General features: G+C 61.7%; 56 protein-coding genes (1 of these 56 only partly in view). 31 read left to right on the plus strand and 25 right to left on the minus strand.

Annotation, left to right across the window (positions count from 1 at the left end):
- Together G8O24_RS44100 and G8O24_RS27080 are read left to right on the plus strand one after the other, a co-directional pair.
- The coding region (locus tag G8O24_RS44100) for a hypothetical protein (RefSeq protein ID WP_210324911.1) at window positions 1-196 on the plus strand (196 nt) is incomplete at its 5' end.
- A 292-nt stretch (window positions 197-488) separates the two neighbouring features.
- Window positions 489-2,186 (plus strand): UvrD-helicase domain-containing protein, encoded by a 1,698-nt coding sequence (locus tag G8O24_RS27080; protein WP_188104687.1) that lies wholly within the window; start codon window positions 489-491, stop codon window positions 2,184-2,186.
- A gap of 25 nt (window positions 2,187-2,211) precedes the next feature.
- On the opposite strand, the gene G8O24_RS27085 is transcribed toward G8O24_RS27080, so the two are convergent.
- From G8O24_RS27085 to G8O24_RS27095, 3 genes are all read right to left on the minus strand, one after another.
- Window positions 2,212-5,142, minus strand: a complete 2,931-nt coding sequence (locus tag G8O24_RS27085) for a DEAD/DEAH box helicase (protein ID WP_188104689.1) — start codon at window positions 5,140-5,142, stop codon at window positions 2,212-2,214.
- Between the two features lie 378 nt (window positions 5,143-5,520).
- Window positions 5,521-6,465, minus strand: a complete 945-nt coding sequence (locus G8O24_RS27090; protein ID WP_188104691.1) for an ImmA/IrrE family metallo-endopeptidase — start codon at window positions 6,463-6,465, stop codon at window positions 5,521-5,523.
- Entirely contained in the window at window positions 6,462-6,818 is a 357-nt protein-coding gene (locus tag G8O24_RS27095) for a helix-turn-helix domain-containing protein (RefSeq protein WP_038975218.1), read from the minus strand. The genes G8O24_RS27090 and G8O24_RS27095 overlap by 4 nt, the downstream gene beginning before the upstream one ends.
- Window positions 6,819-6,963: 145 nt before the next feature.
- On the opposite strand from G8O24_RS27095, the gene G8O24_RS27100 reads away from it, so the two are divergent.
- From G8O24_RS27100 to G8O24_RS27120, 5 genes are all read left to right on the plus strand, one after another.
- A complete protein-coding gene (locus G8O24_RS27100) occupies window positions 6,964-7,365 on the plus strand; it encodes a hypothetical protein (RefSeq protein ID WP_188104693.1) in 402 nt (133 codons plus the stop codon).
- Entirely contained in the window at window positions 7,349-7,855 is a 507-nt protein-coding gene (locus tag G8O24_RS27105) for a hypothetical protein (RefSeq protein ID WP_038975216.1), read from the plus strand. Before G8O24_RS27100 ends, G8O24_RS27105 begins: the two co-directional genes overlap by 17 nt.
- Window positions 7,852-8,382 carry a Mov34/MPN/PAD-1 family protein gene (locus G8O24_RS27110; RefSeq protein WP_188104695.1) on the plus strand — a complete coding sequence of 177 codons (531 nt, stop codon included), beginning with the start codon at window positions 7,852-7,854 and terminating at the stop codon, window positions 8,380-8,382. The genes G8O24_RS27105 and G8O24_RS27110 overlap by 4 nt, the downstream gene beginning before the upstream one ends.
- On the plus strand, window positions 8,382-9,938 hold the full coding sequence (locus G8O24_RS27115) for a ThiF family adenylyltransferase (RefSeq protein WP_188104697.1): 1,557 nt from the start codon (window positions 8,382-8,384) through the stop codon (window positions 9,936-9,938). Before G8O24_RS27110 ends, G8O24_RS27115 begins: the two co-directional genes overlap by 1 nt.
- 320 nt (window positions 9,939-10,258) lie before the next feature.
- Window positions 10,259-10,582 (plus strand): hypothetical protein, encoded by a 324-nt coding sequence (locus G8O24_RS27120; RefSeq protein ID WP_188104699.1) that lies wholly within the window; start codon window positions 10,259-10,261, stop codon window positions 10,580-10,582.
- A 29-nt stretch (window positions 10,583-10,611) separates the two neighbouring features.
- On the opposite strand, the gene G8O24_RS27125 is transcribed toward G8O24_RS27120, so the two are convergent.
- A complete protein-coding gene (locus G8O24_RS27125) occupies window positions 10,612-12,153 on the minus strand; it encodes a flavin monoamine oxidase family protein (RefSeq protein ID WP_188104701.1) in 1,542 nt (513 codons plus the stop codon).
- Window positions 12,154-12,544: 391 nt separating this feature from the next.
- Here G8O24_RS27125 and G8O24_RS27130 point away from each other — a divergent pair, with 391 nt between their 5' ends.
- From G8O24_RS27130 to G8O24_RS27150, 5 genes are all read left to right on the plus strand, one after another.
- Window positions 12,545-13,915 (plus strand): DUF8225 domain-containing protein, encoded by a 1,371-nt coding sequence (locus G8O24_RS27130; protein WP_188104703.1) that lies wholly within the window; start codon window positions 12,545-12,547, stop codon window positions 13,913-13,915.
- On the plus strand, window positions 13,915-14,262 hold the full coding sequence (locus tag G8O24_RS27135; RefSeq protein WP_188104705.1) for a hypothetical protein: 348 nt from the start codon (window positions 13,915-13,917) through the stop codon (window positions 14,260-14,262). The genes G8O24_RS27130 and G8O24_RS27135 overlap by 1 nt, the downstream gene beginning before the upstream one ends.
- A 323-nt stretch (window positions 14,263-14,585) precedes the next feature.
- Window positions 14,586-15,995 (plus strand): DUF2130 domain-containing protein, encoded by a 1,410-nt coding sequence (locus G8O24_RS27140; protein WP_188104796.1) that lies wholly within the window; start codon window positions 14,586-14,588, stop codon window positions 15,993-15,995.
- A gap of 571 nt (window positions 15,996-16,566) precedes the next feature.
- Entirely contained in the window at window positions 16,567-17,124 is a 558-nt protein-coding gene (locus G8O24_RS27145; RefSeq protein ID WP_188104707.1) for a sigma-70 family RNA polymerase sigma factor, read from the plus strand.
- Window positions 17,121-17,756, plus strand: coding sequence for an NrsF family protein (locus G8O24_RS27150; RefSeq protein WP_188104709.1), 636 nt, complete (start codon window positions 17,121-17,123; stop codon window positions 17,754-17,756). Before G8O24_RS27145 ends, G8O24_RS27150 begins: the two co-directional genes overlap by 4 nt.
- 69 nt (window positions 17,757-17,825) lie before the next feature.
- Here the strand turns inward: G8O24_RS27150 and G8O24_RS27155 are convergent, their stop codons facing one another.
- Both G8O24_RS27155 and G8O24_RS27160 read right to left on the minus strand, forming a co-directional pair.
- Window positions 17,826-19,160 carry an NAD(P)/FAD-dependent oxidoreductase gene (locus G8O24_RS27155; protein WP_311972331.1) on the minus strand — a complete coding sequence of 445 codons (1,335 nt, stop codon included), beginning with the start codon at window positions 19,158-19,160 and terminating at the stop codon, window positions 17,826-17,828.
- 208 nt (window positions 19,161-19,368) lie between these two features.
- Window positions 19,369-19,944: a TetR/AcrR family transcriptional regulator gene (locus G8O24_RS27160; RefSeq protein WP_311972330.1), complete on the minus strand. Its 576-nt coding sequence runs from the start codon at window positions 19,942-19,944 to the stop codon at window positions 19,369-19,371.
- Window positions 19,945-20,109: 165 nt separating this feature from the next.
- Between G8O24_RS27160 and G8O24_RS27165 the strand changes: the two genes are divergently transcribed.
- The 5 genes from G8O24_RS27165 to G8O24_RS27185 are packed head-to-tail and all read left to right on the plus strand — an operon-like array spanning window position 20,110 to window position 24,155.
- On the plus strand, window positions 20,110-20,763 hold the full coding sequence (locus G8O24_RS27165; protein ID WP_188104713.1) for a peroxiredoxin-like family protein: 654 nt from the start codon (window positions 20,110-20,112) through the stop codon (window positions 20,761-20,763).
- 3 nt (window positions 20,764-20,766) lie between these two features.
- Window positions 20,767-21,729, plus strand: a complete 963-nt coding sequence (locus G8O24_RS27170; protein ID WP_188104715.1) for a DMT family transporter — start codon at window positions 20,767-20,769, stop codon at window positions 21,727-21,729.
- A gap of 11 nt (window positions 21,730-21,740) precedes the next feature.
- Window positions 21,741-22,445, plus strand: a complete 705-nt coding sequence (locus G8O24_RS27175; protein ID WP_188104717.1) for a glutathione S-transferase family protein — start codon at window positions 21,741-21,743, stop codon at window positions 22,443-22,445.
- A 28-nt stretch (window positions 22,446-22,473) separates the two neighbouring features.
- Complete coding sequence (gene yghU / locus G8O24_RS27180) at window positions 22,474-23,352, plus strand: glutathione-dependent disulfide-bond oxidoreductase (protein ID WP_188104719.1); 879 nt, start codon at window positions 22,474-22,476, stop codon at window positions 23,350-23,352.
- Window positions 23,349-24,155, plus strand: a complete 807-nt coding sequence (locus G8O24_RS27185) for an SDR family NAD(P)-dependent oxidoreductase (RefSeq protein ID WP_188104720.1) — start codon at window positions 23,349-23,351, stop codon at window positions 24,153-24,155. The genes yghU and G8O24_RS27185 overlap by 4 nt, the downstream gene beginning before the upstream one ends.
- Before the next feature lie 25 nt (window positions 24,156-24,180).
- Here G8O24_RS27185 and G8O24_RS27190 read toward each other — a convergent pair whose 3' ends face one another.
- From G8O24_RS27190 to G8O24_RS27245, 12 genes are all read right to left on the minus strand, one after another.
- Window positions 24,181-26,361 (minus strand): type IV secretory system conjugative DNA transfer family protein, encoded by a 2,181-nt coding sequence (locus G8O24_RS27190; RefSeq protein WP_188104722.1) that lies wholly within the window; start codon window positions 26,359-26,361, stop codon window positions 24,181-24,183.
- Entirely contained in the window at window positions 26,339-27,394 is a 1,056-nt protein-coding gene (virB11, locus tag G8O24_RS27195; protein ID WP_188104724.1) for a P-type DNA transfer ATPase VirB11, read from the minus strand. The genes G8O24_RS27190 and virB11 overlap by 23 nt, the downstream gene beginning before the upstream one ends.
- Entirely contained in the window at window positions 27,357-28,706 is a 1,350-nt protein-coding gene (virB10, locus tag G8O24_RS27200; RefSeq protein WP_188104726.1) for a type IV secretion system protein VirB10, read from the minus strand. Before virB10 ends, virB11 begins: the two co-directional genes overlap by 38 nt.
- A gap of 6 nt (window positions 28,707-28,712) precedes the next feature.
- On the minus strand, window positions 28,713-29,516 hold the full coding sequence (virB9, locus tag G8O24_RS27205; protein WP_188104728.1) for a P-type conjugative transfer protein VirB9: 804 nt from the start codon (window positions 29,514-29,516) through the stop codon (window positions 28,713-28,715).
- Entirely contained in the window at window positions 29,513-30,229 is a 717-nt protein-coding gene (locus G8O24_RS27210) for a VirB8 family type IV secretion system protein (RefSeq protein ID WP_061979855.1), read from the minus strand. Before G8O24_RS27210 ends, virB9 begins: the two co-directional genes overlap by 4 nt.
- On the minus strand, window positions 30,226-31,356 hold the full coding sequence (locus G8O24_RS27215; RefSeq protein ID WP_188104730.1) for a TrbL/VirB6 family protein: 1,131 nt from the start codon (window positions 31,354-31,356) through the stop codon (window positions 30,226-30,228). Before G8O24_RS27215 ends, G8O24_RS27210 begins: the two co-directional genes overlap by 4 nt.
- Before the next feature lie 404 nt (window positions 31,357-31,760).
- On the minus strand, window positions 31,761-32,471 hold the full coding sequence (locus tag G8O24_RS27220) for a type IV secretion system protein (protein ID WP_188104731.1): 711 nt from the start codon (window positions 32,469-32,471) through the stop codon (window positions 31,761-31,763).
- Between the two features lie 10 nt (window positions 32,472-32,481).
- A complete protein-coding gene (locus tag G8O24_RS27225; protein ID WP_188104733.1) occupies window positions 32,482-33,318 on the minus strand; it encodes a hypothetical protein in 837 nt (278 codons plus the stop codon).
- A complete protein-coding gene (locus tag G8O24_RS27230) occupies window positions 33,315-35,726 on the minus strand; it encodes a VirB4 family type IV secretion/conjugal transfer ATPase (RefSeq protein WP_188104735.1) in 2,412 nt (803 codons plus the stop codon). Before G8O24_RS27230 ends, G8O24_RS27225 begins: the two co-directional genes overlap by 4 nt.
- A gap of 9 nt (window positions 35,727-35,735) precedes the next feature.
- Complete coding sequence (locus G8O24_RS27235) at window positions 35,736-36,032, minus strand: VirB3 family type IV secretion system protein (RefSeq protein WP_061979390.1); 297 nt, start codon at window positions 36,030-36,032, stop codon at window positions 35,736-35,738.
- Window positions 36,029-36,334: a TrbC/VirB2 family type IV secretion system protein gene (locus tag G8O24_RS27240; RefSeq protein ID WP_061979389.1), complete on the minus strand. Its 306-nt coding sequence runs from the start codon at window positions 36,332-36,334 to the stop codon at window positions 36,029-36,031. Before G8O24_RS27240 ends, G8O24_RS27235 begins: the two co-directional genes overlap by 4 nt.
- 12 nt (window positions 36,335-36,346) lie before the next feature.
- Window positions 36,347-37,051, minus strand: a complete 705-nt coding sequence (locus tag G8O24_RS27245) for a lytic transglycosylase domain-containing protein (RefSeq protein ID WP_188104737.1) — start codon at window positions 37,049-37,051, stop codon at window positions 36,347-36,349.
- Between the two features lie 139 nt (window positions 37,052-37,190).
- Between G8O24_RS27245 and G8O24_RS27250 the strand changes: the two genes are divergently transcribed.
- From G8O24_RS27250 to G8O24_RS27285, 8 genes are all read left to right on the plus strand, one after another.
- On the plus strand, window positions 37,191-37,691 hold the full coding sequence (locus G8O24_RS27250) for a hypothetical protein (protein ID WP_188104739.1): 501 nt from the start codon (window positions 37,191-37,193) through the stop codon (window positions 37,689-37,691).
- Between the two features lies 1 nt (window position 37,692).
- A complete protein-coding gene (locus G8O24_RS27255; protein WP_188104741.1) occupies window positions 37,693-38,283 on the plus strand; it encodes a thermonuclease family protein in 591 nt (196 codons plus the stop codon).
- Window positions 38,284-38,316: 33 nt separating this feature from the next.
- Entirely contained in the window at window positions 38,317-38,658 is a 342-nt protein-coding gene (locus G8O24_RS27260) for a single-stranded DNA-binding protein (protein ID WP_061979385.1), read from the plus strand.
- Complete coding sequence (locus G8O24_RS27265) at window positions 38,645-39,235, plus strand: thermonuclease family protein (protein WP_188104743.1); 591 nt, start codon at window positions 38,645-38,647, stop codon at window positions 39,233-39,235. The genes G8O24_RS27260 and G8O24_RS27265 overlap by 14 nt, the downstream gene beginning before the upstream one ends.
- Entirely contained in the window at window positions 39,232-39,771 is a 540-nt protein-coding gene (locus G8O24_RS27270) for a hypothetical protein (protein ID WP_188104745.1), read from the plus strand. Before G8O24_RS27265 ends, G8O24_RS27270 begins: the two co-directional genes overlap by 4 nt.
- A 12-nt stretch (window positions 39,772-39,783) precedes the next feature.
- On the plus strand, window positions 39,784-40,404 hold the full coding sequence (locus tag G8O24_RS27275) for a hypothetical protein (protein ID WP_244646006.1): 621 nt from the start codon (window positions 39,784-39,786) through the stop codon (window positions 40,402-40,404).
- Between the two features lie 70 nt (window positions 40,405-40,474).
- Window positions 40,475-40,954 carry a hypothetical protein gene (locus G8O24_RS27280; protein ID WP_188104747.1) on the plus strand — a complete coding sequence of 160 codons (480 nt, stop codon included), beginning with the start codon at window positions 40,475-40,477 and terminating at the stop codon, window positions 40,952-40,954.
- Window positions 40,951-41,643 carry a hypothetical protein gene (locus G8O24_RS27285; protein ID WP_061979381.1) on the plus strand — a complete coding sequence of 231 codons (693 nt, stop codon included), beginning with the start codon at window positions 40,951-40,953 and terminating at the stop codon, window positions 41,641-41,643. The genes G8O24_RS27280 and G8O24_RS27285 overlap by 4 nt, the downstream gene beginning before the upstream one ends.
- Window positions 41,644-41,652: 9 nt before the next feature.
- Here the strand turns inward: G8O24_RS27285 and G8O24_RS27290 are convergent, their stop codons facing one another.
- From G8O24_RS27290 to G8O24_RS27305, 4 genes are all read right to left on the minus strand, one after another.
- On the minus strand, window positions 41,653-41,946 hold the full coding sequence (locus G8O24_RS27290) for a hypothetical protein (RefSeq protein ID WP_244646007.1): 294 nt from the start codon (window positions 41,944-41,946) through the stop codon (window positions 41,653-41,655).
- Window positions 41,928-42,551 carry an acyl-homoserine-lactone synthase gene (locus tag G8O24_RS27295; protein WP_188104749.1) on the minus strand — a complete coding sequence of 208 codons (624 nt, stop codon included), beginning with the start codon at window positions 42,549-42,551 and terminating at the stop codon, window positions 41,928-41,930. Before G8O24_RS27295 ends, G8O24_RS27290 begins: the two co-directional genes overlap by 19 nt.
- A 149-nt stretch (window positions 42,552-42,700) precedes the next feature.
- Window positions 42,701-44,581 carry a sensor domain-containing phosphodiesterase gene (locus G8O24_RS27300; RefSeq protein WP_188104751.1) on the minus strand — a complete coding sequence of 627 codons (1,881 nt, stop codon included), beginning with the start codon at window positions 44,579-44,581 and terminating at the stop codon, window positions 42,701-42,703.
- 181 nt (window positions 44,582-44,762) lie between these two features.
- Window positions 44,763-45,071: a transcriptional repressor TraM gene (locus tag G8O24_RS27305; RefSeq protein WP_188104753.1), complete on the minus strand. Its 309-nt coding sequence runs from the start codon at window positions 45,069-45,071 to the stop codon at window positions 44,763-44,765.
- Window positions 45,072-45,724: 653 nt separating this feature from the next.
- Between G8O24_RS27305 and G8O24_RS27310 the strand changes: the two genes are divergently transcribed.
- On the plus strand, window positions 45,725-46,654 hold the full coding sequence (locus G8O24_RS27310) for a DUF3991 and toprim domain-containing protein (protein ID WP_188104755.1): 930 nt from the start codon (window positions 45,725-45,727) through the stop codon (window positions 46,652-46,654).
- A gap of 28 nt (window positions 46,655-46,682) precedes the next feature.
- On the opposite strand, the gene G8O24_RS27315 is transcribed toward G8O24_RS27310, so the two are convergent.
- From G8O24_RS27315 to G8O24_RS27325, 3 genes are read right to left on the minus strand one after another with little or no spacing between them, the layout of a single operon-like run.
- Window positions 46,683-47,588, minus strand: coding sequence for an NmrA family NAD(P)-binding protein (locus G8O24_RS27315; RefSeq protein ID WP_188104756.1), 906 nt, complete (start codon window positions 47,586-47,588; stop codon window positions 46,683-46,685).
- A gap of 3 nt (window positions 47,589-47,591) precedes the next feature.
- Entirely contained in the window at window positions 47,592-48,458 is an 867-nt protein-coding gene (locus G8O24_RS27320; RefSeq protein WP_188104758.1) for an enoyl-CoA hydratase-related protein, read from the minus strand.
- Between the two features lie 15 nt (window positions 48,459-48,473).
- A complete protein-coding gene (locus G8O24_RS27325; protein WP_306666323.1) occupies window positions 48,474-49,004 on the minus strand; it encodes a winged helix-turn-helix transcriptional regulator in 531 nt (176 codons plus the stop codon).
- Window positions 49,005-49,249: 245 nt separating this feature from the next.
- On the opposite strand from G8O24_RS27325, the gene G8O24_RS27330 reads away from it, so the two are divergent.
- The 5 genes from G8O24_RS27330 to G8O24_RS27350 form a co-directional block, all read left to right on the plus strand.
- Window positions 49,250-49,927: a hypothetical protein gene (locus G8O24_RS27330; protein WP_188104762.1), complete on the plus strand. Its 678-nt coding sequence runs from the start codon at window positions 49,250-49,252 to the stop codon at window positions 49,925-49,927.
- A gap of 169 nt (window positions 49,928-50,096) precedes the next feature.
- A complete protein-coding gene (locus G8O24_RS27335) occupies window positions 50,097-50,699 on the plus strand; it encodes a DUF1419 domain-containing protein (RefSeq protein ID WP_188104763.1) in 603 nt (200 codons plus the stop codon).
- Between the two features lie 8 nt (window positions 50,700-50,707).
- Window positions 50,708-51,106 (plus strand): DUF3085 domain-containing protein, encoded by a 399-nt coding sequence (locus tag G8O24_RS27340; protein ID WP_188104765.1) that lies wholly within the window; start codon window positions 50,708-50,710, stop codon window positions 51,104-51,106.
- 106 nt (window positions 51,107-51,212) lie between these two features.
- Window positions 51,213-56,309: a helicase-like domain-containing protein gene (locus G8O24_RS27345; protein ID WP_188104767.1), complete on the plus strand. Its 5,097-nt coding sequence runs from the start codon at window positions 51,213-51,215 to the stop codon at window positions 56,307-56,309.
- A gap of 259 nt (window positions 56,310-56,568) precedes the next feature.
- Window positions 56,569-56,958: the 5' end (the start) of a ParB N-terminal domain-containing protein gene (locus G8O24_RS27350; RefSeq protein ID WP_188104770.1), read on the plus strand. The gene runs 1,287 nt beyond the window's last position; only the first 390 of its 1,677 coding nucleotides appear in the window; the start codon lies at window positions 56,569-56,571; the stop codon falls past the right edge of the window.

The raw sequence follows: 56,958 nt of genomic DNA on the forward strand, positions 1-56,958 counted from the left end.
TACCGGCCTGCTCGGCTCGACGTTCGGTCTGATGATCAGCGCCTTCATGCTCTTTTCGTTGCCGCTAAACGTCATCGCATTAATGCATCTACAGGGATGGTCCTGGTTTGGTGCCCTTGTCGGGGCAGGTGGAGAGATAGGGCGCAAGGGCGTTGGCTGCGGCTCGGGAGCTGGGTCCTGCGGGACCTTAGGATAGAGTGGCTTGAATGGTTCCGCCGGGGGAGGTGCGGGCGTCGGTGTCCGGGGCTTTGTGGGAGGTGCGACCTTCGGCGGGGGCGGCTCGTCGCAGACATGCTGTTGATCACCCTCAAAGGGCACCCATTGGCCGTGCGGCATCTGCCGCAGGTTTATCCTGCGCCCGCAAAACTTGCATGGTCTGCTGTAGCTGGACATCGCCCCCCTTGCTCAACCGGAAGTACCACCGATGGTAGCAACGCTTCAAGCTGTTGTGATAATGTGCGGTCCTGGCTGCAGGGAGGCATTTTTAGGTGTCGCGCCAATATGCGAGTTGGTCGATCGCACAACTCGAAGAAGAATTTGAACGCGCCCAGGACGGCGGCGATCGAGCGGCGGTTGAGAAGGTCGTTAGCGAACTCCGTTTCCGCACCACCTCCAAGGCCCGTTCGCTGCTTCAGGCGGCGGAAAGAGTCCTGGGCGTTGCCCAAAAGCCGCGCAGTGAGCCGCGAGGCGCGGCGAAACCACCGCCGAACGGGAAGACAGGCCCAGCGCCAAAGCCGTCTCCCGCAGCGAAGGGCCAGCCGTCGCGTAAACCGACAGCGGAGCAGCAGCAGGCGATTGATCAGTTTCAGCGCGGCGGCTCTGTGAAGATCAATGCTTATGCCGGCACCGGCAAGACCTCGACGCTAGAATTCCTGGCGCACAGCACATCCAAGCGCGGTCAATACATTGCGTTTAACCGCGACATTGTCCGCGATGCCAAAGAGAAGTTTCCTAATACCGTGAACTGCTCGACCAGCCACGGTCTCGCCTTCAGGGCAGCGCCGTCGGCCTATCGAAACAACTCCGATAAGATGACGGGGAAGGTCAACGCCAATCAGCTTGCGGAGATGCTGAACCTAAAACGGTGGAGCGTCGACGGCAGGCACGTCCTGCAACCGCGGTCGCAGGGATATCTCATCCTTGATACATTGCGCCGCTATATGCAGAGCGCCGATGCCGAACTGGCGGCGCATCACGTTCCCCGACACGGTTCACTGCTTGCCGCCCCCGAGGCCACTATGCGAGCGGTGACGGAGTTCGCGCTCCACGGCGCAAAGCACGTGTGGGGCCGGATGAGGGGCGAGACCGATCCTATGCCGCTCGGTCATGACGGCTACCTAAAACTGTGGGCTCTCAGCAATCCTGCGATTGCTGCCGACTTTATTCTTCTCGATGAGGCGCAGGATACGAATCCGGTTGTGCTGGACGTGCTGCGGAAGCAGCCGGCTCAGATGATCTATGTGGGCGACAAGTACCAGCAAATCTACGAATGGCGCGGCGCGGTGAACGCGATGGAAAAAATCGAGACCCAGGAGGAGACCTACCTCACCACCTCGTTCCGCTTTGGCCCTGCCATCGCGGAATGGGCCTCGAAGCTCTTGCTCCTTCTCGGCGAAAAGCGGCCGCTCAAAGGCAATATAACGGTCAAGAGCCGGGTGGGAAGCGTTGAGCCACGGACCATCCTGGCGCGCACCAACGCGACCACCATTGCGGCAATCATCGAGTGCCTGGATGAAGGCAAGAAGCCTCATCTTGTCGGTGGCACAGATGAATTGATTGACATGCTGCGCGGCGTGCAGGACCTGAAGGAAGGCAAACAGAGCACGGTTCCGGACTTCTTCGGCTTCGACAAATGGGAGCAGGTTGTTGAATTCGCCAAGAGCGGCGAGGGCGATCACCTGATGTCGTTCGTGAACCTGGTCGAGACGCGCGGCGAGCGTCAGTTGATGTGGGCGCTCAACCGCACTGTCGACGAAGAGCGAAGCGACCTGACCATCTCGACCGCCCACAAAGCGAAGGGCCGCGAGTGGAGCACAGTCCGCCTCATGGATGATTTCCTGCGCGGCCAGCCGGGAAAGCCCACTGATGGCCCTGATCCCGCCGAGGTACGTCTCTTCTACGTGGCGCTGACCCGCGCAAAAGAAGCCGTCGAGGTCCCGCCGGCGGTTCTGTCGCTAATCCGATAAGTGCACCCATGAAGGCCATTTCTGCTCACGCGCTTGCCCAGACTTCAAGTTGTTGGTGTCCGCCCCGTACGAGATAATAGCTCGATGCGGCTAACACCTCTGCAAGTCGCGGCTCCAAATTGCCTCTGCTGATGCCTGGCTGGACCACCACCATCCCAAATTTGACGGGCCGCCGCGTTGCAAGCTCAAGCATCCGCGCTTCATCACCGCGCACAAGTCTGCCGACACCTTTCCCTCGGCGCATGCGGTCCAGAGATCGGTCGACCAGGCGAGGGAGATCGCACCAGATCATGGACTTAACTGCCTGTGCGCAGACTTCATAGACATCATCAACACGGTTGCCGGGTTGGGCGCCGCCCGCACCCTTGCAATGATACAGTGTAACATCGACACCATCGTCAGCGGCAGGGCGCAGCACTATGAAATCTGCAGCTTCGCCGCTACCGTGGTCCCAGTAGACGACGGCGTTCTCAACGAGATCTAGTTGCCGTGCGAGAAACAGCTGGATGGAGTTGTTGAGAACGCGTCCTCGGTTATCGGCGTACTCTACCCTGATGTCTACGCCACCGCCTTGCCAATCGATCGCCCTGATCTGTTGAACGTCAAACGGGTTGTAAGGCTCGGCGGGAGCAGGAAAGTGTTCGTCGCCGCACACCCTGGACCAATCGTCCAGCATCAGGTTCAGGGGGTTGTCGTTGAGGTAATCGACGATGTCCTCCGCGCGACGACCGAAAGCGAGCTCCACTTTGACTTGGTCCTCCGACAGATATGAGAATTGCGGGCTCTCGGCGATCTTGAATTGAATTCGTGTCTCCAGCCCTAGACCTTCCAGCAGGAGCCGAGCGCCTCTGGCATCCGACTGTTCAACTTCGAGGCTGAATTGCGTGAGGGAGTCTTCCGCCGGCCGCCCATCGATCTCGAACTTGGCGATGGGGGGATCGATGTAGATGTCTTTGTCCCATTCGGCCCACAAGACATGGGCAGGTATGGCACCGATAATCTCGCCCATCTGAAGCAAATCAAGATTGCTGCCGGTTACCGCAGCCCTCTCGTCCAGTATTTTTCGGGCCAGATTTTTGCACCAGCCCAGCAGCTCTGGCAGACTAAAGGACGTGTTGCTCCAGATTTTGGACGCGCTGCTCAGACCAATCGTTACCTCATTCCCGTTCTCAATGGCGCTTCCGAAACAATGTCCTCGGTGAAAAAGGCGCGCGTCTTCCGCTCTGATGGCCTCGTCCACATGGGACCCGGTCAACATGCGGTAGGACTCAGTCAGGCTCGACTGCTGACGATTTCGCATGCCGACATTGTAAAACCGTGCCTGCTCCAACTCTTTGAGCGCACGGTTGAGCTCGGACAAGCCGAGTATCTTGGGATCATATCCAACGAGGTCGCGCACAACCCGACGATAAAGGCCGTCGCCGCGGGAAGAAGCGCAGATGAAAAGAAGCGATGAGGCCGGGTCGAAGTAAAAAATGAAAAGGTCGTATTCCACATCAATGAGCGCATCGTCCGTCGACCATGGTACAGGCGAGCGCATCCTTGTGAGATAAACGCCTGAATTTGTATCCTCGCTCACGCGCCCGAAAATTTGTTCCCGATCGATACCGAAATCCGGCACGGCGTTGATGTCGAACGCTTCGCGCAGCCTATAAATTTTCACGTGCGCATAGGGCGAAAGCGAATACAGCGACATATCGGAAAGGTCGGGTATCGTGCCGACGTCGTGTCCGAAGGTCTCGATAAACTCCCGTGCCTCGACTTCGCGCTGTACCCGCGCGGCGCTGAGGTTTGGGATGATGTCGGACCAGACCGCGCCAGCCGAGTACAGCTTCTCCGCTTCGACCTTTACGCCTGAAGCTGTTGCCAGAAATGTAGCGTCGCCCAGCCGCTCGCCGGCTGTTCTCGCGAAGCGTCCAATAAATTGAAGAGTAACCGCCAGAGATCGATGTGGCGAGTGCACAGCCGCGATCTTTAGGCGTGGCATGTCAAAGCCTTCGCCAAGCATGTTGACGCAGATGATGCCGTCCAATTCGTTGGCAGCAAGGCTTGCAAGGACCCGCTTGACGTAGCCGAGCGAGTGAGTGCCCTGGATTAGCTTGAGCCGCAGCCCCGTATGCGTTTCGTAGAGTTGGACCAGCTCGGTTGCTCGTTTCTTACTATCTGTTCGGACCATCAGCAGGTGATCAAGGCTTGCGGCGCGATCGGCCGCCAATTTTCGCTCTGCCGCTTGGGCAACAGCGATGTCCTCCATCTGCTGGCGGTTCTCACCCGGAGGGATTTGATCGACGAGTTGAAACTGGATGTGGCCAAACACGCCATCCTGGTAGGCGCGCTTAAGATCGTAAGTGTAAGCGAAGCGGCCCAGAATCTCGCGGTCGTCACGGCGGAACGGGGTGGCCGTAAAGAGCACCCGTCGGGCGTCCTTGAACATGTCGAGTGTAGCAGTCCACGAGGCTGCCGGACTGTGATGGGCCTCATCAACCAGGATCAGGTTGAACAGATCAGCGGGCGGGACGGGGATCTGTTCCAATTGCGGACTCACGCTTGGCACGGTGGCGACGACGACATCAAAATCCCGAAGACCTTCCCATTGCAGGGGATCGGTGATTCTGCCGCTCGTCGCCATGACGTTTGGGTCTGGCAGATCGGCGGGAAGCGCGCCGAGGCGCTTCAAAACGCCGAGTTTCTTGAAGTCATCGGCGATCTGCTCACGCACGAGCCGACTTGGCGTCAAGACCAAGACACGGTTGGCTTGCAGCAGAAACGCGCTTGCCTGGAGGACCGCCGTTTTGCCGGTCCCGGTCGGCATCGTAATAATCGCTGCGTCGTTACGCCCGCTGAAATGGGAGCCGACGGCGAATAATGCGCCGCGCTGGGCTTCCCGAAAACCGGGCGTTTCAGCGTCTGCAAGCGGAAAAGTAAGCTTCAAATAATGGTCTGAAAAGTAAGACAAGCGCGAATCTCCTTGCCAAGGGATTCTGCGGTATGCCTAGTCTTTACTCAACCATTAGATGTTAACTAATAGGGGACTCAACGGCGAGTCCATCCGACCCGGTGGTCAAACGGAAAGCCGTAACCTGCCAGGCAACGGCTTTACGGCGATTCCTAAGCCACCCTCAAATGTCGTCGGCTTCCAGGTCATCCATTCGATACTCCCCGGCTTCAACTCTCTTGTCGCGCGCATCTCGGGTTTTGATCCCATCGTTCAGGATGTGCAGAAACTCAAGGGCGCCGTTTAAACTTACCGGGCGATCGTACGCCGTTTCGGATTCGAAATAGTGAGCGTCCAATGAGTGCTTACTGAGCCGCGTCGTAACTTTTTTTGCGATAGTTACGGACGGCGAATTCCGACCAAACTGGGCACAGCAATTTGGGGAGCAATCGGGCGTTCATCCCGAACGAGAATGAAAGTCTGGTGAGGTGTTTTAAAAGCTTGGCCGACGCACTCTCGCCGATCCCCGTTGCGATCGACTAAAGTAACAGTGCTAGGAGGAACCATGCGTTGCTTCGCCCCACGGGGGACGAGACGTCCCAAGGCGTGGCCGGAAAAGATGGTATTACCAAATGCTTCACCGTCATACATTCGGTGAAACGTCGTAGACACAACGATGCGTCGAATCTCAACCCGAAAGCTGTTGACCGGATCAGGAAATATCCCGGGCTCGAGAACAACAAGGCAGCAGGCACTAGGGTTCGTTTTGATATATCGTCGGAATGTAGCGTAGTTCGAGCCGCCGAATTGCTTCGCCAGCGCCATTGCTGCCTTGAAGCCGAACTCGCTATCATGCGCGTGCTGCGCGAATACGTCGCCCTGAAAAAGGGCCTCTGATGCGAATACGTTGGCTTCTCGCTCAAAAAGATCATGAATATCGGGGTCGAGAGTCTTTTCGCAGTCGTGGATGAGCGAATAGACCTTGCTCTGATGGGGCATGGTCCCGTGCCCCGCCTCGTGCAGCTTCACAAACGGAATGCGGGGTAGAGGGATGTCTTTGTCGATCACGACCAAGCGGTCGTTCGCCTCGAACAGCCCCAGCACCTTGCTCAGCGCCGACTTGATTGTAGCGACGCTTGCTTTGGCGGACACGATAAACCGCTTCAGAAAGGACTCGTTGAGAATTTGATCGTCCACCACGGTGAGCTTGGCGGCTTCCATGATGGTCTTTACCGGGGTCGGAAAGATGCCGTAGGCGCCGGCATCTCGAAGCAGCCGATCGGCATGCCGCTGAACGTCGGCGAGCTGTTGTGGCGTGAGGAGCGAGTCGTCGGGACGGGTCACGCGCGCGTTTGTTTCCGAATGAAGGCCAGATACTCCATCAGCGCTTTTTCTTCATCCGGCGTTAGATCGCCGACGGCAAACGTGGCCGCCTTTCGCGCATTCTCCGCCGAAAGATAACCGGCTCGATCCATGAGGTCCTCATAGGAGGTCTTGTAGAGACCGGCCAAGACGTGAAGCACGTTCGGCGAGGGTTTCGCAATTTTATCATTCTCAAGTTGACTAAGATACGCGTTCGAGACGTCTTTGCCAGTGGCTTCTTCGACCTGGCGCAAGGTCAGACCGGCGATGTCCCGTAGTCGCGCCAAATGTTTTCCAAAAGTCAGCTTCGGCGGCTGCTCTTTCTTGTCGCTCATGACGTTTCCGTATGTGGCTGATTCAATAAAAGAATTACGCCATTTTGCTTGCTATGTCAAGCGTTGCCAACCGTTTGCTTGACAAATTTAGCAGCTCTGCATATATTTAGCTTATCGCCGTAAGGTTCACCCTTTGGAGGACTTAATGCATAGCAATGGAGAAAATCCCGATCTGGAAAAGGCTGAGGTCGATCTCGATAAGGCCTTGAAGGATCTCGAAAAGGCCGAACACGAGATCGAGGACGCCAAGCACGAAATCGAGGAGGCCAAGAAGGAGCCCTTGGTCGAGTTCGAGGACGTCAACTCGTTAGAGACCGTGACGTTTCACACGTCCTGGGAGACGACTTTGGCGGCCGCTTGGGACAAGGCGGCGCACAAGCTGAAGGAGCCGCGCAAGCCCGACGACCGTCTGCAGAGTGCTTCTGGTCATGATCTGATGCCTTATCTCTCGCTCACCTTGCGTGAGCTGATCGACAAGAAGATCGTCAAGGCTCTCAGCTTCCAGATCGTCGGCCCGACGGGCGGTGCTTATGACCATTTTTGGTAAGCCGCCGGTTCAGGATATCGCGACCGGCCGGCAGGTCTTTGCCGAGCACCTCCAGCGCGCGCTCAAGGGGCGTTCGCTGGAGGAGGTCGGTTGGGCTCAGCCCGACGACCTTACGCTGTTGGTGCCGATGTTCGCCACGACGGCCGACCATCGCGTTGATGCCTATCTCCTGCGGCTCTCCTTCGATCATTACCCGACGTGGCCGCCGGGGACGCAGTTCGTGAATCCCCTCACGCTTCAATACAAGGTCAACGAAGACGCAAAATGGGTTCCGAACGCGCCGGGGCACCCCGAAATTGCATTCCATACGAACTACGCTAGCAGTGGCCTGCAACTCGTGTGTTGCTCGCTTACGCTCGAATTTTACAAAGTGAATCATTCTGTCGACCCGAAGTTGGTCTGGCAGGGTGATCGCCAGACCTTTATGGCCACCATCGCGTCGATCCGGCGCATTTTGGTGCCGCCGCACTATCTGGGTCGCGCCGCATGACCGTGCCAAGCCTGATTGCATCGGCGGATACGATCCGCCTGACCTCGAATTGGTTGCGTTCCATGAAGGGCGTTGAGTCCTGCTGCTTCTGGTTTGGCCAGAGGCCGGCAGAAGGTGCGGCGGTCGTGGCCGCAGTCGTCGTCCCGCGCCAGCGAAACAATCAGGGGCACTATTTTGTAGAGCCGAGCGCTATGATCGACGTTGCCAATGTCGCTCGCCCTCGTGGTTGGAAGAACTTGGCGCAAATCCATTCGCACCCGGGTGACTGGGTTTCGCACTCCGGCTATGACGACGAGATGGCAAACAGCCGTCGCGCGCTTTCGCTGATCTATCCCAACTATGGCCATGTACCCGGTATGTGGAGATACCGCGGCTGGATTGCGCGGCTCTGGCCGGCGGCATTACCCGCCGAGATCGGCGTGACCGCCTTCCTCGATCATCGTTGGCAAAGGCTCGACCAGCCTTCGGCCAATCTTGCCGTGACCATCGGGTCGGTGCCGCCCCCTAAATTGATTGATCTGCGCTAATGACGGTCGAGATCGAACAGCTCTCGGATCGCCATTTTCGGCCAGACCCTGCCGGGATTCTGGCCGACACCGCCGCGGCGCGGCAAGGCCATGTGCTGGTTTCGATCAGCACCGCCGCCGCGAGCACCAAGTCTGGGCAGGATGCGCTCTGGATGCTCACGAATTTGCTCTGTCGGCAGTTCAAACTCGTCACTTCCATCATTTTTGACATTCCTGACTTGCCAACGTTCGAGAAGCTCGCGGCTTTCGGGCAGGGCACGAAGTTGCTGCAGACCATGCTCAACTGCGTCCATGCCGTCGCGCACAATCACGTTGTCGCAAAATCTTACCGGCCGGAGGTGGCCGAGAACGTCACGATTGAACTCCATATCGGCAAGCCTCAAGGGGAGGCGAGGGCGCCGGAACGACTTGTGATTTTCGCAGATGGTTGGCGCCTATTTATCGGACGCAAATTCCCCGAAGGCGCCTCTACTACGTCAGAATTGTCGATCGGACCCTATCTCGCCGCCTGCTTTGCCGCTGGCGAAGTATTCAAACGCCTTAGAGGCCTAAAGCCGGGCAAGGGTGAGCTGCTCGGCGTTGATCGAGACCTGCTCCTTTCCGTGTGGTCGTGCGAAGCCGCCCCTTCATGGGAAGCGCTCGCGCCCGATCCCAAACTGCCGAACATGCCGCTGCCCGATTTCTACATCGCCGGCGCAGGAGCCGTAGCGCAAGCACTCGCCCTCGGGCTTGCCGGCGTGCCAGGTCTCCGCGGCTTTGCGGTCGCCGCAGATCCGGACACTTTGGATTTGTCGAATGACAATCGCTACGCGCTCAGCGCCATTGAAAACGACGGTTGGCCGAAATCGCCGATGATGAAGGCATTTTTGGAGCCGCGCGGTCTCAACGTGTTTGCTTATGAGAAGACCTGGCAAGACTACGTCAGTGGGTCAGGTAGAGACCACAAACGCGCTGAACTCGAACAGCTCGAACGCCGGTATCTCTACGGCATCATCTTGTCGTGTGTCGACGACAACGGGCCTCGTCACGCCATCCAAAATCTTTGGCCCGGTCTGATCATCGGGGGCAGCACGCTTGGGCTGACCGCAAAGGTCACCACGTATGACATGCGCGGCGACCAGCTTTGCTTGAAGTGCTTCAACGCCGTTATCGACCGAAATGATCGTGTGAAGGCGCGTTTGGACCATGCCCGAACGTTGAATCCGGAAGAGCGCCGTCAGTATTTTGAAGACCTGAAAATTGATCCGGATAGAGCATCGGAATACCTCGACGATCCGGGCTGCGGGAAACTTGGTGCGCAGGATCTCGACCGATTTGCTGCCGGTCCGCCAATGATGTCGGTGGGCTTTGTTTCGGTTGCTGCCGGCGTTCTGCTCGCGGCGCAATTCTTGCGCCTTCAGCTTAGCGGTCGCGCGCCGCTGACGGATCGCGGTGCACTTACTATCGCCAATTTCTATCGTCCGGGCATTCGCATCGTGCGATCAATGCCTGAGGCGACCTGCGATTGCGGGACCCGCCGTCTTAAAGACTGGCGACGAAACTGGTCTCAGCATTGAATTTCATGCAAGACCGCCGGCCGGCACGAGCCGGCTGTCTTCGCTGCAATCGCATTTTGTCCCAGCCTATGTTTCAAGGAGCGGATTTCGGCCTATGCCGATCCTCGAGTGCTGCGGATCTCCTCCACAAGTTGAGTTCAAGAAATATGGGGCGGTCGCGGTGCATAGCTGCCAGATATAAGGAACGCCTCGCCCGTGGGCATTCGCGATAGGAGCCCGACATCGCCGACCTGCTGCTGGTCGCGCGCGAGGAGTCCGGCGACATTCTCTGCGGCCATCTTTCGGGGCTGACGACCAAGGGTGGGCGCGATCCGGTTTTCATGGCGGTGCTCGCCGTGCGGATCAGGGATGCGACGCGGGCCATGCTCGAGATCGGCAATGAAGCGGACCAGTACCTCGTGTCGCGCCTCGCCGGGCTTTTCACCGAGATCGATCCGACAACGCTGGCTCTCATCGAAGCGAATGCCGGCTACTTCGCGCCGGTCGAGATCGACGCGCGCAACGAGGTCCTGGCCTCGCTGTCCGGCGCCATCGATGGCCCGGGCCAGCTCGTCTCGTCAAAACTGCGCCAGCTCTGCACGAGTTTTTCGAAGGACGGGCCGCTCCCGGCTCCGTCAATGGCCGCTGAAAAGCACCGGCAATAACTGGACTGAAGCCGTTTTCGGTGCTCGATTCAAATAAGGCCCTCGTTCCGCGTGATGGCCGATGCCGCAGCCAGCCCCGATTGTAAGGCACCTTCCATGTAGCCGAAAAACGGTAGGCAGCAGTGCTCACCTGCAAAAACCAGCCGTCCATGGAACGGCCGATTGAGGAACGGACCAATGCGGGTGACTTCGCCGGGAGCGGGGCATGAATAACCGGCCCTCGTCCAACGCTCGGTGGGCCAGCAGATCAACGTGGGATCGCCGGTCAAATTCCCGGAATACCCGGCAAAGAGCTTTTCAAGCTCGCGCGCATAGTGCGCATTCAGCGCGTCCTGGCCTGATCCAAGCAGCCGTATCGCTTCCTGGGCGGCGTCTCCCCCGGCGAAGAGACTGAGCTCCACGGTTTGATCCATCATCTGGATCTGATTATCCGTGCCGTCCCAGGTCATTCCGATCGCATCCGACATGCCGTTTGGTGACAGGCCTGCACCGAACCAGAAGCGGCCTTTGAGCTCGCTCAGGTATTTGATCGCGAGGCCCATCGACATGTGACAGTCGGATGGAATGGCCGGGGCGATCGTGATGTCTGAAGGGGATGACGCAGTTGGCCACAGGCTGGGCGGGATGGCGAATACGACATGATCGAATTCAAGCGCGTTGCCGGCTGCGGACGTGAGAACGACTTTATCCTCCCGGATATCGATCCGTGCTATCGGCGTGTTGGTTGCGACATGGCCGCCTGCGGCCTGGATGCTCTCCGCGAGCTTGAATGCGAGCGTCTGATTGCCTTGCTCGCATTTCACGGTCTCGGACTGGGTAAAGTAATCGTCGGGCTTGCCATGAAGCCCGCCACCGCGAATGGCGGCGAGGTTGGCGAGCAGGCTTTGGCGGTTGGTGGGGGCGCCGTTGGTGTTGCCGAACTGGGCTTCCAGCGCGTTCTTTGCAAGCCTGCTGCAATCCTGCTTTTCGATCCAGTCCGCCAGGCTCGTCCGATCGAGATCGTGCGCGTGCGGGGTGTCCCAGCATCTATACGGGTCTGCCAGCTTTCTCGCTTCTGCGCAGATCTTCGCGATCACCGGCTCCATGTCGTCGTAGACTTGCTTGGTCTCTTTCGGCGAGAGCACCTGGCCGTCCAGCGACAGCGGCATATCGAGATTGAGGGACGTGAACGCTTCCTCCGTGGTGAGCACGCTCAATCCAAGACCGAACTGCTTGGCAAGCAGCAGCCAGGTTAAGTGATTGTATCCGATCAACTCGGCCCCGGCCTCGATCAGGCGGTGGGATGACGTGTGAAATTGGGTCCATACGCGGCCGCCGACGCGATCGCGCGCCTCGAAAACCTGGACTGTGCATGTTCGCGACAGGGTATGGCCGGCCATGAGGCCCGCGAACCCAGCACCGACGACGGCAACGCGCGTCTTCTTGTCTGCCCGTTCACGAGCGAACATGATATTTGCGTCGAACGTCTGCGCGAAGTTCGCAATCCTGTTCTGCAGGTCGCGCTGGCGCTGAAAGGCCGGCGCCCTGGTGCCAAAGCGCTGGTCGAGCCGCGCGTAGAGTGAACGAGCCATGGTGTCTCCGTCCTGGACGACGTCGGATCGCGCATCGGAAAAGCTGCGCTCTCCTCGACGCGAGTGAGGCGATGGCGCCGCCGGGGTACACGTTGCACAGCTGGGGTTTTCAAAAGGAAAGCGGTTGTCAACGGCAGCGACGTGTGCAACTTATAGCTGATCAATGGGAATGGCTCTAGTGGCCGGGCGGGGTAGCCCAGCGATCTTTGGCGCATGACCATAATATTTTTGTCGGCGTATTTGTGCTGACCGGCCCGGCGAGAGAGCGCCAGCGGTCATGGATTTTGGATGACGCGTTTGAGGCTGCGGACAGATTTTTGGGCGCGATGCCGGCAGCGGCGGATCATTGTTTCTGATGGGGTAATGTCCCGCACATAGCGGAGGAGCACTCATGTCAATTTTGCGCAGGTTCGACCCGCCGGCGTATCTGACCGATCTCGATCATGTCCCCGGCGGTCGCCAGCAATGGGATGAGTTTGTCAGCCTCTGCTTCAAATCCTCGATCGATGTTCAGAACGCTGTTCTTTCATCGGACCAAACGAAGCCCGGCACCGTCCAGTTCTTCGATCCCAAGCAATACGATGCCAAGACGACGCTCGTTGAGCAGCCGATTGTCTGGAACGCCTTTCCCAAGACCCTGATCCTAAAATTCGGGCGCGACCGCGCGCTCCAGGAGGCTGACAGCCTGTGGCCACTCTCGCCTTATGATGCCTATCATAAACCCTACGATAGTGCGCTGCCGGCCCAGCGGCTGATGCTGGCAAAAACGAAGGTCTGGTTCCGGCCGCTCGATGAATATTGCGAATGGTTCGTCGAGCGCGACCCTGCCACCGGACGGATCGCGCGAGTCACCTTCACGTCCGAACCGCCCGAATACTGGACCGCGATCTTCGGTGGGAGCGTCAACATCGATGACGGCGTGTCCTATCGTTTCTCCGGCAACCCTGAATACGCCGCCCACCTCTATCGTGAGCTCACGGGCAAGCCGGTCGAGGTCGACGACCTCCGGGTCAAGGTGCCGTTTGGGGGCCTGCAGGTGGGCGACTACAACCCCAACAATAAGTGGAACACGACCCACGGCATTGCGCATCTGAATTGCCCGCCGAATTCGATCGGAGCCGAGATCAGGCTGGGTGCAGACGCTACGATCTTGCGGCAACGGCACGATGGAACGCCGGTCACATCGTCAGACGAACTCATCTGTTGTTCGCGCTATGGCGGCGCCAACCGGAACAGCGATCCCACGATTGGGGCCACCGTCAATGCACTCGCGCGACTGAAAGCGATGGTAACGCTCGTCAACCCGGTCGGTCTTTACATGGATGATATCGACCTGACGGGGTGGGAGCTCCCGGACGGGATAGCGCCACCCGAATGTATCCGCATCGTGAGGGGCGAGCCCGGCCGGATCGAGCGGCTGGTCGTCGAGGTGCCGCCCGAAACGGGGCGCTCGCTGAGTGATCTCATGATCGGCGGTGTGCCGTTGCGGTGGGGCGGGCAAATCGCCGAATGCATCACTGTCAAACTCGTCGGTGGCGCAACTGACCTGCGCACCGTGTCCAACGACAGGATCGAATGCGTCGGCCAAGCGTGCGTACTCCGTTCGGACACGCGCCTTCTGCGTGCCATCGATATCGGCACAAACATTCCACCGGGTTTGATGCCGGCTTTCTCGGAGCCGCATAGCCACGACGGCCGCGGCGCCGGCCCTGCCGTGGTCGCAACTCTCAACTATTCGCGCCGGGCGCATGGGGGCATCTGATGGCCAGGAGAGCAGTCGTCGCCGGCAAGAAGCCGATGGTCGCCGACACGAAGCCACGTGCAATGGCTCCGATAGAGCCCGTACTGGAACTGGATGACATCCAGGGAATCGCGGCTCCCGGCTTTCTCAAGCCGCATCATGCCCTGGTCTATCTCCGGCTGCCCGAAGCGATCGCGCAGCTAATTACAATCCGCGAACATCTGGCCGCCATGGTTTCCGCCGGGGCGATCGCTTGGCGGCAAAATCTTCGAAATATCGATCGACAAGCTCGTCGACGATCACATGCTGCTCGGCAGAGGCCTCTCGCTCGGCGCGATAGGCGTCTTGATGCGGCCGGGCATACGTAAGGAACGATCAGAGCTCTGAAGATTGCTTCCGGAGCAGGGGGGCACCGGCGAGAACGTACTTAAGATTGGAAATCAAGGGCGCGCCATCTGACAACAGTTTTGCCCGAAGCTGAATTGCTGAACGCAGAAAACTAACTTCCTGCCGATGAAGCCGCGAACAGCGGCAGTTCCTTTTCAACCCGGCTTGCGCCTGCAAAGTGGGGTTTGCCACAGCAAAATGCGGGAAGCCGAGCCTTTCAGCTTGACCCTTCAAAAATGCTTGTTCTAATTTTGTTCTCAGAGGGCCCATGCTGATTCTGCAGGCTCGCAGCCGGCCAGGAAACATGCACGAGATCATCTGTCCCCACTGTGCGAAGGCCTTCAAGGTCGACGAGTCCGGCTATGCCGAGATTCTGAAGCAGGTCCGTGACACGGATTTCGCACAGCAACTTCATGAACGCCTGGAATTAGCCGAGTGTGACAAGCAGAGCGCTGTTGAACTGGCCAAGGCCCAGCTGAGCAACGATCTGCAGAAGACTGCGGCCGCGAAGGATGCAGAAATCCGGCAGTTGAAGTCCAAGCTTGAGGGAAGCGAGGTCACCCAGAAGCTTGCTGTCACCGAGGCGCTCAGCGCCGTGGAAAAAGAGCGTGACAGGCTAGCGAACGCGCTGGCCGAGTCCCAGCGCGAAAAGAAAGCGGCCGCCGAGCTTGCTGAAGCGCTTCTAGCCAGTGAGCAGCACAAAATTGCCGCTGCCAAGGAAAGGGAAATCCAGGAGCTGAAGGCCAAGCTCCAGGCGCTCGAGTTTGAGAAAAAGCTTGCCTTGTCAGAAGCGGTCGTCGCCCTCGAAAAAGAGCGCGATGAGCTGAAGAACGGCATCAAACAGGTGCAGCTTGAAAAACAGCTCTCTGAGCAGTCGCTGAAGGACAAGTACGAAACGCAAATCAAGGATCGCGATGACGCGATTGAGCGCCTTAAGGATATGAAGGCCCGCCTCTCGACCAAGATGGTCGGGGAGACCCTCGAACAGCACTGCGAGACCGAATTCAACCGGGTGCGGTCAATGGCATTTCCGCGGGCGTATTTCGAGAAAGACAACGACGCGCGGACCGGCAGCAAGGGCGATTACATCTTCCGGGACTCGGACGAGGTCGGCAGCGAGATCATCTCGATTATGTTCGAGATGAAGAACGAGAGCGACAAAACCGCGACGAAAAGCAAGAACGAAGATTTTCTGAAGGAGCTCGACCGGGACCGGAGCGAGAAGGGCTGCGAATACGCCATCCTGGTCTCATTGCTTGAACCGGACAGCGAACTTTACAATGCCGGCATCGTCGACGTCTTCCACCGTTACCCGAAAATGTATGTTATCCGGCCGCAGTTCTTCTTGCCGATGATCACGCTCTTGCGGAATGCGGCCATCAACTCGCTCAAGTACAAAGCCGAGCTTGCGCTTGTGAGAGCGCAGAATATCGACATCACGCAGTTTGAAAGTCAGCTAGAGACGTTTAAGACGGCATTCTCGAAGAACTACGATCTTGCTTCCAGGCATTTCCAAACCGCGATCGCCGAGATCGATAAGTCCATCGATCATCTCCAAAAAACAAAGGATGCATTGATCGGTGCAGACCGCAATCTCCGCCTCGCGAACGACAAGGCGCAGGACGTGACGATCAAGAAGCTGACCCGGGGCAATCCGACGATGGCGGCGAAATTTGCTGAGCTAAAGAGCCCGCCCGCTGAAGCTGCGGAGTGAGGCAGGCAGGAGCCAGGCAAAACAAACGTGATGTGAAACCGATTGGCGATTTTGCGGCGCTGCCACTAACAAGATAATCCATCTTCGGATAACAAGAATTTATTCCATAATCTATCTTATGCGAATAGGGATTCAAGGCCGTCGTCGAGGCACCTGTCGAGCCGTCGCCCTCTGGGCCTGCCGGCTCAAACTGGGAGAAAAATTTCGAAGTCCACGATTTCGCGGGTCACTGTCCGCTTAGGATCCTCTCGTCGATCCATCGAGAATAGAGCACGACGAACATCGTTCGCGCTTCGCCGGTGGCCTTCCAGCCCGCTTCTCGAAGCTTTGATTGAGCGCTCGAGCGCAAGGCGGACATGTCCAGTTCGCAGTCAAGCCTACGGACCAGGGAGCGGGCAATTTTGCCGGGAGCGTCCCATGCCGACACCTCCGTCCAATGGCTTGGATAAACGTCATATTCGTTGTAGATCGAGTGTTCTAAATCTGATCGTCAACATACCGCGACCGGCAAGGGAGAACCATCCAGACGCTGGCGCAGCAGCGCAACTACGATTCGCGAGGGGGCGAAGGCTTGAAGATTAGCGACCGTGACGGGGAATGGTCGGTCTGGATGCGAGCTGCGATCGAGGGCGACGCGGAGGCGTACCACCGGTTTCTTGTTTCCGTCACCCCGTGTTTGCGGTCGATGGCTTGTCGCCGCTGCCGCATCGTCGGCGTCGCGGAGACTGAAGCAGAAGATATTGTGCAGGAAGTGCTCCTCACAATCCATCTCAAGCGCACAACGTGGGACCCGTCGCGTCCGATTCGTCCGTGGATCGCCGCAATCACGCGCAACAAGTTCGTCGATGCCCTGCGTCGTCGCGGTCGGCATGTCGTTGTCCCGATCGATGACTTCCTCGAAATTCTTGGCGAGGAGGAGAAGGATGACGGGCTGTCGGCCCGCGAAATGGACAGATTGCTGTCGCAGTTGAAGACGCAGCAACGGGCAATCGTGCAATCAGTCTCCATCGAGGGAAATAGTATTAAGGACACGGCCGCGCAATTGAAGATGAGCGAGGGTGCTGTTCGGGTTGCGCTTCACCGCGCGCTTAAAATGCTGGCATCGCTCTATCGGAGTCATGAAGCTTGAAAACAGACGAATTCATCAACACCCTCGCCAGCGACCTGCGGCCTCAACATTCCCTTCATTGGGTTTTGCTCTGTGGACTGCTCTGTGGCGCGTTGCTCGCAGCGCTGGCGTTTGCTGTGTTTCTGGGTTTTCGCTCTGATATCCTCTCGGCGCTCACCTCCATCAGGTTCCTCTTCAAATTCGTGGTCACATTGACGTTGGCCATAACCGCGACCTACGCGACGTTGAATTTGGCGCGTCCCGACAGCGCAGGCAACCATCGCTCATGGAGCTTGTTGCTCACGCCCGTGATCCTCGTGGGCGCGGTCGCGGTTGAACTGATGGTGCTGCCGTCCCGGTCGTGGGAAGACAATCTCGTGGGCCATAACGCGACGCACTGTTTGACAGTGATCCCGCTGCTGTCTGCCGGTCCCCTCCTCTGCATCTTCGCCGCGCTCCGCAGAGGTGCCCCATCCGAACCGGGACTCACCGGTGCAGTAGCCGGATTAGCGGCAAGCGGCATTGGCGCAACATTCTATGCGGCCAACTGTACCGACGACAGCCCATTGTTCGTCGTCGCTTGGTATCCTCTCGCCGTTTTAATCGTCGCTGGCGTAGCTTATTTCATCGGCGCAAGAGCTCTTCGTTGGTGACCGCCATTGTAGAGCGTCGACGGCACGACGATCGACAGATCTTGGGCGAACCGAGAGAATGCGCTGCTTCTAACGATTGAGATTTCCCACGCCATCGGGCTCCATCGGAGCGGGGGCGGCCATATCTTCGACGCGCGAGCCCGACAAACCGGTAATAAGCCGGGTTCCGCGCTGAAACGTCACGTAGTTCCACGCCCAGTTCAACACGACTGTTATTCGGTTGCGAAAGCCGATCAGGTAATAGATGTGCGCGGCCGACCAAAGGAGCCAGGCAGGCAGACCGTGCAGCCGTATCGGGCCGAGTTGAGCCACGGCGCTCTTCCTGCCGATCGTCGCCATCGCTCCGAAGTCACGATAGCGAAAACGCGGAAGCGTTCTGCCAGCGGCGCGGGCCTTGAGAAGCTGGCCGACGAATTCTCCCTGCTGCTTGGCCACTGGTGCAACGCCTGCTAACGGCCGGCCATCATTGCCAATGCAATTGGCGGTGTCGCCAATCACGAAGATCTCCGGGTGGCCAGGAAGAGTGAGATCCTCGCCGACGCGTACGCGACCGGCATTGTCCACCTCCGCTTGCAGCCATCTTCCGGCCGGCGATGCCATGACGCCCGCGGCCCACACGATTGTCGCGGCTTCGATGGGCACTTCGCCCAGGCGTACGCCCTCACTATCACAGGACGTAACGGACTGATTCAGGCGCACGTCGACACCGAGCCGCTCAAGCGCAAATTTGGCCCGCTGGGAGAGTGGTTCGGGAAATGTCGGAAGCAACCTCGGTGCGGCCTGGACAAGGATGATACGGGCGTTTCGAGGATCGATATGTCGGAAGTCTGCCGCGAGCGCTTTCCGCGCCAGTTCCGCAATCGCCCCAGCCATCTCAACACCAGTCGGGCCACCGCCAACAACGACGAACGTGAGCAACGCCTGCCGCCTTGCTTCGTCCACTTCGCTTTCAGCTCTTTCAAATGCGACGAGAATTCGGCGGCGCAAATAAGTGGCGTCATCCACCCTTTTTAAGCCCGGAGCATGCACTGACCATTCGTCATGACCAAAATAGGCGTGCTGAGCTCCTGTCGCCAGAATGAGAACATCGTAGGGTATCTGACGTTCTTCAGCGATCACCGCCCCTTCGTCGATCGACACGCCGGAAACATTTGCGAGAACGACCCGAATGTTCTTGTACCTGCTAAGGATGCTGCGGATCGGCGATGCAATGTCGGCTGGCGACAATCCTGCGGTCGCGACCTGATATAATAGCGGCTGGAACAAATGATAGTTGTGGCGGTCGACCACGGTCACATCGAAGCCTGATCCGCCCAACTGCTTTGCGGCGGCAAGCCCTGCAAAGCCCGCGCCGACGATTACGACACGCTGTGTTGATGGGTTGTCGAGTTGAGGACTACGCACATTCAGGGCTCCTTCTGCCTACACGCGTGTCCCCAACTACGCGGCAATGTGCCCTGACGTTACAAACGCGCAGACTTGTGATGCGATTCGACCCGGAGGAAGCCGCCGCGAAATAGCTGACTTGTTGGAGTCAACGCGCTGCGCGCTGGCATCTCGCTTGTCTCGCCGCACCTTCGACAGTCGAAATCACGTCAGCGAGACACCAAGCTCAATGATCTCGTTGTCGCGGACTGGAGCTTATATCGAGAAGCTCGATAGCGGGACGCACGACGCCTTCCAGCAAAATCCGATCCGGACGGACTCGGGCCAGAACGCGAACCCCGAGCAACACACCCAAAAGGTGCCGGCCCAGTTCTTCCGCCGACATCGTAGACGTGATGGCGCCCTGCTCCTGGCCCTTCTGAACGCAATCCCGGAAGAAAAGCTCGATACGCGTCATGACCTCCGCGACAATACGCTGGAATTCGTCATCATGGGGTGCGACGTCCAGCGCTGCGTTGACAAGCATGCATCCTTTTCGGGAACGATCCTCGACCGATCGCGACACGATATCGTCGAAAAAGGCGACGATCGCCTCGAGCGGAGGGAGCTCCTCGCAGCGCGCAAGGCGGGCTGCAACGCTCCCCTCGACGTAACGATCAAGTGCGCGCTGATAGATTGCCCGCTTGTCGCCGAAGGCATTGTACAGACTTGCTCCAGTGATCCCCGTTTTGTCGACGAGATCCCGCATCGACGTGGCCTCGTAGCCCCGGTTCCAGAAACACTCCATGGCGGCGTCGAGCACGACACCCTCTTCGAATTCGCGCGGCCTAGCCATTCTTCGTCCGTCCGGACCCCTCTGCAGAATTTACCCTGGCATGAATGTAACGAGATTGCATTCTAGAACGAACGTAATAAAACTCAATGCCGACAGTTTTCGCCGAAACGCAGAACCCAGGGGGAAAGCCACATGGGACTGAAACAAGAGCTCGACGCCTTCAAAGCCCAGTTTGCGCAAACGGCTCCGGCGGGTCGCTTCGCATTGTACACCGCCAAAATCGAAGAGCTTCGGCAAAGCTTCGCCCGCGACAATGCAATCACCGAAGGAGACATTGCTCCGGACTTTTCACTGCCGGATGCGAAAGGTGGCTCTGTGACCCTTTCGGCACTCCTGGCGCAGGGCCCGACCGTGATCACCTTCTATCGTGGCGGCTGGTGTCCGTATTGCAATATTCAGTTGCGAGCCTATCAGGCCATCCTGCCGCAGATCGCCGCCGCGGGGGCAAGCCTCGTCGCGATCTCTCCTCAGGCGCCCGACCGAACCTTGTCGACGGCGGAGACGAACGCCCTCACCTTCCATGTCCTCAGTGATCTGGAAAATCGGGTGGCCCGCAGCTTCGGTCTTGTCTATTCGCTGCCCGAAGAAATCCGTGCGGCGCTGCGCTCCGTCAACAAGGCGCTTCCCGAGATTAACGGCGACGATAGTTGGGAACTTCCAGTTCCATCGACCTACGTCGTTACCGGCAACGGCCGCGTTACACTCGCCCATATCGACGTCGACTATACCCAACGCCTTGAGCCCGAGGAGATTCTCGCCGCTTTGCGCTCTCGCAAGGCGGCATGAGTCATGGCGAACTGTGAGGTATCGGTCAGGGACGTGCCAACCGAAACTGCCTCCGTCCACTCGGCCGGACCAACGCGCCTTACCGGTTATGCTTGGGCGGGCCTTTCGGTGATTATTTTCTCCGGGTGGTTCGTGGCCACGCGCTTCAGCGTTACACGCGAACTCCGGATTTGGGACATCACGGCTTTGCGCTTCGGCATTGGAGCGCTCCTTCTCGCTCCGACGATCATGCGTAGATCGTCGCGGCTCCCTTGGGCGTCATGGAGACAGGGGTTCGTCTTTGCCATGCTCTGGGGCGTCCCTTTTGTCCTGCTCGTCGCGCTTGGCCTGAGGCTTACGTCGGCCGCGGAGGCGGCTTCGATTGCGCCGACAATCATGCCGGTATTCGCAGGTGTCTTCGCCTGCGTATTCATGCAGCAATCGCAAGGCCCCATGCGATGGATAGGTTATGCCGCGATCCTCGCGGGATTGGCATGCCTGCTTTCCGCCGCGGCGCTCAATCGCGGCGCGCCAGATCCAGTGGGAGTGGCGGCACTGGTCGGCGCCGGCGGCTTGTGGGCCGCCTATACGCTGATATTTCGCGCAAGTGGCCTCACCGCAACGCAGGCGGCCGCCCTGATCTGCATTTGGTCAGCGGCTCTCTTTCTACCGGTCTATCTGTTTCTCGGGCTTAGCCGCTTCGCCCTCGCCTCCTGGTCTGAGCTTCTGCTGCAGATCATCTACCAAGGCGTGCTGATGAGCGGTGTCGCGATATTCTCGTTCAATCGCGCCGTCTCGCAGCTGGGGCCTTCGGCAGCCACCGCCATCATCGCGCTGCTGCCCGCCGTCGTAGCGATGCTCGCGATTCCTATTCTCGCTGAGACACCCACTTTCGCCGAAGGGCTATCGATCGCCGTCATCGTCATCGGGGTGCTGCTCGCCTCCAGGCCTGCTCCATCGCCCGTGCATGCATCCGTCCAAACCTAAAGGAGAGACTCATGATCCGCTTCTATTTCCACCCGACGCCAAACCCCGCGAAGGTTGCGCTGTTCCTTGAGGAGGCTGGTCTTCCGTATGAGGCTGTCCCCGTCGACACCAGCAAGGGCGAACAGCACTCGCCGTCGTTTCGCGCCATCAATCCCAACGGCAAGGTGCCGGCAATCATCGACACCGAGGGCCCCGGCGGCAAAGAGGCTCGCGTGTTCGACTCGACCGCGATCCTGATCTACCTCGCGGAAAAGACCGGGAAGTTTCTCGGCAAACCGGAGGATCGTCCCGAACTCCTGTCGTGGTCGCTCTTTTTGGCGTCGGGCCTTGGCCCGTTCTCAGGCCAGGCCGTCCATTTCCAGTTCGCCGCCCCCGAAGGATTGGACTACGCGGTCAATCGCTACCGCAGGGAGGCCGAGCGGCACTATCAGGTGCTGAACGACCACCTCGAAGGCAAGACCTATATCGTCGGCGACGATTACACGATTGCAGACATCTCGGCCTGGGGCTGGCTGGACCGTGCCTCTCGGGTGCGCAAAGGCGCGGAAGATCCTCTCGGTCCCTATCCCAATCTCAAGCGGCTGTTTCAAACAGTGGACGCTCGCCCGGCGGTCGCACGGGCACGCGCAGTCGGCAAGAACCATGCGTTCAAGACGGTGAATGACGACGAGACCAAGCGCTCGCTCTTCCCGTCGAACTATCCGCCGGCAGCGTGAGCTGACCGAAGACGTTGCGGAGAACAAGATGACGAGCTCCTCTGACTATACACCCCCGAGGATTTGGACGTGGACCAAGCCCAGCGGCGGCGCGTTCGCCAACATCAACCGGCCCATCTCGGGCGCCACTCACGACAAGGATCTGCCGATCGGCAAACATCCGCTACAGCTCTATTCGCTGGGCACGCCGAACGGCGTTAAAATCACCATCATGCTGGAGGAACTGCTCGCGCTTGGTCACTCTGGCGCAGAGTATGATGCATGGCTCATCAAGATCAGCGAAGGCGATCAGTTTGGAAGCGGCTTCGTTGCAGTCAATCCGAACTCGAAGATCCCTGCCCTGATCGACCGCAGTGGCGCGGCCCCGATCCGTGTCTTCGAGTCGGGTTCGATCCTGCTTTATCTGGCCGAGAAGTTCGATGCGTTCTTGCCGAAGGATCTGCCCACGCGTACCGAAACGCTGAACTGGCTATTCTGGCAAATGGGAAGCGCGCCGTATCTTGGCGGCGGTTTTGGCCACTTCTACGCCTATGCTCCCAGCAAGATCGAATACGCCATCGACCGCTTCGCCATGGAGGTGAAGCGCCAACTCGATGTGCTCGACAGGCGCCTCGCTGACAACGATTACCTCGCCGGCCAGGAATACACGATCGCGGATATCGCGGTGTTTCCCTGGTATGGCGGGCTCGCAAAAGGCTGGCAGTATGGCGCGGCCGAGTTTCTCTCAGTGCAAGACTACAAGCATGTGCAACGCTGGGCGGATGCCATCCTGGCGCGGCCGGCTGTGAAACGCGGTCGAATGGTCAACCGCATGGCAGGTGCACCGTCGGAGCAGCTTCGTGAACGCCACGATGCCGCCGATTTCGACACGAGGACCCAGGACAAGATCGAAGAGGTGAAACAATGAATATCAAGGGCAAACGTGTCCTCATCACTGGTGGCTCGAGCGGAATCGGCTTCGCGCTCGCACAGGCGCTTGTTGCAAAAGGCGCGAGCGTCGTCGTCAGTGGCCGGCGCGAGGCTGCGCTTGCGACGGCCGTCGCCGAGCTGGGCCGCACCGGCGGCGCGGTCTCGAGCGTCGCCGCTGACGTTTCCACCCCCGCTGGCCGCGATGCCACACTCAAACACGCTATTTCAGCGCTCGGCGGTCTCGACATCCTCATCAACAATGCCGGTGGCGTCAGGGCTGGACGCCTCGAAAACACTCCTGAAGAAGAGCTGCAGGCGATGATCGAGGTCGACCTCGTCGCGCCGATACTGCTGACGCGTGAAGCGCTTCCAGCTCTGCGTCAGAGCGGAGATGCGATGATCGTCAACGTCGCCTCCGGCATCGCGCTCATCGGCGCGCCGTTCTACGCCACCTATGCGGCGACGAAGGCGGGTTTGGCCCGGTTCGGAGAAGCGCTTCGCCGCGAGCTAAAGGGTGAAGGAATCCATGTCCTCACCGCCTACCCCGGCGGAACCGACACGCCCATGATGCAGTCGAATCGGGCCGGCCCGGAGCTTGGCTTTAGCCGCGAGCCGGCGTCGGCCGTTGCGGACGCCATCGTCGAGGGGATCGAGGCGAACGCCTTCGAAGTCGTTCGAGGCGGCGAAGCCCGGGCACAGATGATCGCGCTCAATCGCGACAATCCCGGCGCCGTCGATGAACGGTTCCTCGGCATGAAGGCCGCGCTTGAGGACGCCGTGAAGGATCATTCGGCGTTATGATCACCGAAGTTCTTGTTCGGGTCGCTCAATCGGGCGATCGCGGCGCGTCGTCGCCAAACGATTGATTCAAGGAGCGCAGAGCTTCGGCGGCCGCACGGACTTTGGGCGTCGACTCTGCGCGTAGAACCTTCATCATCGAATCGAATTCATCGTCCTGCCCATCCGTCGCGGCTGCAAGGATTTCGCGCACATCGCAGTTTTCGCCGTTTGGCGGCGTCGGCGCTGCGCCAAGCGAAATCGTCCTCGCAGGCGGGCGCGACGCTGTCCGCTGAGGTCCCAACTCCAACTGCCTCGGCGGCTCCTGCTCCGGACGTGGCGTACTTTCGCTCGCTCCGGCCGCTGCAGGCTCCTTCTTGCGCCGGGCCGGGGCTTTGCGCTGCGCGGCCTGCGATGCAGCCTTCTTCGCGGCCGTGGACTTGGGCGGAGCAGGCTCTTCGGCCGGGGTTGTTTCTGTGTCCGATCGTGGAGCAATCGCTCCGGACAACTCCTCGTCCTGCCATTCCTTGAGCCTCGGCAGGGACGGTGGCGATCCCTTTGCCGCCTCATAGAGAGCCCGGTACGGCTTATCGAGATAGTGCCGGATCTTGGTGAGTTCGAACGACGGGGAGTTCTTCACCATCAGAATCGACAGCCGCGCCGACATCTCGCGCAGCTCGAGCGGACTGCGCAACGGCCGCGGCGTGTAGTGCGGCGTCCAGACGCGCGGCGCGAAAATCCCCTGCCCCGGCCGCATGACGGGCGTCTTGTAGACCTGCGTCGTCTCGCCGAGCATCTCCGAGACGAATTCGGATGTGTCGAGATCGTTGATCTGGATGAAGAGTTTGATCTGCGAACCGGAGACCGTCGTAATCCGCGTGCTGCGTCCATAGAGCTCATCGAGCTGCGCGATATCCTGCATCACGATCGCCATCCGGAAACCGTAGCCGGCCGAGATGGTGATTTTCGAGATCAGCGAATCCATGCGGCCGACATGGTAGAATTCGTCGAGCATGAGCAGCACCTGGTGCGGCTCGTCGGCGCCAGGGATCTTCTCCATCAGCAGGTCGTGAATCTGCTGGAACAGGATACGGATCAGCGGCCGGAAGATGGAGAGCTCGGCGATCGTGCAGCCGATGAAGATGGTCATGGGGGTGCGGCGGAGCTCGCGAATGTCGAAGTCCGATGTTTCCGTCGCCGCCGAAATGAGCCCATTGTTCCACAGGCTCATCGCCATATTGACGTTGAAAACCGCGCTGTTTCGCGTCTCCGGCTCAAGCGCGATATATTGATTGAAGCTATCGATGACCCAGGTCGGCAGGTGCGAGCGCTCGGTCTTCACGATCGCACGCAGGACCGTCGAGATGTCCTTGCCCGTCGTCGTCATGCGCGCGACCGTGCGCATGTGCTCGGCGCCCTTGGTGAGCGGGGATGCGAGGACATAGCCGATCAGCGACGAGAGTAGCAGGCGGCCGGCGCCGGCCCAGGTATCGTCGGCCTTCTCGGGGATTACGAAGGAGGCGACGACCAGGCAGTCGGTCGCCATGCGCTCGTCGCGACGGACGAAATCGAGCGGATTGTACCGGTGCGTGTCGGGAGAGCCGGGCGAAAACATGAAGACCTTGTTGCCGATCGCCTTGCGATGGTTCGCCAGCGCGTCGAAATTCTCGCGCTTGGGATCGAAGAAGACGGCCGAGCCCTGCCAGAGGTAGCCGTTGGGAAGCACGAAGCCGGTGCCCTTTCCGGATCGCGAGGGGCCGACGACGAGAATATGCGCGGGTTCGTCCGACCGGATGGTGGCGCCGTTCAGCGTGCCGAGGATGATGCCCTGCTTCTTCGTCAGGCCCTGCTTGGCGGCCTCCATCAGGGTCCCGAACCGCGCTGCGCCATAGGGCATCTGCCGGCGATTGACGAGGCCGAAGATGAGGCCCGCGATCCCGAGAGCGACAACACCTCCGGCCGCATATGCGCCGCGGATCAGCGTTTCGATCCGCGTCGGCGCATAGAGGATGCGCTCATAGAAATGCTGCCAGGCGACCAGGAAGAAGCCCGCCGAGCGGTCCGCGTTCTGCATGCGCAGCAAAGCCCAGCGGGTGGCGCCTTCGCTCGGAAAGCGGGTCGGCGCCCAGCGCCAGCCGACGGCAATCTCGTAGGCGAGGCTCCACAACAGGCAGAACGCGACCGCGCAGATCAGCGCGATCCCAAGTCTAAAGACGACGATGCGCGCCATGGCTGCTCCCCGCTTCGCGCTCCTGCCGCCATTCGGCCATGCGCGAGAAATGGATCGCCGAGGTCCCGCGCCAGCCGCCGACCTTGGTTTGCTGGATGACGATCGGAAGGACAGATTTGATGTAGGCGACGATCTCCTCGCGCCGCAGGCCGAGACCAGCCTGCATCACCATGAGCGCCAGTTGTTCGAAGGCGCCGGCGGGACTGTCGGCATGGACCGTCGTGATGCTTCCCGGGTGGCCAGTGTTGATTGCACGCAGGAACGAATAGGCCTCCGAGCCACGGATCTCGCCGAGAAAGATGCGGTCGGGGCGCAGGCGCAAGGAGGCCTGCAGCAGCATCTCGACGGTTACGCGCGCTTCGCCCTGATCTCCCTTCGACGCGACAAGCGGCAGGTAGTTCTTTTGGATCGGTTTGACCTCACGCGTGTCCTCGATGGTGATGATGCGCTCGTCTTCAGGCACTTCCTTGAGGATCGCGTTGAGGAACGTCGTCTTGCCCGAGCTCGTGCCGCCCGACAGGAGGATCGAATAGCGGTTGACGACTGCCAGCCTGATGAACTCCTCGATGCGGCCCGCGTCGAGATGCTCACACAGCTGGCGATCGATGTCCGAGAGCGCGCCCTCGCCCGCCGTTTCCACCTGTTTGAACGAGCCGAGCTTGCGATAGTCATCGAGCCGCATCTCCTTGATCACCTGTTTGCGGATCGCAAAGCCCCCGCCGCCAGTGGTCGCTGGCGGAATCACGCCCTGAAAACGCTCGCCGGTCGGCAGTGCGGCCGACAGAAGCGGGTGCTCCTCGTTGACGCTCTGACCGGAATGACCCGCGACCCGCTCGGCGAGATGGCGGATCGCCTGCTCGGTCAACTGATCGACGACATGGCGTTCCATCGCCGCCTGGCCGAAGCGCTCGACCCAGACCTCGCCCGGTCCGTTTGCACAGATCTCGACAACCTGATCGTCCTCGAGCCAGGGGCGCACCGGCTCCAGCGCCCGGTCAATGAAGACCGTCAGGCTTCTGGCCGGCGCGTTCACGTCTGATCTCCTGCAAGGCTTCCTTGACCGGGTCGGGATAGAAGGCCGAGAAATCGAGGTCCCGGCGCACGAAGACGATGATCCGCGTCCCCTGGTCGAGATAGATCGTCGGCGGAATGTTGATCGAGTTGCGAAGCGCCTCCTGCGCGATGTTGGTCAGTGTCTGCGAGACGTTCTGGGCCGCGATCTGGCGCGCCTGCAGGCTCAGCTGGTTCTGATTGACCCCAGTCTGCGTCTGGGTAATTGCGCCGGTGACCGGATCGGTCGTGGTGATGATCGTTCCGTTGCCAATGTTGTTATTGTTCTGGCCATAGGCACTCAGGAATTGCGCCGCGCCGCCGACGACCGACAGCATGATCGCGGCGCCGAAGCGTTCGACATAGTGATTGTCGACGAAGCCCGCATTGCCGGCCCGACCGAGATCGTCGGTCCCGTTCGAGCCGAGCTGCACGGAAACGCCGTCGGAGCGCAGAAGGCGGGTCCAGACGACGAAGACGCGCGTCTGGCCCTGTGTGATACCCGACTTGTATTCGCCGACGAGGCGCGTCCCGGCGGGAATGAGAATTCGGCGTCCGTCGAACGACCACACGTTCTCCGTCACCACGGCGCGGACCATGCCCGGCAGATCGCTCTGCACCGCCGTTTCGAGAACACCGCGGATCATCGTTCCCTGCGCGACAAGCGCGTCGATGCGCGGGTTCTTGGTGGCGCGCGCCGTATCGACGCCGGCGGCCGACACCGAAGCGAGGAAGCGCCGGTTCGGATCATCGTCCGGCTGCGCGGCGTTCGAAGATCCATTGCTGTCAGGATTGACCGAACCGGCCGTCGCTGCGGCATTGTCGGAGATCACCTGCGGCGCGCGCAGGCGCTCCCATTTCCGGCGCTCCTCTTCTTCCTTACGCTGACGTTCGAGCTCGGCGAGCCGGCGTGCTTCGTCGTCATTCGGGGGATTAAGCGTCAGGGGAGGTTCGGGCGCCGCCGGCGGCTGGATGGTGACCGGCGGGGGCACCGGTGGCGGCGGAGGGACGTCAGGAGCTTTCGGGATGACGATCGTTCCCTGATTGGTCTGCGGCCGCGGCGCGGAAAGCGACGGCGCGGGGAACTGCGTTGTCGTGAATTCCTCCTTGTCCGGCGTCGTCATGCTCGTCGTGCGAGGCTTGGTGGAATTGTAGATCATCCACGCGGCGACGAGGACGGCGCCGAGCGGGATACCGAATTTCAGGAATCGGCCGACCGTCGTGCTGCCGCGGGCCACTGAGGTCGCGGCCGAGGCCTCGAGTTCGAATGAGCGATAATCGTCAGGCGTCGGCATCGCCCGTCACCCTCCCCCGTTTGCGGCCATGCCGACGCGCTGCGGCGCATAGGGCTCCAGTCCGTTTGGCTCATGGACGTTCGTCAGCCGGCGATTGAAGATGCAGGTCGATTCCTGTCCGTTCCGCAGCGTCCACTGCGGCGAGACCTTGTCGACCACGACGTATGGGCCCTCGGTACGGAAATTCACGAGGCTTTCGTTGCGATCGGCGTCGACAATATAGATTGCCGGTGTCTCGCCCTCGAAGCGGAACCAGGTCTTCGTTCCATCGTCGAAGACGGCGACGGGCTTGTTCGCGGACGAGCCCTTGTAGCCGTAATTGCTGTTCGCGTTGGCGATGTTGAGGCTCGCCAGGTTCGGGTTGGCGGCCCGCTCCTTGGCTTCCGCAAGGAGCTTCGCATTCGTCTCGTCCTCGGGAAAACGAAAGCGCACTGCATAGATCTGATTGCCTGCCGGACGCGTATTCGATCGCAAGAGAAACACATAGATGCGCTTGTCGGTCACGACATTGAGATTGGACTGCGCGTTTTTCTCAATCGGCTTGACGAAGATGATATCGCCCTTGCGGTTCGGCTCGACCTTCCAGGCGACGGAGTCGCCGAGTGCCAACGTCTCGATCTTCTCATCGGACTGCAGCTGGATCATCGTCGAGGTGCCGTAGCTCGCGTCGATCGCCGTGACATTGTCCTTGTTGTAGGCGACGTCGCGAACGCGCGAGTCGGTCCGCCCCGGCCGGGGCAGGGCCTCCGCGAAGGCGGGTGCCGTTGCAAGGCATAGGGCAAGAGCGGTGCCGAGGATCCGTGCGATCATTGCTGCGCTCCGGCCGTGCCCGGCGACGGCGCGGATTCCTGATCACGTCGATATTCCAGCACCTGGAAGCCGAGCGGATTGTCGAAACGCCATTCGTTGCGCATCGGCGCGCCGCTATAGCGGAAGCGCACGAGCGAAACCCAATTCCGTGTTACGACGTTGGTCGCGGTTTTTTCGTCTGTCGAGAACCGCACCAAGGCCGTGCGGTTGTTCGGGAAGGTGACCGACTTGATATTGACCGCGATCTCGCTGTTCGTGCCGTGCAGCTTCACCGGGTTGTTCGGATTGGCTGGCGAATAAATCTCGGTCAGCTCGCGCGCGGCATCACCCGTGGCGAGCAGCTGCGCGAGGTCGAAATTATCCTTGAGGGCGCGAGGATCGTAGGTCTCACGCGCCTTGATGTAACGCACGACGTTGAACATCGTGACGGCTTCGTCCTGCGTCAGTGCGCCTTCGGCCATAGGGCGCTTGACCTCGACGAAGCCCGTCGTCTTGTCGACCACGACCATATAGGGCTCGTAGGTCTTCAGCGGGACGAGCAGCGCAAGGACGCCGAGAGCGACGACGGCGACCACGCTCATCACGGCGGCGACGATCCAGGCGAGCGCGCGCGAGTTGCGATTGCGTCGCGCGATGTCGTGCTCCCAGGTCGCCCCATCGGCATAGTAGCGCGGATCAATGCGCTTCGGTTCGGATGCGGTCGCGTCGCTCATGGCCGTCCTCCTCCGCCCGGAGTCGGCGTCGATGCTGAATTACGAATCTGATCGGCGAGGCGGCGAAACTCGGCCGACTGGGCCCACGACGTTGCCCGCAATCCGACGCGCGCCCGCTGGCGCGCCGCAAGCTCTTCCCGTCGCGAGGTCGAAGCCGGATTGAACGGGTTGCGGAAAGCCAGCCGCGCTCGGTTCGCGGCCACGCCGAACCGGAAGCCGGTCGCTGTCGCAAGCACCGCACCGACACGCGGCGCGAAGATCGGCACGCCGCTGGCGACCGCAGCCGCGACGTTGTTGATCTGACTCAAGAGCAGGATGCCGATGATCGCCAGCAAGACCACGGGTCCGATCGTTGCCCAGGTTGCCGATTTCGAATTGGCGACGCCATTCAGCGCGTCGATCGATTGCTGGATCAGCGAGACATAGAAGGCGAGGAATGCGTAGACGAGGACCTGCACGACGAAATACTGCGCGATCGAGCTCAGCCAGCCCGAGAAGAAGCGCGAGGTGGCGCCGAACAGCAGCAGGATGATGAAAACCGGGGCGAGCGCCAGCAGCAGCCACATGAACAGCTTCGACAGCACGATCAGGAAGATTGCGAAGCCTATCAGGATCGCCATGACGACGTAGAAGACCGCTGCGAAGATGTACGGACCCCAGTTCGTGATGCCGGCGTTCTGGAGAAAGGCTTCGGTCGCCGAGTTCGTCGTGTCCCACATGTTCTGCAACGCCGACTGCACACCGTTGACCGATGTCAGGTTTGCCGCCGTGCCGGTGTTGTTCGGCGTGGTGACGACGCTGAGCAGCGCATTGCCGATCGCCGATGGCCCGCTGTTCAACGCGTTGTAGGCGAGCGTCTGGAAGTCGCTCCAGCTGGTCGCGAGCGCATAGATTACGAAGGCGCGAAACAGCCGAAACGCATGATCGGCAGGACCGCCGGTTGCGGTCCCCTGCCAGATCCCGATGCCCCAGAAGATCACATAGAGCGTCAGAAGAAGGCCGGCGGCGCTCGTCGCTCCGCCGGAGGTCGCAGCATTCGAAAGCGCCTGGTAGGCACTTTGAACATAGTTCTGTCCAATCTGGTCGACCGACTGCAGGAGCGAGGTGATGTTGAAGGTGTTTCCCATCGCTTCCCTCAGATCGGCCGCATCGGGCCGCAGCTGTCGAGCGCCGTGAACGCCGCCGGGACCTGGTGCGATGGAGTGTCGGTATAGGCGAGCGGCGTTCCGCCTTCGTCGGGAGAACACGGCGCTTTGAGAGGCTTATAAGCGCAGCCCGCGAGTGCGACGGCCAGGAGACATAGAATGCAGCAGCGCAAAGTGATCGTCATTTGGGGGGTGCCTTCGGCTGGGTGAAGGTCATCGCCCGGGAGGCAGCGGCGGCTGCGTCATCCTGTGTTGCGGTGCTCGGATTGTTGGTAGCGCTCGGGTGGCCGGATGAGAAGTAGGCACGTCCGGCGGCAAAGCCGAGGACGAGAGCGACGACGATGGCAATTGCGATAACGCGTGGTGACAAAGCCCCTGCCCCTACATCACTGGGTAAACTTCATGGCGCGGGCGGCGGAGGACTCCGCGGCGATCCGGTCAAGGTTTGCCTGGTTGGCGGCAGCCGCCGCATTGTTCACGACACCGTTCAGCTCGTTGACGGTCTGGCCCGTCTGGATCTGGACCTGCGTGTTCTGGTCGACGCTGCCCTTGAGGTCCTGGGCGCTGCCGATCTGTTGCCCGCCCTGGGTGAAGGCCTGCGATCGCGTCTGGACGGCGCTCTGTGTCGAGTTGATCAGGCCGGAGAGCGTCGCGGCGACGTTCACCGAGTTCTTGTAAGCCGTGTCGACCGCATGGGTCTGGCCGTTTGCCAGCCCGGTGATCGTCTGTACGAGCTGCAGCCCGTTGATCAGCGTCGAGACGATGTTCTGGGAGCCGGCGCCCATGCCAGCGAAGGACAGCGCGCCGCCCGAAATCACCGACCCCAGCGATTGCGCCTGCGCCATGCTGAACCCGCTGCCAAGCGCCATCTGCGCCAGTGACCCCTGCGCCTGCGAGGTGCGATCGCCGGTCACCGCCTGCAGCGTCTTCTGGGTAAATTGCATGATCTGCTGATCGGCCGTCAGGATCGACTTGGTGTCGGTCGCGATCTGTTGTGCCTTCGCGAGATTGGCGTTGTCGATCACCGGGACCTGCGCCATGCCGGGCGACAGTCCGAGGGCCGTGAAAAGAACTGCAGTAGCGAATAGTGTGCGCATCGGAACCTCCCTAGCGACCGGTCAATGTGGCCGCGGCATTTGCCGCGTTCTGGATTTGCGTGAGAAAGAACAGGACGTTGTTGTTGGTATCGACATAGCGGGCGGATACGCAGGCGGGATCAGGCGTGGCGCCGGGTGGCGTGGTCTGGCATGTCGATGGAGAACGGCAGGGATCGCTCGGCGTGCCCGCCCCGATCGTCCCGACCGGGCAGGCCGGCCCCTGCGTCGTCGTCGGCGGGTTCGCCGTCGCGCGCATTCCCATGGCGGCACGGCTCATGTCGCTGGTCTGCGCCAGGTTGAGAGCGTTGATCGCCGTGACCCAGAGGTTCGCCGAGCCGATCACATTGTTCCAGACGAGATTGTTCTGCAGCCGCGCGGCGCTGTTCATGTCGAGCGCGGCCATCACCGTCTGTGCCGTACCGACCTGGCCGGTGGCGGTCTGGAACCCCGATTTCGCCGCGGTGATCGTCGATCGGCTGGCGTCGAGGCCGCCGACCACGTCGCCGCTGGACTGGAACAGGGTTTGACTGTTGAGCGCGGCGCCCTGCGCGGTCGCGTCCTTGGTCAGCGACAGATCGGGACCATACGACTGGATGGACTGGGCGCCGGCGCCCGCTTGAGGCTGCACCGCCGGATTGGTGATGCTCGCTTTCTTGCCCGTCGTGACCGCGCATTTGACGCCGCTGTTGGCCTCCTTGCGCTGCGTCGTCACCGGCACGAGCTTGATGGTCGTGCTTGCCGTGTCGGACTTCTGCGTCAGTTGGGCCGCATCGTTGACCGGTATATTCGCAAAAGCCGGCGTGGCGCCGACGACGAGCAGGACGGCGAGAATGGCCGATAGCTTCATGGCTCGCTCCTTCCCAGAAAGATCGGCAACCAGGCCGCAGGATCGTCTCCGACCTTCGCCCTGATCGCATCCAGTTCGGCGACGGTCTCGGTGCGGCCGGAAAGGACCTTGATGAGGTCGGGCATGCCCGCGAGGTTCAGCCGGGCGACGACGCTGTCGCGTCCGTGCTTGATCAGGAAGGAGCGGCTCTCGGCCGCAGTCGAGCGGATCCAGTTCACCTCGCGTCCCGACAGCCGGAAGGCCTGCTTGTAGCTTTCGTCGTCCGCCTTCGGGTTCGGGAAGAAGATGTTCGTGCTGGTCTGCTCGATCAGCGTGTTCGAGGCCTTCGAGCGAACGATATCGGCGGCCGACTGGGTGCCGAAGCCGATAATGCCGTTCTGCTTGCGGATGGTTTTCAGCTTGTCGCGGATAAAGAAGGCGAAGACGTCGTCATCGAGCAGGCGCCAGCCCTCGTCCAGGAAGATCATCACCGGGTCGCCGGTGAGCAATTCCTCCGTGCGATGGAAGATGTACATCAGCGCAGCGGTGCGGATGACCGGATCGTCGAGGACGCGGGTCATGTCGAAGCCGAACACGCTCGAGATCGAGAACTGGTCCTCTTCGTTGTTGAAGAGCCAGCCCCGCTGGTCGGGGCGCATCCAGCTTTCGAGGCGTGCGAGCAGATCGCCTTCCCCCGCCCGGATGCGACCACGCAGCAGCGTCGAAAATGCCTTGAGCGTCCGCCCCTCGGGTCCGGCCGAGAGCGCGGCCGCGATCGCATTGCGGATCACCTGCTCCTCGGAGGCCGTCAAGTCGCCGCCATTGGCGGGCCGCAGCATGAAGGCGAAGAGCTGGTAGAGGAATTCACGGTTCGCCGCGGTGTCGGGAAGCGACAGCGGATTGAAGCCGGTCGGTTCGCCCGGCACCAGCGTCTCGTATTGGCCGCCGAGCGCACGGATGAAGATTTCGGCGCCGCGATCCTTGTCGACGAAGACGAGCTTCGGACGCGGGACGATGCGCTGGGTCTGCGCCGCGATGAACGACAGAAACACTGTCTTGCCCGATCCGGTTGGACCGACCACTGTGAAATTGCCGATGTCGCGGACGTGATGATTGTAATAGTAGGCGGTCTGCGACGTCGTCTCGAACACCGAAATTGCCGGTCCCCAATGATTGTCGCTCGGACGGCCGCTCGGGTAATTGTGCAGGGACGTGAAGCCGGCGAAATTCTTCGACGAAATCACCCCTTTGCGTGCGATGTAGGCAAAGTTGCCGGGAAGCTGCGACCAGAAGGCGGGCTCGCAGTTGAGATCCTCTCGCACCCAGATCACCGACCGATCCGTGAGCGCCGCGCCGACGGCGGTAACGGCCGCGCCCACTTCGGCAAGATCGCGGCCGAGACACATGACCGTCATATGGTGCTCGCCGTAGATCGCCTCCGATCCCAGTAGCTCATCGCGTGCGTCGTCAAGATGCTCGGCAATGACCGATCCTGCTTCGTCCGACATATCGACCTGGCGCGACACCCGGTCGATCTGTTTTGCCGCTTCCGGACGATCGACGATCGCGAAGCTCTGCGTCGCGATGAACTCGTGCGGGACCCGAAGGAGGTTGTCGAAGGAGCCCGGCCCGGTCTGGGCGGGATATTCGCGGATCGACACCATCGCGCCGAAGCGCGTGTCTGCCGGGCCCGCCCCTTTGATCTCGATTGCGTTGCGGCCGAAGAAGACGCGCTTCATGGCGAGCGCATCGGCAAGATCCATCCGCGGCAGATGCATGGGACGCGAGAGCCCGCCATTGAGGAGCTGGACGAGGAATTCGAGGGGCTCGGAGAACCACACGCCGTCGCGGTTGACGACGCCAAGCTGGCGCACGCCATAGGCGGCAAGGCTCTCGCGCACGGCGGTCGCGACGTCGCGCAGCTCGTTGAGGGCCGTCTGCCGGGCGACCGATTCGCCGGCCTCGTCCTTGCGGCCGAGCAGCTTCGTCAGCATCATGTCGAAGGTGCCCGCCTGTCCCTGCAGCGGCCTGCGCACGATCGTCAGGTAGAGATCGTTGACGAACATCCGGCGCCTGGAGAGCGCGGCGTTGTAGCGCTCATCGAGCTCGGCGCAGAACGCGTTGTCGAAGGTGGAATCGATGCGCGGCTGCACCTCCCGGCGCACGATGTGGGAAACCAGCGCAAAGCGAGAATTGGCAAGCGTGCGGACGATGTCGTTGCGGCCGAGCAGGCGCGCGTTCACTTCACTGATGTCGGAGGTTTCGAACGAATAGCCGTCGAGCTTGAAGATCGTCAGGACGAGACCGTCCCGTGTCCGGATGATGTGGTCGTCGACATGCCTCGTATAGGGCACGTGCGACGCCACGGGTCGCTCGCGTCGCGAGACCGCTCCGTAGGTCAGCTCATCGAGAAGTGCCCGCGCCACCATCGTCGCACCTCACACCGAATAGCTGTCGGCGGCCCAGAAGGACCGCGAGCGGGGTGGGCATTTGGTCGATTTGACGAACAGGATTTCAAAGATGCGATCATCCCGAAGCGTCATGACATAGCCGAACAGATGCAGCGGGATCGCGACCAGCAGCATGAAGAGATTGTGGGAGACAAGAAAGCAGATGCTGGAGACGACCCCGTTGAACATGAAATACATGTAGGGGACACCCATCAGCGTCGGTGCGCGTGTGAGCGCCTTGACGAGGGGCGTGATCAGCGGGTCTTCGAGCTCGTCTTCGGTCATTGGCCGACCGCCGACTGGAAGAACTGCACGATCTGCGCCGAGCCGAACACCAGCACGATGCCGAAGATCACGCTGCCGGCGATGCCCCAGGTGAGCCGCCCGCTCCAGGCAAACAAGCCGCAGGCGATCACGGCGAGGGTCGCCAGAGCCGTGGCGATCGGTCCCGTCAGGGTCGAGACGAGCTGCTGAAGCGTGGACTGGACCGGCTGGAGTGTGCCGCCCGTCGATTGCGCGAACGCGTCGGCTGCCGTCACCAGGAGCAGCGATCCTGCCAGTGTAACGCGTGCAAACGATGTCTTCATCCGTTCCTCCGTTCAGTCGATATGCATGACGAATCCGTTGTCCCAGCCTGCCGCCTTGGCGGTCGGGGCTGGTGCAGCGGGCGATGGTGGGGGCTTCGGGCTACCGGGCTCGATCAGATCGGGCGCGCCGGCCATGGCTGTGCCCCGCTCGCGCTTGAGCTGAGCGCCCGGCGTCGGCCAGGTGTAGAAGTCGTTGAGAACCTGCGCGACGAACCGGACCGTCTCGGGGAATGGCGGGACGCCGCGGTTCTTTTCGACCGCGTCCTCGCCCGCGTTGTAGGCTGCTAGGATGAAGAGGGGATTGCGATACTTCTCGTGCAGCGTCCTGAGAAAACGCACCCCGCCAAGCACATTGCCGGTGGGATCGCAGATATCGACCTTGAACCGCTGCGCGGTTTCGGGCTCGAGCTGCATCAGGCCATAGGCGCCCTTGTCCGAAAGCGCCGTCGAATTGAACTGGCTCTCGCTTTTGGCGACCGACATCACGAAGTCGGGGAAGAAATTCTCTTCGGTCGCGATACGGGTGATGAGGGCGCGGGCGTCGTCAGTGCTCAGAGGCCTGGCGTCAGGGCATGGCGTTGTCCGTTCACTTCGTCCGGCCCGCTGAGGCGCGGCATCGCTCGCCCCAAGTGGGACGACGCGGCCGGAATCGTCGACGACGGCTAGCTTTCGGGGCCCGGCGACATCCTGCGCCTCAACCCCGGAGCACGTCACCATGACGCATAGTCCGATCGCTACAAAGCGAATCCCCACGCCCGCCCGTCTCCATTTTTCTCATAGACAATATATTGAATGTTGATACGTTGGCAACAGGTCAAAACATCGACCCGCGACATGTCCTCTTCGGGAGCAAAGGATGAAGCGCGCAGCACCTACCTTGATGATCGGAATGGCATTGCTGGGTCTCGTGCCGATGCGCGCGGCGCACGCCCAGGACGCCTCATTCGGCTGCAAGGTGCTGTTATGCGCAGCCGCCAGCGCGCCGAGCTGGTCCGGCATTCCCTACTGCGTCCCGGTGATGCAGGACCTCTTCCGTCACCTCGCCCATGGGGGCAGCTGGCCGACATGCCCGGAGGGCAACGCAAGCGGTCTCGGATACGAGCCGTATCAGCCATGTCCCGCCGGGATGACAGCAGCGCAGGGCGGTTCGGACGGAAATGGCGGATTGACGCCGGCGGCGAACGGCAATCTGTGCGTCGACTTCACGAAGCCACGGCAGACCTGCTTTGGCGGCCATGACAGCTGCACGACCGAGTATCCGACAAGCTCGCGCGCGCTTCGAAGCGACCCCTATTACGTCGACATCTCGACGGCAAACGGCGCCCAGCGTTTCTATTTCTCACTCCAGGGCTACTGAGATGGCGAGGGCGCGACTGATAACCTTTGCGCTTCTCTCCGCCCTTGCGGCAACCCCGGTCTCGGCGCAAGTCACGCCGCCCGGATGGTTTCCGGTCCCGCCCGACGCCGCCTTCGATACCGGCGACAGCTGGTCGAACGCCGGCACCACCTACCGGCTCTACGGTGTCCAATCCTGCCTGCGTGGCACGTCCTTCACCAACGCCCACGGGATCAAGCGCGATTGCGGCGAGGCCTCGCTCGCCATGCTTGTCGCGCTGATCCGCGATCTGAGACCCCAATGCTATGAGGCCGCCGAGTTACCGCAGACAAGGACCGCCTTCGTGTTTTGCGTCGCCGTGCGGACCGAAGGTGCGGGAAAGGGCTCGCGGATCGATCTCGGCACCGCGCTGATCGCGACGGGCTTTGCCTTCGCAGCGCTGAAGCCCGACGGATCTCCCGTCCATGCCCCCTATCTCGAGGCGCAGCATGTCGCGCAGAAAAGCCGTACCGGCCTGTGGGCTTTCCCCGATCTTCCCGATCCAAACACCATCATCCTTCGCGCGATCCGCCAGGCATCGCCCTCGGCGGCCGCGACGCCGCCGCCCCAATAGACTCCGATCAACGCACAACAGGGAGATCAAGCCTTGCGAACGACCAATCTGTTCATCCTGCGCGGCCGCGTCGGCCAGGCGCCGAAAGCGTTCAACAAAGCGGCGAAAGTCAGCGTCGCCACCGATCGGGCGTGGACCGATGGAAAAGGCGAGCGACGCGAGGAGACCGATTGGGTGACGGTCACCATCCTCAACGAGAAGGCGGCGGAATGGGTGCTCGCCAACGTCGCCAAGGGCGACGCCGTCTATGCCGAATGCCGGGTTGCGGACGGATCCTACAAGGGCAAGGACGGCGAGACCGTCTATACGACGGACATCATCGCGAATGCGTTCCACAAGCTCGACCTCGGATCACGCGACGATGCCGCTGCGTGAGGCCCGGTTCTTGGCGGCAGCTGCCCTCGCCGCCTGCACGGCGCTGCCCTGCCACGCCCAAAGCGGCGGCGATCCAGCCAGTCTTTACCAACCGAAGCTCGCCGCGCAACTGCCGCCGTTGCGCGTCGAGGTGATCGACGGCATCCGCTTCCGCGACATCGAGACGAAGACGATCTTCCGTCTCTACGGAATCGACGCATGCGCGTCAGACCAGATCGCCACACTCGGCCGGCAGCCCTGGCCTTGCGGCACGATGGTGCGAGCCTGGCTTGTCACGGCAACCTTGAACACCTGGGTTGCCTGCGCCGTGATCCGGGATGAACCCGGCGAGCGTGTCGCGCGCTGTGCCACGGCAGCCCATCGCGATCTTTCGGCCGACATGTTGCGCGAGGGTGTCGCCGTCCTCGCTCCCGCCACGGACGGCGAGCCCGTCATCGGGGACTACGCGGCGGCCGAACAGCAGGCTCGCAAGGCCTATCGCGGTCTCTGGTCGAGTGCCTTCCAGATGCCCTGGGACTGGCGAGCTGCCCGCAAGGCAGCCACGAATGTCGCAGTACAAGCCGAGGCGACGCCATGACACGAAAAAGGCTGTTCGCACTCCTGCCCCTGATCGCGCTCGCCGGATGCGCGGCACGCGAAGAACCGCCCATCATCCCCGCCGGTCCCGATGCACTCTATGTCCCCGAGCGGGTCGTTCCCGGACGGCTCGAATACGCGCCGGATCGGTCGACCTTCGCCCCGATCCTGACCGAGCGATTTGCCTATCCGACCCAGCCCGAGGCGAACGCAGCCTATCTCCGGCTCATCGCGGCCGCACAGCCTGGCCCGGCCTATCCCGCGTCGGTCTGGCTGTTCGGCTGCAAGCCGGGCGCGCTCGATGCGCAAACCGCGAGGGTCGCCCGATATCACGGTCCCGTCGTCCATTGCGCAACCGATTTCCTCGATCGCGGCGGCCACCGCCTGCGGCGGGAAACGGCAAATTTCTACTATGACAATCACATCTGGTCGATGCAGCCGGTCTATCCGCCGAGGACGAGCGTCGCCTGGCGCAACCGCGAAAGTTCTCCAAAGGATTTCTGGTGGTGGCTGCCGGGCAGGCCACGCTACGAATAGGCGGACCCGTTTATGGCGCGGCCCATCTCGTCATTGATACAATATATTAGATGTTGTATTCTTTTCTCAGCAACGATCAGCGGAAGTTTTGCGTTCATGGAGGCATCGCACGCACAGGCTCAGACCGTCACCGCCGATCCCGGTGCGTGGCGCTCCATGTCGTATGCGAACCTTCAGGTGCCCTCGCCCGCGACGGCGACCTATATCGACATTTGGAAGGATGCGATCGACGAGAACAATCGTCATTATGAGCAACGGGGCGATCGTCGGTTCGCCGGCGGAAACGCCCCCGCCAACGAAGCGCACTTCGTGATCTGGAGCAGCCGTCGCTCGGTCGTCTTCAGCGTCCTCGACACCGCAAGCCAATGCGAGGCGAAGACGGCCTTCCCTGCCGTCGGCGCCACCGTGAAACTCTGCCCGATGCGGATCGCCATCTATGAAGGCCTGCAGGTGCGCACGATGGATGGCGGCAAGGCTTGCTTCCTCGAACTCGACAAGCCGTCGCCGACCGACGCGACGGCGTCAGGCAGCTATGCATCCTATGACGTCGCGCGCCGGGCGCTCAAGACCGGACTGATCGTCAACCACGTTGCCGTCGACGGCTGTTCGTTCGATGTCCCGCTTCCCCGGTAATGATGGACCGCACCATGCAGATTGACCGGTGTTCCGGCAAATAACACGCGCCAACGCCAAGGAGATGACTATGCGACTGGCAGCCCTGACAATTCTCGCAGCCCCGATGCTCGGGTTGATTGCGTCGCCCTGTTTGGCAGCGGACTCCGCCTTTTCGTACAAGACGAGTTATCGCAACGTCACGAGCGACCCCGACAAGGTCTGGACCGGTGACGCGCTCGCGCCCAATCCGAAGGGCACCGTGACGATCCATGAGTATCAGCTGCGCACGCCCGAAGGCGAATGGCTGATCTCGCAGATCTGGAACGACGATTGCTCGTCGGGCACCTGCCCGACACGCCTTCTGCGCATCACCCCGAGCGGCGAGCGCCACGTCGTCGTCGACGACATGATGCACCAGGTCGTGCCGCCCGACGATCCACGCTTTGCCGACATGGCCTCCAATAAAAAGCTCGAGGAATTTGCGCGCCGTCCCTTCGCGCTCAGCGACAACGGCAAAACCCTCATCAACGGCGATTACAAATTCCAGGCCGACGGGGGCAAGCCATGAGATTGCCGCACGCCTTGCGACATTCGCTCGCCGACGCGGGCTTGCTGCTCTGCCTGTCAGCCGCAGTCGCCTTCGCCGGCGAATCGGCGGCCAACCTGACCGCCGCCGGCATACCCTCGAACTGTGCCGACTTCGCCTCGAAGGTCTCGGCAAGCGAAGGAAATTTCGGCACGACCAACCAGTTCGGATGTCTCGGCGCCTTTCAGTTCTGCCCGGGGACATTCGAGCAATATTACAGCGGCAGCGCCCAAAGCTTCCTCAACAATCCTTCGGCGCAGACCGCCGCGTGGACGCAATACGAACAAAACGAATGGTCGAAAGCCCAGAACAACGGTCTCACCTCCATCGTCGGGCAACAGGTCTGCTCGGGTGGCAAGTGCGCGACCATCGATCAGTCCGCCATCCTCATGGCGTGTCAGTTTGGCTGCGGCTCAAAGGGAAAGCTCGCCAACTATGTGGCGAGCGGCGATTGCAACGCACGCAACGTGAAGGACGGAAATGGCGTCAGCGTCTGCACCTATCTCCTGCGCGGCGCCGGCTATGACGTGTCCTGCTTCACTGGTCAGCAATCCAATGTGTGCGTGCAGACGCCGACCGGCCCTGGCGACTTTCCCACCTCTACCGGGATCGCGTCGAATCCGCCATCGGCTTCGACCGCGTCGATCATCGTCGGCCCAACCGAGATCTGAGATCGGCGCCTAGTTGAGCTCGGTCGGATCGCGAAGGATGAAACGTGAGAAACCGTTGAGTTGTTCTTCAACCTCGGCGCAGAGATTGCCGCCTCTGTAGTGCGCATGGACCAGCGCCCAGAACACGACTTCGTCTGAGCGGCCGGCAAACAGGGCTTTTTGCAGGGTGCGGCCAATTATGGTCACCGCGCGGATGGGCTCGTATCGAGCATGCAACTCGGATGCGACAATCCTGGTATCGGCAGTTCGAATCAATGTTTGTTCCTCAGCTACTGCAGGCTGCGCTAGGCAGCCGTCGGCCATGACACGTCGTTGAGAACGGAATGCGTGCAGCCGCGCGCATCGTGCAGGGCGGCAAGGGTCTCGCGGTTGAAGGACATCCGCAGAGCGACGACCTCGTCCCTTCCCATGCGCGTCGGAAATCCAAGGGGCCGCACGAAGAAGCGAAGTTGCATCGCGATGACCATAAGACGCCAATCGATGACGGCGCTGACCGTATCAACCCGATTGGCCATCCCCCATTCGACGACACCTTGGGCAAGCTCAAGGAACGGGCTATCCCCGCGCGGACGCATTTCGCGATGCCCTTGAGCAACCGCAAACCGCGTCCACTCGAAGACGCGCGGACCCCGCGGCGGCCGCTGCCGGCACAGATCGTTCAGAACATCTGTCAGAAGATGCGGCCGCGTCGTCGGCAGCAAACGCTGGTAGCCGACAATCTCGTCATCGCGCAGGCATATCTGGTGAACGGCATGCGCATCGTCAAATTGATCGTGCTCAAGGCCGTCTGGATGGCTGAGGTCGGTCCAGCCCTTCTCCTGAACGAAAACACTGTGCCTGAACTTGTAGACTCGCTCCATCAGCGCGGCTTGTCGGCTGATTTCGGAGCCGGATAGAACAATCAGCATGGATCAACTCCTCGGCTTGTCGGGGGAGCCGAGTTGTTCCATGAAGCGCGCCGTCAAAATATGGTCACAAACCACCATTGCGCGGTAGTGCGGCCCGATATCGATCGCCTCGGTTGAGTCGCGCCGACATCCGATCTCCGACAGACCAATTAGGCGCTGCGCGCCAATTCCGTCTCCGTGACGGCATCGAAGATTTGCTCCGACCCTGGGGGCTGCTCGTAAAACATCGGAATGAATTCCGCCATGCCCTGCGCGCGCTGAAGCAACATCTCGGTCATGGAATCGCGGTCCACGGCGGCGGAAAACAGGAAGCCCTGCCCCAACCTGCAGCCCATCGACACAAGCTGCTCGGCCTGCGCCTCAGTTTCGATACCCTCCGCGATCACCCGAATGTCGAGTTTGCGCGCAATGTCGATGATGCCCTGCACGATGGCGAGGCTGGCATCGTGGCGCTTCAGGCGAGCAACAAATGTCTGATCAATCTTGATCGCATCGACCGGAACGTTGAGGAGATGCGTAAGCGACGCGTGCCCCGTTCCGAAATCGTCAAGCGCGACGCGGATCCCGCTCGCACGCAGCCGCTCGACCACCCGATCGACATCACCGTTGCGGCAACCGATCGAGACGTTCTCGCTGACCTCGATAATGATGTGGCTGAGCGGCACACCGACCCGGCCAAAACTCGTCTCGAGCTTGCTCAGCAAATCACCGCTGTAAAAGTCCGCAGTCGAAACGTTCACGCCGACATGCTGGAAGGGAATGCCAAGGTCGATCCAGTGGCGCACGTCCCTCGCCACGACGTCCAGCATCCTACTTGTCAGCTCAACCGCCACCCGTACGTCCGACGTCGCATCGCGAAAGCGCGCGGCGGGTACGATTTCGCCGTTCGGTTTGCGAAGCCGGCACAGCGCTTCGACACCGACGATCTCGCGCGTGTCGAGGCGCATCACAGGCTGATAGTGCGCATCGATCCGGCCTTCCCCAAGGGCTGCCGACACATCCTTGATCGTCGCTTGCCGGTTGACGATCCGCGTGTCGATCCCCGGCCAGAACCGCACAAAGCCGCCGCGTCCTGTCTCCTTCGCGTGATACAGCGCGAAATCCGCATTCTTGTAGACCGCTTCCGCGCTCTCATCGCCTGTCGAGACAATGGCGCCGCCGATTGTGCCCGACGGAACGATGGCGTTGCCGTCGCAGTCGGCAGGTGCGCGAATCGCCTCGAGGATTCGATGCGCCGTCTCATCCAGATCGGCCAGGGCCTCCGGCCGCCGTATGACGACAGCGAATTCGTCGCCCCCGAGCCGAAACGTCACGTCCGGAGACACGGCCGCGGCAATCCGCGCGCTCGCGGTCTGCAGAAGTCCATCACCGGCGCGATGGCCGAACGTATCGTTGACGATCTTGAGGTTGTCGAGGTCGACGACGAACAGACCCCACGATCCCGGATCATCGCACGCGAGGCTCTTGAGGGCGATGTTGAAGGCGGCCCGATTTGGGAGAGCGGTCAGCGCATCGACGCTTGCGCGCCGCTCGCGCTCCAAAGCCCGCTCGTGACGCCGCATGGCGATCGCACACAAATCCACGCAGCTCGCGAACACAGCCAGCTCATCGTCGCAGGGACCGCGAGCCTCCGGGAAGAACACCGCCAGCGCACCGATGGGCTCACCGTCATCAATCACTGGCGCCGACCAGCAGGCCTTGAGGCCGAGGCTCGTCGGGAAAGCGCAATATCTCGTCCATTTCGGATCAGCCGAGATATCGGTTACCAAGACCGGCTTTCGCGTGTAAGCCGCGACACCGCATGATCCGACCTCCGGGCCGATCATGACGCCTTCCATGCGAGCACAATATTCAGGGGCCAAACTGGGAGCGGCCAACGGGTGCAACAAACCGGCGCGGCACACATTGACCACGCTGCAGATGGCGCCGGGTGACGCTTTTTCCACTTCAAGGCAAATCTGTGCGGCCGTCTCGGTAAGCGAGGCGCCGCCGGCAATAAGCCTTAAGATGCGATTTTCAATCCCTTGCAAGAGCAGGTGGCCGCCTTAGCCGCAATTGATTCGTTTAATTCTTTGCGATCCTTGTAATTTCTCTGGGTTAAATTGCCGTGAGCCGCGTCTCTAGAATTTGAACGTGTTTGCGAGCCTCTACAAAGCTTAGTTAACTGATCTTCTATTGAGGAAACAGCAACATGGTCGGCCCTTCGAGGTTTCAGTGGCCGCGCTGCTTCGGGCACCAGGTCTCATCCTCGCGCGGAATGGCGACGTCCTTTCTTGTCGGGAAGTAACCAAGGACATTGCAAAGATCGCGATAGACGATCCGCCGGCGTTCTTTCTCCGCTTCAGCCAGGTCCTGCTGTTCCTGGTGTTCTGCGCTGGAAATCCCATCCGGCCGACATCGCGGACAGGTCGCCATGTGAATCACGCGTTCCCACGCGACAAGGGCATCCACGTAAGCCTTGTGGGCCTCGACGGCTCTTCCTTCGAGCTTTTTCCACGGTAACTCTCGATCGTCCGCCAACCCGTCCTCTCCCCCGGGAAAACGTCCGCGGTACGCCCCCGCAAACGAACTCTCTCTGACTCTTGGTGATCGGGGAGTTGGAAAACCGCTGTTAGACGGCCCCGTGGCCTTTAGTTCGGGTGAACCTGTTGCATACGCCACAGGCTCCCCGACCATAAGGTCAAGGAGTGCGGCGCCGTAACGGCCGACGCCAACCGCTAACAGGGGTTTTCCAAGCCCCAGGGCAGCGCGTACTGCCCCGCACGACTCATAACCGCTCGTTCGCTCGGCTTCTAGATGCTTTCGATAAATCGTGACTTACCAATCGCCTAGCAGGCACTTCGGGTAGGCGTAGGATGGAGCGTCTCCCCTCTGGGGCCGGGCTGGCGGCTGAGCTGAAGCCCCTGCCGGGTCTTCCCCCTTCCGGGCAGCCATCCCTGACGCACGCCTGCGGCGGCCGGCGAAAGGGAGTGGCAAGCGGTGCCGCTGGCGCCTCGCCGGACGCAAGGGAGGCTTCGCCGCGCCGATCGTCCAATGTCTTGGATCTCTTGTCAGCGCGCCCTTGCATCCGGCAGGCTTCGCGGCCTGCCGGTTGTGTCCTGCAAGGTGCGGGATGAGGAAAATCAACCGAAGAAAGGGCGAGCGCGCGCCTGCGGCGCGCCTCGGGAGAAGGAATGGAGAAGCACGAAATCGAAACCCTGCGCGAGAAGGTGACCTGCGCAATCGTCCTCGAGGCCGCCGGCTGGAAGGTCGATCTGAAGGAGAGCACCCGCCGCGCCGTGAAGTTCAGGCGCGGCGAGGGCGAAATTATCATCGTGATCCATGACGGGCGTGGCTGGTTCGATCCGCTCTCCCCGAAGAAAGGCGACATCTTCGATCTCGCCGAGCATCTCGGCGCTGACGGCTTCGTCGCCGCCTGCGATCAGCTCGCCGGCCTCGTTGGGTTCGTCCCAAGCCAGCCTGCCTGGACACGGCCGGCGCGCCCGGTGCCAGCCGCCTCGATTTCCGAGCGTTGGCAGCGGCGAGTGAAGCCCCGGCCCGGCTCGGCGACCTGGCGCTATCTCACCTCGGAGCGCGCGCTGCCCGACGATGTCGTTGCCCATGCAACCGCGGCCGACTGCCTGCGGGAAGGCCCGCACGGCAGCATGTGGGCCGCCCACCGCTCGGCCAACGGCGCCCTCACGGGATGGGAGGAACGCGGGTCGGCCTGGCGCGGCTTCGCCACTGACGGCGCCAAGGAGCTTTTCCGCCTCGGACCGGCGAGCGCCGAGCGGATCTGCGTCACCGAGGCGGCGATCGACGCGATGAGCCTTGCTGCGATCGAGGTCCTGCGCGCCGATACGCTCTATGTCAGCACCGGCGGCGGCTGGTCGCCCCTGACCGACGACGCGCTTCGCCGGATCGCCGCGCGAGGCGACGTCACCCTTGTCGCCGCAACCGACAACAATCGGCAAGGCGACATCTACGCCGAGCGCATCCGTGCGATCGCCGCGGAGACCGGCGCCGGCTACGTCCGGTCGCGGCCGCGAGCGGATGATTGGAATGAAGACCTGAAAACCTTGTTGGCGCGCTTCTCAGCGCACCGGCTTGCAGCCCTTGCATAAAGCGATCGGAGTTTTCGAGCGTCGTGCTTTAGGTGCTGAATAGGGCACGGTTGCCCAACAGGAATTCTTTGAGGGTGATCGGTTTCACGCCGCTTGCGTTGAAGACTTCGTCGGTTACCTGGCCGAACGACACCTTCGTTTTTCCGAACGCTTGCGCGAGCACGGACGCGTGCTTTACCAGCCGCGCATTTCCAAAAGGATGCTTGCTCAGTCTGTCCGCCCACGCCTCGATCGAAATATTGCTTTCGTATCGGACAGGTGTTTCGAACACATCGGATACGATCGCGGCCACCTGACGAAAAGTCAGCGCTTCGGGCCCGGTTACATAACGGGTCGTCCCCACGTAGGCGTCCGGATTTTGCAGCACTGATGCAGCAAACCGCGCAATGTCCTCGCCCGCCACCCATGAGAGCGGTGTGTCGCCATCGCCGAACGGTGCTTCCAGCAATCCACGCGCGACCATGTCCGATCCCGCGAGGAATTCGAGGTTTTCATAGAAGAAACCGCCCATGAGATGCGCGACGTTCAGGCCAGCCATGTCGAACATCTGCGAGGCCAGCCAATGCTCCCTCGCCTCGTCGCTCGGACTGCCCTCCCGCGCCGGAATCAGCGACAGATCGACGAGTATCCGCAGTTTGGCATCGCGAGCGGCGATTGCCATATTGATCGCCGCCTCGAGCAGACCCGGACGCATCGGATAGCAAAAGAGCGCGCGATCGACATCTTTCAGGGCATCGCGCAGACTCTGAAGGTTCATGAAGTCACCGACAACGGTCTCGATGCCAAGTTTGTCGAGCGCCTCGCTTCTGTGATCGCGGGTGCGAACCAGTGCCCGAACGGTTGCTCCTGCCTCCCGCAGGAATCGCGCGGTATAGCCGCCGACGCCTCCGTGCAAGCCGGTCGCTCCGGTGACAAGTATCGTGGCTTTGGACATGGATTACTCTTTCACAGTTGTTCGCTGGCGGGGGATTGCCGGGTAGTCGACATCGAGCAGGTCACGATAGGATGCCTTCGCCCGTTTCCGCGCAGCGGCGACACTCCGCTGCACATCCTCTGGCATGAACATTCCGGTGTTCCACGCTGCGGTGTAGCGCAGGCCGTCCTCGATCCGTCGACGGTCGAAATCATTCAGAATTTCTTTGGTGCCCCAGATGGCAAGTGGCGATTTGCTCGCGATGTCGTCAGCCAACGCCCTTGCTGCCGCAACCGTGCCATCGGCATCAGTTGCCATCGCATTGGCGAACCCGAAACGGTGCGCCTCCTCGGCAGGCATCCTGCGCCCCGTCATCGCTAGCTCCCGCACGATGCCAGGCGGTATCAGCGCGGACAGCCGCTGCAGTACCCCCAGGTCGGCGACCATGCCCATCTGGATTTCCTGAATGCTGAAGTAGGCGCCCGTCGCGGCCAGACGCAGGTCACAAGCACAGACGAGATCGAGCGCGCCGCCGATGCAGGCACCATGTATCGCAGCAATGATCGGAAATCGCGCCTGCTCCATGGCGGACATCACTTCGTGCATTCGAAGTAACATCAGCCGCAAACTTGCCCGAAATCGACCGGGCTCGACATCATCATCTCCACCGAGAAAACGTTCCAGCAACTCCACGTCGATGCCTGACGAGAAGTTCGCGCCCTCCCCGCGAATGATCGCCGCCCTTACGGTGCCGGCCTGATCAAGCTCCCGAATTGCTTCGGGGAAACGGGTCCAGAAATCTTCAGTAAGCGAGTTCGCCGCCTGCGGACGACACAGCACGATCTCCGCGATCGGTCCTTCACGATAGACGGTAAAACCTGGCTCACTCATTGGGCTGCTCTTCGGTCACTTGGACGCAGCAGTCAGCATGCGTGCACGATAGCGCTGCATCGCAGGACTTGGCTCTCGCGTCAGGTTTGCCGGCGAGACGAACTCACCGCACTCGGAACAGGCAAGACGCGGTGCGGTTACACATCCACATCCGACGTGTCGTGTAACCTGCGGCGGTCCTTTACCGTCCGACAGCCATTTGTCGCCGAATACGATGATAGTGCTGATGATCGGATGTAGATCGCGTCCCATCTCCGTCATCACATATTCAGAACCGCGCCCCTTGTCCTTGGCACGGGTCTCGAAAATGCCGGCCTCCACCAGTCGCTTCAGCCGTTCGGAGATCACTTGGGGTGTCGCGCCGGTATAGGCGACGAATTCGTCGAAAAGTGTCGTCCCCGCGAACGCTTCACGCACGACCAGCATGGTCCATCGATCTCCCAGGATGCTCATCGTTCTCGCGACCGAACAAATCTGATCCCCCACCTGGTCCCAATTCACTGGCGCTCTCCTGTAGAGAGGCACCAGACCAGATATGAAAATCATAGTCAACACAAGATATGAAAATCATAGTCCGCCTGCATCGACGGCCAATGGGTCGCCAATGGCTGCACGCCGTCCTCGGTCCTCGCGGAGGAAAAAAGGGAGAAGGAAGGAGAATGAGGGTCCGGCTGCCGCATGCCCGGCCGGCGCGTCAAGGGAGGCTTCGCCCGCTTCGCGGCCCTTGACCCTGCGGACCGGAGAGGCGGCCGCCCGGCGGTGTTTGAAAACACCAATGGGAAGGACGAACCATGCCGCTATTTACGATCGAGACCACCTATCGCCTGCCGGTCTACCGCCACCGCGCCTATGAAGCCGATAGCCTCGAGGCTGCTTGCCGCCTTGCTGTCGACGATGAAGGCTGGGGCGATGCCGAAGAGGACGTCGATTCTTCGGGCGAAACCTATGTCACCGGCGCCTGGGACGGGCGCGACTGCGCTTACAGCGGTCCGTCGCTGGCCGTGCCGTCGCATTTCGACGAGACCGTGCAGCGCAAGGCGGATCATTTCGAGATCCTGCTCGGCCTGCTCAAGGTCCTCCGCGGCGCGGGTGACGGAAAGCACTGCGCCTATTGGATCGGCCGTGCCGGTTCGGCCATCGCCAAGGCGGAAGCGATCCTTGCCGGTGCGCGTGATCCCGCTTCTGACGCACCGATGCCGCGGCCGCATATCCTCCTGTCCTTCGATGAGAGCGAGGTGCGTTCGACGATCGGGGAGATCATCGCCGGCGACGAGACCCTCGCGATCTTCTCGGCGGATTCGATCGGTGACGACGACATCCATACCGCCTGCGTGGCGGCCGTCGCAGCAGCCGACTTCGCGGAAGAGAGAGGATCGGTCCTGTTCAAAACGGCCATCGCTGCGATTCGCTCGGTTTGGAGAGCGCCGGATTGGGGAGAAAGACGAAGGGAGATGGGAAAGGAGGAATGACGTGCCGCATGCCCGGCCGGCGCGTCAAGGGAGGCTTCGCCCGCTTCGCGGCCCTTGACCCGCCGGACCGGAGAGGCGGCGGCGAAGGAGGGGTCAGAAGGGCTGAAGAGGATGGCGAACCGGAAGGGTGAGCCGCGCTCCGGCCCGACGAGGCTGAAAGGAGCCCACCATGACCCCCTCTTCGATCCGCAAGGTCTATCAAGGCCCCGCCGACCGCCGGCAGATGTTCCGCATGTTCGATCGGCACAAGGAGCGACCGAACCGCACGGACGACGACGCGACCGCGCTCTACGCGGGCGAGTGGTTCGAGATCGGCGCAGCCGAGCATGACTACATGTTCGAGATCCTGCCGCCATTGTGGATGCGCGGCGATATGTTCGCCATGCGCGAATTCCTCACCGGCAGCGTCACGAGCGTGTTCTTCGAGCTGAAGATCGACGGCCGCGTCCGCTATTTTCACGGCTATTGCGACCTCGGCGACCGGCAGTCGGCCGAGCGGATGCGCGCCGCGATCGTCGAGCGCGAGTCACGTCCGGTCCGCGCCATGACGCGGGAGGAGCGCATCGAGCACATCTGGTCGAGCACCCACGATCCCTATCGCGGCTATGCCGACTGGCGCTTTCCCGCCGCAGAGCGCGGCAAGCGCATCGTGATCGTCTACGGCCAGGATCGAAGCCATGATTTCAGGCTGCTCGACCGGCTGACCGACGCGGATATCGCGGTGAAGCTGCCGGTGCATCTGCGCTACATGCCCGACGCGATCGCGGCATAGGTGCCGCGATGTTCACCTTCTCCGTGACGGCGATCCATGCCGTGATCACGCGCGGGCGGATCGACGCCCGCATGAATGGCGGCTTCCGGAACCCGCACTACGGCCTGGCGCCCGGCAAGGACGAGAAGCCCGGCGTCTGGCTGGTGGGCGACGAAGGCGTCTACATCATGTCCAACGGCAAGCTCGCCGATGGGCAACGCTCCCTCGTCATCTATGCCGAGGAATGCGATCCGAAGGTCAATCCCGATTACTGGCACTACAAGCGCCAGTATTTCGGCGGCGATGACGGCATCGACTTCCTCGACGCCGAACTACTCGTGCGGTCGATCGAGGCACTTGCCTCGGCCACCCACCTCACGATCGCGATGACCGACGACAGCATATCGATCACGCCGATCCGCCGCTGACCGCTCGGGCCACGCGGCCCGTTCCCTCAACCTCTCGCGACCATCGCGCCAGCCGGAATCCCCGGCGGGATCGATGGCGCGCGCCTTCAACACAGGAGACATTAAGATGGCGCACGATGATCCCTTCACTCTCGACCTTTTCGGCAACACCGCTCTCTCGTCAGGCTTCGGCCTCGGCGTAACCGCCTTTGGCGGAACGTTCGCCAACGATGACGATGATGAGCCCGATCCCTCGACGCCGGCTCCGGCGCTTCCGATTGCGGTCAGCGCACGCGCCACCCCATTGGTTCGTCCCGCGCGCGGGTCCAACTTCCGTCTCGTCGGCGATCGCCTGCTTGCCAGGACATGGAAGGATCGCGGGCGCGACAACATCACCGCCATCCGGCTCGCGGCCGAGATCGAGGCCGATCAACGCCCGGCCACGGCGCAGGAGCAGGCGCAGCTGATCCGCTTCACCGGTTTTGGCGCGTCCGATCTCGCCAACGGCGTCTTTCGCCGGCCGGGCGAGCTCGATTTCCGCGACGGCTGGCAGGAGCTCGGCGCCTCGCTCGAAGATGCGGTCGGCGAACTGGACTACGCCTCGCTCTCCCGCTGCACGCAATATGCCCATTTCACGCCCGAGCTGATCGTGCGGGCGATCTGGACGGCATTGCAGCGTCTCGGCTGGCGTGGCGGCCGCGTGCTCGAGCCCGGCATCGGCACGGGCCTTTTCGCGGCGCTGATGCCGGAAGGACTGTGCGACATCGTGCATGTCACCGGCATCGAGCTCGATCCGGTCACGGCGCGGATCGCCCGGCTGCTCCAGCCGCGGGCGCGGATCCTCACCGGCGATTTCGCGCGCACCGAACTGCCGGCGGCTTTCGACCTGGCGATCGGCAACCCGCCCTTTTCCGACCGCACCGTCCGATCGGACCGCGCCTATCGCTCCAAGGGCTTTCGCCTGCACGACTACTTCATTGCGCGTGCGATCGATCTCCTCAAACCCGGCGCGCTCGCCGCATTCGTGACCTCTCACGGGACGATGGACAAGGCGGATGTCGCCGCGCGCGAGCACATCGCCGGATCGGCCGATCTCGTCGCGGCCATTCGCCTGCCCGAGGGCAGCTTCCGCGCGGCCGCCGGCACGGATGTCGTGGTCGACCTCCTCTTCTTCCGCAAGCGCAAGATCGGCGAAGCCGCAGGCGATTCATCCTGGCTCGACACCGAGGAGCTACGCCCGGCAGGCGAGGACGAGAGCGCGATCCGCGTGAACCGCTGGTTCGCGCAGCACCCCGCCTTCGTGCTCGGGACGCACGCCCTGACGTCCGGTCCCTTCGGCGAGACCTATACCTGCCTGCCGCGTGCCGGCGAGGCGCTCGAGTCTCTCCTTCCCGATGCGATCGCCCTTCTCCCCGAGGCGATCTACGACGGCGAGCCCGACGTCATCGATGCCGATCGCGACGAAGATGACGAGTCCGTTGATCTCGTTTCTCCGGCCGATCGCCATGTGCGCGAAGGCAGCTACGTCGCCGACAAGGCCAATGGGATCATGCAGGTCCTCGACGGCAGGCCGGTCGCGGTCAAGGTCCGCAAGGGCCGCAGCGCCGAGGGCGTGCCCGAAAAGCACATCCGGATCATCGGCAAGCTGATCCCGATCCGCGATGCGGTTCGCGAGGTCCTTAAATGCCAGGAAGCCGACCGGCCGTGGAAGGATGCGCAGGTTCGTCTGCGCATCGCCTGGTCGAACTTCGTGCGCGATTTCGGCCCGATCAATTTCACGACGGTCTCGATGACCGAGGACGACGAGACCGGCGAAGTGCGCGAGACACATCGCCGGCCGAACCTGCAGCCCTTCCTCGATGACCCCGATTGCTGGCTGGTCGCCTCGATCGAGGACTACGATCTCGACACGAACACCGCCAAACCCGGGCCGATCTTCACAGAGCGCGTGATTGCGCCGCCGGCGCCGCCGGTCATCACCAGCGCAGCTGATGCGCTCGCCGTGGTGTTGAACGAGCGTGGCCGGGTCGATCTCGACCACATCGCTGAACTGCTGCATCGCGAACACGAGGATGTCGTCGCCGAGCTCGGCAGCGCGATCTTCCGCAATCCGGCTGACGGTTCATGGCAGACAGCGGACGCCTATCTGTCAGGCCCTGTGCGCGACAAGCTCAAAACGGCAGAAGCGGCGGCCGCACTCGACGCAGAGTACGAGCGCAATGTCACTGCGCTGCAAGGCGTCCAGCCCGCCGATCTCAGCCCGTCCGACATCACGGCGCGGCTCGGCGCGCCATGGATCCCGGCCGCCGATATCGTCGCTTTCGTCAAGGAGACGATGAGCGCCGACATCAAGATCCACCACATGCCCGAGCTCGCCTCGTGGACGGTGGAGGCGCGCCAGCTCGGCTGGATGGCGGCCGGTACATCCGAATGGGGCACCGATCGGCGGCATGCCGGCGAACTTCTCGCCGACGCGCTGAACAGCCGCGTGCCGCAGATCTTCGACACTGTGAAGGATGGCGACAGCGAGCGCCGCGTCCTCAATGTCGTCGACACCGAGGCGGCGAAGACGAAGCTGCAGAAGATCAAGGACGAATTCCAGCGCTGGATCTGGTCCGATCCCGATCGCACCGATCTCCTGGCGCGCGTCTACAACGACCGCTTCAACAACATCGCGCCGCGTGCCTTCGACGGATCGCATCTGAAGCTACCCGGCGCCTCTGGCGCCTTTGTTCTTTATGGGCATCAGAAACGCGGCATCTGGCGCATCATCTCGGCGGGTTCGACCTATCTCGCGCACGCTGTCGGCGCCGGCAAGACCATGACGATGGCGGCCGCCGTCATGGAGCAGCGCCGGCTCGGCCTGATCGCCAAGGCGATGATCGTCGTTCCCGGCCACTGCCTGGCGCAGGCGGCGCGCGAATTTCTCGCGCTCTATCCGAACGCGCGGATCCTGGTCGCGGACGAGACCAATTTCAGCAAGGATAAGCGTCATCGCTTCCTGTCGCGCGCGGCGACCGCGACCTGGGACGCGATCATCATCACACACAGCGCGTTCCGCTTCATCTCGGTGCCCTCGGCGTTCGAGCAACAGATGATCCAGGACGAGCTTGAGCTCTACGAGACGCTGCTGACCAAGGTCGAAAGCGACGATCGCGTCTCGCGCAAGCGTCTCGAAAGGCTCAAGGAGGGCCTGAAGGAGCGGCTCGAGGCGCTGTCGACGCGCAAGGACGACCTGCTCACCATCTCCGAGATCGGCATCGACCAGATCATCGTCGACGAGGCGCAGGAGTTTCGCAAGCTCTCCTTTGCGACCAACATGTCGACGTTGAAGGGCGTCGATCCGAACGGCTCGCAGCGCGCGTGGGACCTGTTCGTCAAGTCGCGCTACGTCGACATGAAAAATCCGGGCCGTGCGCTCGTGCTCGCCTCCGGCACGCCGATCACCAACACGCTCGGCGAGATGTTCTCCGTGCAGCGCTATCTCGGATATGCGGCATTGCTCGAACGTGGCCTGCACGAATTCGACGCCTGGGCATCGACTTTCGGCGACGTCTCGACCGAGCTCGAGCTGCAGCCATCGGGTAAATACAAGCCCGTCACGCGCTTCGCGACCTTCGTCAACGTTCCCGAACTGATCGCGATGTTCCGCTCCATCGCGGACGTCGTGATGCCCGACGACCTGCGCCAATACGTCAAGGTGCCGGCGATCTCGACCGGCAGACGGCAGATCCTCACAGCAAAGCCGTCCCCTACGTTCAAGCGTTACCAGACGCTGCTTGGCGAGCGCATCAAGGCGATCGAGGAGCGCGACCGTGCGCCCGAGCCCGGCGACGACATCCTCTTGTCGGTCATCACCGATGGGCGGCACGCGGCGATCGACCTGCGCCTGGTCGATCCCGACAATGACAACGAGGCCGACAACAAGCTGAACCAGCTCGTCGGCAACGCCTTCCGCATCTGGAGCGACACCGCCGAGCGCACCTATGTTCGCGCCGACGGCAAGCCGTTCGAATTGCCTGGCGCGGCGCAGATGATCTTCTCGGACCTCGGCACCATCAGTGTCGAGAAGTCGCGCGGCTTCTCGGCCTATCGCTGGATTCGGGACGAGCTCGTCCGCATGGGCGTGCCGGCATCCGAAATCGCCTTCATGCAGGACTTCAAGAAGTCGGAGGCGAAGCAGCGCCTGTTCGGCGACGTGCGCGCCGGCAAGGTCCGCTTCCTGATCGGGAGCTCGGACACGATGGGGACCGGCGTCAACGCGCAGCTGCGCCTCAAGGCCTTGCATCACCTCGACGTGCCGTGGCTGCCGTCGCAGATCGAGCAGCGCGAGGGCCGCATCGTGCGCCAGGGCAACCAGCACGACGAGGTTGATATCTTCGCCTATGCGACCGAGGGCTCGCTCGACGCGCAGATGTGGCAGAACAACGAGCGTAAAGCGCGCTTCATCGCCGCGGCTCTTTCCGGCGACACCTCGATCCGCAGGCTCGAGGACATGGGCGAGAGCCAGGCCAACCAGTTCGCAATGGCCAAAGCGATCGCGTCGGGTGACCCGCGGCTGATGCAGAAGGCCGGGCTCGAGGCCGACATCGCGCGGCTCGAACGCCTGCGCGCCGCCCATATCGATGATCAGCACGCGGTGAGGCGCCAGATTCGCGACGCCGAACGCGACATTGAATATTCGACGCGTCGCATCGGCGAAATTGCACAGGACATCGCGCGCCGCCGTCCGACCGCCGGCGACGCCTTCACCATGACGGTGACGGGTGACACACACGGCGAGCGCAAGCTCGCAGGCCGCGCGCTCCTGAAGGAAATCCTGACGCTGGTCCAGCTCCAGCAAGAAGGCGAAAGCGCGATCGCATCGATCGGCGGCTTCGACGTCGAATATTGCGGCGAACGCTTCGGGCGCGACGGCTACCGCTACACCACGATGTTGCAGCGAACCGGCGCCGACTACGAGATCGAGCTTCCCGTGACGGTGACGCCGCTCGGCGCCATCGCTCGCCTCGAGCACGCGCTCGACGATTTCGAGGGCGAACGCGAACGCATGTCGCAGCGCCTTGCCGATGCCCGGCGGCGGTTGGCGTCCTATGCATCGCGCGACGGCGGTGAATTCGCCTTCGCGAGCGAGCTCGCCGACAAGCGCCGGCAGCTCGCGGAGGTCGAGAAGGCTCTGGCGGAGGACGGCGGACGCGGCGGCGAGATGGCGGCGGCCGCCTGAAATAAAAAATGGAGAGGAAAGAAGGGGAAAATCCCGCTCGCAGATCGGGCGGGCCGTCGACGCTGACGCTCAACCGACGGCCTGCGTCATCCCGGCCCGTCGTCCTGCGCAGGGCTTCGGCCCTGCTGGTCCTGCCGGGCAGGGATGCTCGGCCGCAGTTGCACCGGCCCGCCCGCTCCGCGGGCCGGGGGGTGTCTTCGGGAAGAAGACGAGAAAGGGCCGGCAGAGCCGGTCCGAAACCCCCAAAAGGAGCATTCCCATGCATCTCATCAAGGTCGATCCGCGTGCGCTGAAGGAAAACCCCGACCGCCTGCGCCAGACGAAATCGACGCCACAGGCCGACGCGCTGCTGCTCGCCACGATCAAGGCAGTCGGCATCGTCCAGCCGCCCGTCATCACGCCCGAAATCGGCGGCGGCAACGGCTACGTCATCAATGCCGGACATCGCCGCGTGAAGCAGGCGATTGCGGCGGGGCTCGAGGAAATCGACGTGCTTGTCGACGAGGCGGCGAACGACAACGGCGCGATGCGATCGATGGTCACCAACATCGCGTTCGAGCCGATGAACCCCGTCGACCAATGGCGGGCTATCGAGCGTCTGGTCGCGCTCGGCTGGACCGAGGAGGCGATCGGCGTGGCGCTTGCGCTT

It is taken from the genome of Bradyrhizobium campsiandrae, assembly GCF_014529705.1.
Lineage (GTDB): Bacteria > Pseudomonadota > Alphaproteobacteria > Rhizobiales > Xanthobacteraceae > Bradyrhizobium > Bradyrhizobium campsiandrae.

Coding starts and splice junctions, on each gene's coding strand:
- G8O24_RS27315 (WP_188104756.1), bottom strand. CDS start 47,588: ATGTCCAAAGCCACGATACTTGTCACCGGAGCGACCGGCTTGCACGGA.
- G8O24_RS27190 (WP_188104722.1), bottom strand. CDS start 26,361: ATGGCGCGCATCGTCGTCTTTAGACTTGGGATCGCGCTGATCTGCGCG.
- G8O24_RS27245 (WP_188104737.1), bottom strand. CDS start 37,051: ATGGTGACGTGCTCCGGGGTTGAGGCGCAGGATGTCGCCGGGCCCCGA.
- G8O24_RS27220 (WP_188104731.1), bottom strand. CDS start 32,471: ATGCGCACACTATTCGCTACTGCAGTTCTTTTCACGGCCCTCGGACTG.
- G8O24_RS27210 (WP_061979855.1), bottom strand. CDS start 30,229: ATGAGCGACGCGACCGCATCCGAACCGAAGCGCATTGATCCGCGCTAC.
- G8O24_RS27105 (WP_038975216.1), top strand. CDS start 7,349: ATGACCATTTTTGGTAAGCCGCCGGTTCAGGATATCGCGACCGGCCGG.
- G8O24_RS27095 (WP_038975218.1), bottom strand. CDS start 6,818: ATGAGCGACAAGAAAGAGCAGCCGCCGAAGCTGACTTTTGGAAAACAT.
- G8O24_RS27295 (WP_188104749.1), bottom strand. CDS start 42,551: ATGCTGATTGTTCTATCCGGCTCCGAAATCAGCCGACAAGCCGCGCTG.
- G8O24_RS27120 (WP_188104699.1), top strand. CDS start 10,259: ATGGCGGTGCTCGCCGTGCGGATCAGGGATGCGACGCGGGCCATGCTC.
- virB10 (WP_188104726.1), bottom strand. CDS start 28,706: ATGCCGACGCCTGACGATTATCGCTCATTCGAACTCGAGGCCTCGGCC.
- G8O24_RS27255 (WP_188104741.1), top strand. CDS start 37,693: ATGGCGAGGGCGCGACTGATAACCTTTGCGCTTCTCTCCGCCCTTGCG.
- G8O24_RS27265 (WP_188104743.1), top strand. CDS start 38,645: ATGCCGCTGCGTGAGGCCCGGTTCTTGGCGGCAGCTGCCCTCGCCGCC.
- G8O24_RS27130 (WP_188104703.1), top strand. CDS start 12,545: ATGTCAATTTTGCGCAGGTTCGACCCGCCGGCGTATCTGACCGATCTC.
- G8O24_RS27270 (WP_188104745.1), top strand. CDS start 39,232: ATGACACGAAAAAGGCTGTTCGCACTCCTGCCCCTGATCGCGCTCGCC.
- G8O24_RS27330 (WP_188104762.1), top strand. CDS start 49,250: ATGCCGCTATTTACGATCGAGACCACCTATCGCCTGCCGGTCTACCGC.
- G8O24_RS27170 (WP_188104715.1), top strand. CDS start 20,767: ATGGCGAACTGTGAGGTATCGGTCAGGGACGTGCCAACCGAAACTGCC.
- G8O24_RS27125 (WP_188104701.1), bottom strand. CDS start 12,153: ATGGCTCGTTCACTCTACGCGCGGCTCGACCAGCGCTTTGGCACCAGG.
- G8O24_RS27280 (WP_188104747.1), top strand. CDS start 40,475: ATGCGACTGGCAGCCCTGACAATTCTCGCAGCCCCGATGCTCGGGTTG.
- G8O24_RS27100 (WP_188104693.1), top strand. CDS start 6,964: ATGCATAGCAATGGAGAAAATCCCGATCTGGAAAAGGCTGAGGTCGAT.
- G8O24_RS27140 (WP_188104796.1), top strand. CDS start 14,586: ATGCACGAGATCATCTGTCCCCACTGTGCGAAGGCCTTCAAGGTCGAC.
- G8O24_RS27290 (WP_244646007.1), bottom strand. CDS start 41,946: ATGGCCGACGGCTGCCTAGCGCAGCCTGCAGTAGCTGAGGAACAAACA.
- G8O24_RS27230 (WP_188104735.1), bottom strand. CDS start 35,726: ATGGTGGCGCGGGCACTTCTCGATGAGCTGACCTACGGAGCGGTCTCG.
- G8O24_RS27185 (WP_188104720.1), top strand. CDS start 23,349: ATGAATATCAAGGGCAAACGTGTCCTCATCACTGGTGGCTCGAGCGGA.
- G8O24_RS27175 (WP_188104717.1), top strand. CDS start 21,741: ATGATCCGCTTCTATTTCCACCCGACGCCAAACCCCGCGAAGGTTGCG.
- G8O24_RS27345 (WP_188104767.1), top strand. CDS start 51,213: ATGGCGCACGATGATCCCTTCACTCTCGACCTTTTCGGCAACACCGCT.
- G8O24_RS27235 (WP_061979390.1), bottom strand. CDS start 36,032: ATGACCGAAGACGAGCTCGAAGACCCGCTGATCACGCCCCTCGTCAAG.
- G8O24_RS27215 (WP_188104730.1), bottom strand. CDS start 31,356: ATGGGAAACACCTTCAACATCACCTCGCTCCTGCAGTCGGTCGACCAG.
- G8O24_RS27225 (WP_188104733.1), bottom strand. CDS start 33,318: ATGAAGCTATCGGCCATTCTCGCCGTCCTGCTCGTCGTCGGCGCCACG.
- G8O24_RS27320 (WP_188104758.1), bottom strand. CDS start 48,458: ATGAGTGAGCCAGGTTTTACCGTCTATCGTGAAGGACCGATCGCGGAG.
- G8O24_RS27325 (WP_306666323.1), bottom strand. CDS start 49,004: ATGATTTTCATATCTGGTCTGGTGCCTCTCTACAGGAGAGCGCCAGTG.
- G8O24_RS27285 (WP_061979381.1), top strand. CDS start 40,951: ATGAGATTGCCGCACGCCTTGCGACATTCGCTCGCCGACGCGGGCTTG.
- G8O24_RS27240 (WP_061979389.1), bottom strand. CDS start 36,334: ATGAAGACATCGTTTGCACGCGTTACACTGGCAGGATCGCTGCTCCTG.
- G8O24_RS27115 (WP_188104697.1), top strand. CDS start 8,382: ATGACGGTCGAGATCGAACAGCTCTCGGATCGCCATTTTCGGCCAGAC.
- G8O24_RS27135 (WP_188104705.1), top strand. CDS start 13,915: ATGGCCAGGAGAGCAGTCGTCGCCGGCAAGAAGCCGATGGTCGCCGAC.
- G8O24_RS27335 (WP_188104763.1), top strand. CDS start 50,097: ATGACCCCCTCTTCGATCCGCAAGGTCTATCAAGGCCCCGCCGACCGC.
- G8O24_RS27275 (WP_244646006.1), top strand. CDS start 39,784: ATGGCGCGGCCCATCTCGTCATTGATACAATATATTAGATGTTGTATT.
- G8O24_RS27165 (WP_188104713.1), top strand. CDS start 20,110: ATGGGACTGAAACAAGAGCTCGACGCCTTCAAAGCCCAGTTTGCGCAA.
- virB9 (WP_188104728.1), bottom strand. CDS start 29,516: ATGATCGCACGGATCCTCGGCACCGCTCTTGCCCTATGCCTTGCAACG.
- G8O24_RS27310 (WP_188104755.1), top strand. CDS start 45,725: ATGGAGAAGCACGAAATCGAAACCCTGCGCGAGAAGGTGACCTGCGCA.
- G8O24_RS27250 (WP_188104739.1), top strand. CDS start 37,191: ATGAAGCGCGCAGCACCTACCTTGATGATCGGAATGGCATTGCTGGGT.
- G8O24_RS27340 (WP_188104765.1), top strand. CDS start 50,708: ATGTTCACCTTCTCCGTGACGGCGATCCATGCCGTGATCACGCGCGGG.
- yghU (WP_188104719.1), top strand. CDS start 22,474: ATGACGAGCTCCTCTGACTATACACCCCCGAGGATTTGGACGTGGACC.
- G8O24_RS27110 (WP_188104695.1), top strand. CDS start 7,852: ATGACCGTGCCAAGCCTGATTGCATCGGCGGATACGATCCGCCTGACC.